The sequence below is a fragment of the Polynucleobacter sp. JS-Mosq-20-D10 genome (genome assembly GCF_018687755.1).
Classification (GTDB): Bacteria; Pseudomonadota; Gammaproteobacteria; order Burkholderiales; family Burkholderiaceae; genus Polynucleobacter.
The window spans coordinates 433,099-490,769 of record NZ_CP061305.1 but is presented as its reverse complement, the minus strand read 5'-3'; the positions used below and the strand labels follow the sequence as shown (position 1 = coordinate 490,769).

At 43.6% G+C, this 57,671-nt stretch carries 63 protein-coding genes (1 of these 63 running past the window's edge); 16 read left to right on the top strand and 47 right to left on the bottom strand.

Going from position 1 to position 57,671, the window contains the following annotated elements; translation table 11 throughout:
• The 8 genes from FD967_RS02600 to egtD form a co-directional block, all read left to right on the top strand.
• A protein-coding gene (locus FD967_RS02600) for a glycine betaine ABC transporter substrate-binding protein (RefSeq protein WP_251369076.1) crosses the window boundary here: on the top strand, positions 1 to 852 show its 3' portion. Its footprint begins 576 nt before the window's first position; only the last 852 of its 1,428 coding nucleotides appear in the window; the start codon falls outside the window, past its left edge; it ends in the stop codon at positions 850 to 852.
• Between the two features lie 138 nt (positions 853 to 990).
• The gene (locus FD967_RS02595) at positions 991 to 2,151 is read left to right on the top strand and encodes an SUMF1/EgtB/PvdO family nonheme iron enzyme (protein ID WP_215326569.1); all 1,161 of its coding nucleotides are present in this window, start codon (positions 991 to 993) and stop codon (positions 2,149 to 2,151) included.
• A gap of 60 nt (positions 2,152 to 2,211) precedes the next feature.
• Entirely contained in the window at positions 2,212 to 3,258 is a 1,047-nt protein-coding gene (gene selD, locus FD967_RS02590) for a selenide, water dikinase SelD (RefSeq protein WP_215326568.1), read from the top strand.
• A gap of 69 nt (positions 3,259 to 3,327) precedes the next feature.
• Positions 3,328 to 4,188 carry a putative selenate ABC transporter substrate-binding protein gene (locus FD967_RS02585; protein WP_251369113.1) on the top strand — a complete coding sequence of 287 codons (861 nt, stop codon included), beginning with the start codon at positions 3,328 to 3,330 and terminating at the stop codon, positions 4,186 to 4,188.
• 4 nt (positions 4,189 to 4,192) lie between these two features.
• Positions 4,193 to 4,972 carry a phosphonate ABC transporter ATP-binding protein gene (locus FD967_RS02580; protein WP_215326565.1) on the top strand — a complete coding sequence of 260 codons (780 nt, stop codon included), beginning with the start codon at positions 4,193 to 4,195 and terminating at the stop codon, positions 4,970 to 4,972.
• Positions 4,972 to 5,799, top strand: coding sequence for an ABC transporter permease (locus FD967_RS02575; RefSeq protein WP_215326564.1), 828 nt, complete (start codon positions 4,972 to 4,974; stop codon positions 5,797 to 5,799). Before FD967_RS02580 ends, FD967_RS02575 begins: the two co-directional genes overlap by 1 nt.
• Positions 5,796 to 6,602: a phosphonate ABC transporter, permease protein PhnE gene (gene phnE, locus FD967_RS02570; protein ID WP_215326563.1), complete on the top strand. Its 807-nt coding sequence runs from the start codon at positions 5,796 to 5,798 to the stop codon at positions 6,600 to 6,602. The genes FD967_RS02575 and phnE overlap by 4 nt, the downstream gene beginning before the upstream one ends.
• 37 nt (positions 6,603 to 6,639) lie before the next feature.
• Complete coding sequence (gene egtD / locus FD967_RS02565) at positions 6,640 to 7,569, top strand: L-histidine N(alpha)-methyltransferase (RefSeq protein ID WP_215326562.1); 930 nt, start codon at positions 6,640 to 6,642, stop codon at positions 7,567 to 7,569.
• A gap of 12 nt (positions 7,570 to 7,581) precedes the next feature.
• Here egtD and senB read toward each other — a convergent pair whose 3' ends face one another.
• Entirely contained in the window at positions 7,582 to 8,601 is a 1,020-nt protein-coding gene (gene senB / locus FD967_RS02560; RefSeq protein WP_215326561.1) for a selenoneine biosynthesis selenosugar synthase SenB, read from the bottom strand.
• A 34-nt stretch (positions 8,602 to 8,635) separates the two neighbouring features.
• The gene (locus tag FD967_RS02555; RefSeq protein WP_215326560.1) at positions 8,636 to 9,271 is read right to left on the bottom strand and encodes a glutathione S-transferase; all 636 of its coding nucleotides are present in this window, start codon (positions 9,269 to 9,271) and stop codon (positions 8,636 to 8,638) included.
• A gap of 217 nt (positions 9,272 to 9,488) precedes the next feature.
• Here FD967_RS02555 and ahpC point away from each other — a divergent pair, with 217 nt between their 5' ends.
• Positions 9,489 to 10,052, top strand: a complete 564-nt coding sequence (gene ahpC / locus FD967_RS02550) for an alkyl hydroperoxide reductase subunit C (protein ID WP_215326559.1) — start codon at positions 9,489 to 9,491, stop codon at positions 10,050 to 10,052.
• A gap of 118 nt (positions 10,053 to 10,170) precedes the next feature.
• Positions 10,171 to 11,715 (top strand): alkyl hydroperoxide reductase subunit F, encoded by a 1,545-nt coding sequence (ahpF, locus tag FD967_RS02545; protein ID WP_215326557.1) that lies wholly within the window; start codon positions 10,171 to 10,173, stop codon positions 11,713 to 11,715.
• A gap of 55 nt (positions 11,716 to 11,770) precedes the next feature.
• Here the strand turns inward: ahpF and FD967_RS02540 are convergent, their stop codons facing one another.
• The 10 genes from FD967_RS02540 to FD967_RS02495 all read right to left on the bottom strand — a co-directional run bounded on the left by FD967_RS02540 (position 11,771) and on the right by FD967_RS02495 (position 17,693).
• A complete protein-coding gene (locus FD967_RS02540; RefSeq protein WP_215326555.1) occupies positions 11,771 to 12,361 on the bottom strand; it encodes a hypothetical protein in 591 nt (196 codons plus the stop codon).
• A 158-nt stretch (positions 12,362 to 12,519) separates the two neighbouring features.
• On the bottom strand, positions 12,520 to 12,726 hold the full coding sequence (locus tag FD967_RS02535; protein ID WP_215326554.1) for a hypothetical protein: 207 nt from the start codon (positions 12,724 to 12,726) through the stop codon (positions 12,520 to 12,522).
• A gap of 14 nt (positions 12,727 to 12,740) precedes the next feature.
• On the bottom strand, positions 12,741 to 12,926 hold the full coding sequence (locus tag FD967_RS02530; RefSeq protein ID WP_215326553.1) for a hypothetical protein: 186 nt from the start codon (positions 12,924 to 12,926) through the stop codon (positions 12,741 to 12,743).
• A gap of 380 nt (positions 12,927 to 13,306) precedes the next feature.
• Complete coding sequence (locus FD967_RS02525; protein WP_215326552.1) at positions 13,307 to 13,855, bottom strand: hypothetical protein; 549 nt, start codon at positions 13,853 to 13,855, stop codon at positions 13,307 to 13,309.
• Positions 13,852 to 15,033, bottom strand: a complete 1,182-nt coding sequence (locus FD967_RS02520; RefSeq protein WP_215326551.1) for a hypothetical protein — start codon at positions 15,031 to 15,033, stop codon at positions 13,852 to 13,854. The genes FD967_RS02525 and FD967_RS02520 overlap by 4 nt, the downstream gene beginning before the upstream one ends.
• A 140-nt stretch (positions 15,034 to 15,173) precedes the next feature.
• Complete coding sequence (locus FD967_RS02515; RefSeq protein ID WP_215326550.1) at positions 15,174 to 15,515, bottom strand: hypothetical protein; 342 nt, start codon at positions 15,513 to 15,515, stop codon at positions 15,174 to 15,176.
• Between the two features lie 4 nt (positions 15,516 to 15,519).
• A complete protein-coding gene (locus FD967_RS02510; protein WP_305848865.1) occupies positions 15,520 to 16,392 on the bottom strand; it encodes a ParA family protein in 873 nt (290 codons plus the stop codon).
• Positions 16,393 to 16,457: 65 nt separating this feature from the next.
• Entirely contained in the window at positions 16,458 to 16,844 is a 387-nt protein-coding gene (locus FD967_RS02505; protein WP_215309397.1) for a polymer-forming cytoskeletal protein, read from the bottom strand.
• A gap of 18 nt (positions 16,845 to 16,862) precedes the next feature.
• Positions 16,863 to 17,330 carry a polymer-forming cytoskeletal protein gene (locus FD967_RS02500; protein WP_215326548.1) on the bottom strand — a complete coding sequence of 156 codons (468 nt, stop codon included), beginning with the start codon at positions 17,328 to 17,330 and terminating at the stop codon, positions 16,863 to 16,865.
• Positions 17,331 to 17,354: 24 nt separating this feature from the next.
• Entirely contained in the window at positions 17,355 to 17,693 is a 339-nt protein-coding gene (locus tag FD967_RS02495; RefSeq protein ID WP_215306033.1) for a polymer-forming cytoskeletal protein, read from the bottom strand.
• Between the two features lie 141 nt (positions 17,694 to 17,834).
• Here FD967_RS02495 and FD967_RS02490 point away from each other — a divergent pair, with 141 nt between their 5' ends.
• Entirely contained in the window at positions 17,835 to 18,281 is a 447-nt protein-coding gene (locus tag FD967_RS02490; RefSeq protein WP_215326546.1) for a surface-adhesin E family protein, read from the top strand.
• A gap of 7 nt (positions 18,282 to 18,288) precedes the next feature.
• On the opposite strand, the gene FD967_RS02485 is transcribed toward FD967_RS02490, so the two are convergent.
• A complete protein-coding gene (locus FD967_RS02485; protein ID WP_215326544.1) occupies positions 18,289 to 18,639 on the bottom strand; it encodes a hypothetical protein in 351 nt (116 codons plus the stop codon).
• Between the two features lie 110 nt (positions 18,640 to 18,749).
• On the opposite strand from FD967_RS02485, the gene FD967_RS02480 reads away from it, so the two are divergent.
• Both FD967_RS02480 and FD967_RS02475 read left to right on the top strand, forming a co-directional pair.
• Positions 18,750 to 19,685: a M23 family metallopeptidase gene (locus FD967_RS02480; protein WP_215326542.1), complete on the top strand. Its 936-nt coding sequence runs from the start codon at positions 18,750 to 18,752 to the stop codon at positions 19,683 to 19,685.
• Positions 19,686 to 19,965: 280 nt separating this feature from the next.
• A complete protein-coding gene (locus FD967_RS02475) occupies positions 19,966 to 20,388 on the top strand; it encodes a FliG C-terminal domain-containing protein (RefSeq protein WP_215326540.1) in 423 nt (140 codons plus the stop codon).
• Between the two features lie 18 nt (positions 20,389 to 20,406).
• Here the strand turns inward: FD967_RS02475 and FD967_RS02470 are convergent, their stop codons facing one another.
• The 4 genes from FD967_RS02470 to FD967_RS02455 form a co-directional block, all read right to left on the bottom strand.
• Positions 20,407 to 20,673, bottom strand: a complete 267-nt coding sequence (locus FD967_RS02470; RefSeq protein WP_215326538.1) for a hypothetical protein — start codon at positions 20,671 to 20,673, stop codon at positions 20,407 to 20,409.
• A gap of 221 nt (positions 20,674 to 20,894) precedes the next feature.
• Complete coding sequence (locus FD967_RS02465) at positions 20,895 to 21,767, bottom strand: spermidine synthase (RefSeq protein WP_215326536.1); 873 nt, start codon at positions 21,765 to 21,767, stop codon at positions 20,895 to 20,897.
• 240 nt (positions 21,768 to 22,007) lie between these two features.
• On the bottom strand, positions 22,008 to 25,859 hold the full coding sequence (locus FD967_RS02460) for a hypothetical protein (RefSeq protein ID WP_215326534.1): 3,852 nt from the start codon (positions 25,857 to 25,859) through the stop codon (positions 22,008 to 22,010).
• A gap of 555 nt (positions 25,860 to 26,414) precedes the next feature.
• The gene (locus FD967_RS02455) at positions 26,415 to 28,550 is read right to left on the bottom strand and encodes a hypothetical protein (protein ID WP_215326533.1); all 2,136 of its coding nucleotides are present in this window, start codon (positions 28,548 to 28,550) and stop codon (positions 26,415 to 26,417) included.
• Positions 28,551 to 28,834: 284 nt separating this feature from the next.
• Here FD967_RS02455 and FD967_RS02450 point away from each other — a divergent pair, with 284 nt between their 5' ends.
• Complete coding sequence (locus tag FD967_RS02450) at positions 28,835 to 29,035, top strand: hypothetical protein (protein WP_215326532.1); 201 nt, start codon at positions 28,835 to 28,837, stop codon at positions 29,033 to 29,035.
• A 124-nt stretch (positions 29,036 to 29,159) separates the two neighbouring features.
• A complete protein-coding gene (locus tag FD967_RS02445) occupies positions 29,160 to 29,366 on the top strand; it encodes a hypothetical protein (RefSeq protein ID WP_215326531.1) in 207 nt (68 codons plus the stop codon).
• A 130-nt stretch (positions 29,367 to 29,496) separates the two neighbouring features.
• On the opposite strand, the gene FD967_RS02440 is transcribed toward FD967_RS02445, so the two are convergent.
• Positions 29,497 to 31,713 (bottom strand): hypothetical protein, encoded by a 2,217-nt coding sequence (locus FD967_RS02440; RefSeq protein ID WP_215326530.1) that lies wholly within the window; start codon positions 31,711 to 31,713, stop codon positions 29,497 to 29,499.
• Positions 31,714 to 32,472: 759 nt separating this feature from the next.
• On the opposite strand from FD967_RS02440, the gene FD967_RS02435 reads away from it, so the two are divergent.
• On the top strand, positions 32,473 to 33,027 hold the full coding sequence (locus FD967_RS02435; RefSeq protein WP_215326529.1) for a hypothetical protein: 555 nt from the start codon (positions 32,473 to 32,475) through the stop codon (positions 33,025 to 33,027).
• A gap of 13 nt (positions 33,028 to 33,040) precedes the next feature.
• On the opposite strand, the gene FD967_RS02430 is transcribed toward FD967_RS02435, so the two are convergent.
• The 29 genes from FD967_RS02430 to FD967_RS02290 form a co-directional block, all read right to left on the bottom strand.
• Complete coding sequence (locus FD967_RS02430; protein WP_215326528.1) at positions 33,041 to 34,171, bottom strand: flagellar biosynthesis protein FlhB; 1,131 nt, start codon at positions 34,169 to 34,171, stop codon at positions 33,041 to 33,043.
• Between the two features lie 111 nt (positions 34,172 to 34,282).
• Positions 34,283 to 34,876 carry a tetratricopeptide repeat protein gene (locus FD967_RS02425; protein ID WP_215326527.1) on the bottom strand — a complete coding sequence of 198 codons (594 nt, stop codon included), beginning with the start codon at positions 34,874 to 34,876 and terminating at the stop codon, positions 34,283 to 34,285.
• A gap of 37 nt (positions 34,877 to 34,913) precedes the next feature.
• On the bottom strand, positions 34,914 to 35,300 hold the full coding sequence (locus tag FD967_RS02420; RefSeq protein WP_215326525.1) for a hypothetical protein: 387 nt from the start codon (positions 35,298 to 35,300) through the stop codon (positions 34,914 to 34,916).
• Positions 35,301 to 35,327: 27 nt separating this feature from the next.
• The gene (locus tag FD967_RS02415) at positions 35,328 to 36,122 is read right to left on the bottom strand and encodes a hypothetical protein (RefSeq protein WP_215326524.1); all 795 of its coding nucleotides are present in this window, start codon (positions 36,120 to 36,122) and stop codon (positions 35,328 to 35,330) included.
• Between the two features lie 4 nt (positions 36,123 to 36,126).
• Positions 36,127 to 37,155 (bottom strand): flagellar motor protein MotB, encoded by a 1,029-nt coding sequence (gene motB / locus FD967_RS02410; RefSeq protein ID WP_215326523.1) that lies wholly within the window; start codon positions 37,153 to 37,155, stop codon positions 36,127 to 36,129.
• 5 nt (positions 37,156 to 37,160) lie between these two features.
• Positions 37,161 to 38,021: a flagellar motor stator protein MotA gene (motA, locus tag FD967_RS02405; RefSeq protein WP_215326522.1), complete on the bottom strand. Its 861-nt coding sequence runs from the start codon at positions 38,019 to 38,021 to the stop codon at positions 37,161 to 37,163.
• Between the two features lie 17 nt (positions 38,022 to 38,038).
• On the bottom strand, positions 38,039 to 38,911 hold the full coding sequence (locus FD967_RS02400; protein ID WP_215326521.1) for a flagellin: 873 nt from the start codon (positions 38,909 to 38,911) through the stop codon (positions 38,039 to 38,041).
• A 9-nt stretch (positions 38,912 to 38,920) separates the two neighbouring features.
• Positions 38,921 to 40,441 (bottom strand): flagellar hook-associated protein FlgK, encoded by a 1,521-nt coding sequence (flgK, locus tag FD967_RS02395; protein ID WP_215326520.1) that lies wholly within the window; start codon positions 40,439 to 40,441, stop codon positions 38,921 to 38,923.
• A gap of 9 nt (positions 40,442 to 40,450) precedes the next feature.
• A complete protein-coding gene (locus tag FD967_RS02390; protein ID WP_215326519.1) occupies positions 40,451 to 40,897 on the bottom strand; it encodes a hypothetical protein in 447 nt (148 codons plus the stop codon).
• Positions 40,897 to 42,018, bottom strand: a complete 1,122-nt coding sequence (locus tag FD967_RS02385; RefSeq protein WP_215326518.1) for a flagellar basal body P-ring protein FlgI — start codon at positions 42,016 to 42,018, stop codon at positions 40,897 to 40,899. The genes FD967_RS02390 and FD967_RS02385 overlap by 1 nt, the downstream gene beginning before the upstream one ends.
• 8 nt (positions 42,019 to 42,026) lie before the next feature.
• On the bottom strand, positions 42,027 to 42,704 hold the full coding sequence (locus tag FD967_RS02380; protein ID WP_251369075.1) for a flagellar basal body L-ring protein FlgH: 678 nt from the start codon (positions 42,702 to 42,704) through the stop codon (positions 42,027 to 42,029).
• Between the two features lie 44 nt (positions 42,705 to 42,748).
• Complete coding sequence (flgG, locus tag FD967_RS02375) at positions 42,749 to 43,537, bottom strand: flagellar basal-body rod protein FlgG (protein WP_215326516.1); 789 nt, start codon at positions 43,535 to 43,537, stop codon at positions 42,749 to 42,751.
• A gap of 22 nt (positions 43,538 to 43,559) precedes the next feature.
• Positions 43,560 to 44,321, bottom strand: coding sequence for a flagellar basal body rod protein FlgF (locus FD967_RS02370; protein ID WP_215326515.1), 762 nt, complete (start codon positions 44,319 to 44,321; stop codon positions 43,560 to 43,562).
• Between the two features lie 18 nt (positions 44,322 to 44,339).
• Positions 44,340 to 46,163, bottom strand: coding sequence for a flagellar hook-basal body complex protein (locus FD967_RS02365; RefSeq protein WP_215326514.1), 1,824 nt, complete (start codon positions 46,161 to 46,163; stop codon positions 44,340 to 44,342).
• Between the two features lie 89 nt (positions 46,164 to 46,252).
• On the bottom strand, positions 46,253 to 46,948 hold the full coding sequence (locus tag FD967_RS02360) for a flagellar hook assembly protein FlgD (protein ID WP_215326513.1): 696 nt from the start codon (positions 46,946 to 46,948) through the stop codon (positions 46,253 to 46,255).
• A 39-nt stretch (positions 46,949 to 46,987) separates the two neighbouring features.
• Positions 46,988 to 47,392: a flagellar basal body rod protein FlgC gene (flgC, locus tag FD967_RS02355; protein WP_215326512.1), complete on the bottom strand. Its 405-nt coding sequence runs from the start codon at positions 47,390 to 47,392 to the stop codon at positions 46,988 to 46,990.
• Positions 47,389 to 47,805 carry a flagellar basal body rod protein FlgB gene (flgB, locus tag FD967_RS02350; RefSeq protein WP_215326511.1) on the bottom strand — a complete coding sequence of 139 codons (417 nt, stop codon included), beginning with the start codon at positions 47,803 to 47,805 and terminating at the stop codon, positions 47,389 to 47,391. Before flgB ends, flgC begins: the two co-directional genes overlap by 4 nt.
• Before the next feature lie 47 nt (positions 47,806 to 47,852).
• Positions 47,853 to 47,993, bottom strand: coding sequence for a hypothetical protein (locus FD967_RS02345; protein WP_215326510.1), 141 nt, complete (start codon positions 47,991 to 47,993; stop codon positions 47,853 to 47,855).
• 119 nt (positions 47,994 to 48,112) lie between these two features.
• Positions 48,113 to 49,951, bottom strand: coding sequence for a tetratricopeptide repeat protein (locus FD967_RS02340; RefSeq protein ID WP_215326509.1), 1,839 nt, complete (start codon positions 49,949 to 49,951; stop codon positions 48,113 to 48,115).
• Between the two features lie 37 nt (positions 49,952 to 49,988).
• Positions 49,989 to 51,032 (bottom strand): carbonic anhydrase, encoded by a 1,044-nt coding sequence (locus FD967_RS02335; RefSeq protein ID WP_215326508.1) that lies wholly within the window; start codon positions 51,030 to 51,032, stop codon positions 49,989 to 49,991.
• 118 nt (positions 51,033 to 51,150) lie between these two features.
• Complete coding sequence (locus FD967_RS02330; protein WP_215326507.1) at positions 51,151 to 51,930, bottom strand: hypothetical protein; 780 nt, start codon at positions 51,928 to 51,930, stop codon at positions 51,151 to 51,153.
• Positions 51,920 to 52,702, bottom strand: coding sequence for a flagellar biosynthetic protein FliR (locus tag FD967_RS02325; RefSeq protein ID WP_215326505.1), 783 nt, complete (start codon positions 52,700 to 52,702; stop codon positions 51,920 to 51,922). Before FD967_RS02325 ends, FD967_RS02330 begins: the two co-directional genes overlap by 11 nt.
• A 3-nt stretch (positions 52,703 to 52,705) precedes the next feature.
• Entirely contained in the window at positions 52,706 to 52,975 is a 270-nt protein-coding gene (locus tag FD967_RS02320; RefSeq protein WP_215326503.1) for a flagellar biosynthetic protein FliQ, read from the bottom strand.
• 5 nt (positions 52,976 to 52,980) lie between these two features.
• Positions 52,981 to 53,727 (bottom strand): flagellar type III secretion system pore protein FliP, encoded by a 747-nt coding sequence (gene fliP, locus FD967_RS02315; RefSeq protein ID WP_251369074.1) that lies wholly within the window; start codon positions 53,725 to 53,727, stop codon positions 52,981 to 52,983.
• The gene (gene fliO / locus FD967_RS02310) at positions 53,724 to 54,062 is read right to left on the bottom strand and encodes a flagellar biosynthetic protein FliO (protein WP_215326502.1); all 339 of its coding nucleotides are present in this window, start codon (positions 54,060 to 54,062) and stop codon (positions 53,724 to 53,726) included. Before fliO ends, fliP begins: the two co-directional genes overlap by 4 nt.
• Before the next feature lie 5 nt (positions 54,063 to 54,067).
• On the bottom strand, positions 54,068 to 54,445 hold the full coding sequence (gene fliN, locus FD967_RS02305; protein WP_046329687.1) for a flagellar motor switch protein FliN: 378 nt from the start codon (positions 54,443 to 54,445) through the stop codon (positions 54,068 to 54,070).
• A complete protein-coding gene (fliM, locus tag FD967_RS02300) occupies positions 54,438 to 55,595 on the bottom strand; it encodes a flagellar motor switch protein FliM (protein ID WP_215326501.1) in 1,158 nt (385 codons plus the stop codon). Before fliM ends, fliN begins: the two co-directional genes overlap by 8 nt.
• Positions 55,596 to 55,626: 31 nt before the next feature.
• Positions 55,627 to 56,364 carry a flagellar basal body-associated protein FliL gene (gene fliL, locus FD967_RS02295; RefSeq protein ID WP_215326500.1) on the bottom strand — a complete coding sequence of 246 codons (738 nt, stop codon included), beginning with the start codon at positions 56,362 to 56,364 and terminating at the stop codon, positions 55,627 to 55,629.
• 26 nt (positions 56,365 to 56,390) lie between these two features.
• A partial coding sequence (locus tag FD967_RS02290; RefSeq protein WP_215326499.1) for a flagellar hook-length control protein FliK occupies positions 56,391 to 57,671 on the bottom strand: 1,281 nt, incomplete at its 5' end.

Here is a 57,671-nt window from a genome sequence, read left to right as displayed (position 1 = left end):
CAAAAGGATCTGGTTCTATTGGAAGATGATAAGAGGGCATTTCCACGTTACGACGCCGTCCTATTAATGCGTTCTAGTTTTGATGAGAAGCCCTTACAAAGCTTAGAGGGAAAATTAGATGAAACCACTATGGCCAAACTCAATGGACTAGCTGAGTCAGGCCTTAGTTTTGAAAAAGTGGCGCAGGTATTTTTAAATACAGGTGCAAATGATCAGCAGAATCCTTCACAAATCTCTCGATTTTTTAAGTTACTCCTTGGTCCAGATTTTTTTATCGCTCTGCGTGATCATGTTCTGCTAGTCGCAATCTCCTCAACGATGGCCCTGCTCGTCGGAATTCCTCTGGGTATTCTGACATATCGACGACCCCGATACACAACTTGGATTTTAGGAGCTACTGGTATTTTGCAAACCATACCTTCACTTGCACTACTGACGATATTGATCGCCCTACTCGATCAAATAGGGGCTGTGCCGGCAGTGTTAGCTTTATTTCTATATGGCTTGCTGCCCATTGTGAATGCGACTCACATTAGCTTGGTGGAAGTTCCATCAAATCTTAAAGAAGCAGCGCTGGCTCTTGGTTGCAATGAACGGCAATTACTATTGTCAATCGAGCTTCCATTTGCTCGACCCGTCATCATGACGGGTTTAGCATCAGCAACGGTCATTGGAGTTGGTACCTGCACCCTAGCGGCGCTGGTAGGTGCTGGCGGATTTGGCGATCGCATAGTAGCTGGGCTTGCAGTAAACGATCACGCACTTATGCTTGCTGGAGCGATACCAGCTGCTATGCTGGCTCTGCTAGCTCAAATCATTCTGACGCCAAAACGCAAATCAAAAAATATCTAGTATTTGACCAAGCAAGGGAACTATTTGCACAAAAAGAGTCTGTAAATTTGTGTCCTTAGCTGACTTGCTGAAGTCTTATTGGTGGTCTTCTATACTGCAATCATTCGTCTCAACAGAAGATTTTCCCCAAAATACTGTATGTCTGAATCCTTAAGCAACGACTATCTTCTTTATGCTCCACATCCACCTGCGTCGACCTTGGCACAGTGGCTAGAGGAATGTAATCACATCACCCGTCAAATTCTGAGCAATATTTCAGTAGCAGATCAGATGGTTCCTCAGATCAATATTCTGAATCCTCCGCTGTGGGAGCTGGGTCACTTAACCTGGTTTCATGAATTCTGGGTTCATCGGGATGGTCAAGAGAGTAAACCATCATTCATGAAGAACGCTGATTACTTATTTAATTCCTCAGAGATGGCACATCAAGATCGTTGGTCCACGCCAATGCCATCTCTAGATAAGCTACTGGAATATAACCACAGAGTCATTGGAAGCACCCAAGACTTACTGCGCGCACCAATTGATAATAAAGCCGCCTACTTTATCCAGCTAGCGATCTTTCATCAGGATATGCACAATGAGGCATTTGCCTATATGTGGCAGACCATGGGGCGCTCTATGCCTTTTGCTCCCTTTGCTGCCTTCACTAGCACGAGTAAGTTAGAGGCTAAAGCACGAGACTGGATTCATTTTCCAAAATCTACGATACAAGCTGGTTCCGAGCAGGGCTCCGGTTTTATTTTTGATAATGAAAAGTGGGCGCACTCTATTGACCTCCCCGCATTTAATATTGCAAGTACGCCGGTCACTAATGGCGACTATCTGGAGTTTCTGGAGTCACCAGTCAATCTTGCCCAGTCCACGCCAGTAGGACCACCCTCTCATTGGAAACAGGAAGGAGATACTTGGTTGGAGCGATTTTTTAATGAATGGCTACCCTTGAATCGCGCATCGGCTGTGCGCCACATCAGCCACCTAGATGCCCAGCGTTTTTGTGAATGCCATCAAGTGCGTTTGCCTAACGAACATGAACTTAGTCTATTAATGTCACAAAAGCAAAGAAATTGGCAATCATCCAACTTATGGGAATGGACTAGCAGCACTTTTGCCCCATTTCCTGGATTTAGCGCCGATCCCTATGTCGACTATTCACAGCCCTGGTTTGATGGCAGCTATCAGGTCCTCAAGGGCGGCAGCCTGTTTACCCCCGATCGCCTAAAAAGAGTGGCATTTCGTAACTTTTATCAAGCCCATAGAAGCGATCATTTTTGCGGCTTTCGTACGTGTTTACTCTAAATTGAGTAAGCTCTTGATGTTGCGGTAACCACCACTTTTAATTTGAATTACTAATTCTTTATGACTACACCTTATAACGGCCGCCTTACCTCTCTATCTCATGGTGGAGGCTGTGGCTGCAAGATTGCACCTGGCGTCTTAAGTGACATCCTCAAAGCCTCTCCGATGCGCAATCTACCCGCTGCTTTGTTAGCGGGTTCCGATAACAACGAAGACGCTGCCGTTTATCAAATTAATGAAAATCAGGCGATTGTTGCTACGACTGATTTCTTTATGCCAATCGTAGATGATCCATTTGAGTTTGGCCGTATTGCTGCAACTAATGCAATTTCTGACATTTACGCAATGGGTGCTCAGCCCCTGTTTGCGCTGGCCCTACTAGGCATGCCAATTCAGGTATTACCTTTAGAAGTTATCCAGCAAGTGACTGCTGGTGGCGAATCCGTCTGTAATGATGCGGGCATCATGATTGCCGGTGGTCACTCGATCGATACTGTTGAGCCAATTTATGGCCTCGTTGCTATTGGAATAGTTGATCCAAAAAAATTGAAACGTAACAGTGGTGCTCAAGCAGGCGACAGCATCATCCTCAGTAAGCCTTTGGGCGTGGGTATTCTTTCTGCGGCACTAAAAAAAGAAGTCCTCTCTGATGCAGGCTACAAAGAGATGATTGCCCTCACTACTAAGCTAAATAAGCCTGGTGTTGCACTCTCCCAGCTAAATGGCGTACATGCTTTAACCGATGTCACGGGCTTTGGCTTAGCAGGGCATTTGCTAGAGATGGCGAGAGGCTCCAATTTAATGGCGCAGATCCACTGGGATGCCATTCCAGTTGTGCAAGAAGCAATTGAACACGTCAAAGCAGATATCTTTACCGGAGCATCTACACGCAATTGGGCTGGCTACGGCAAAGAAATTCAGCTCGCAAGCAATCTCGAGTTTTGGCAACAAAATGTGCTTACCGATCCCCAAACCAGCGGTGGTTTATTAATTTCTTGCGCACCAGAACAAGAAGCTGAAGTCCTCTCAATCCTGAATGTGGGCGGCTTTGCCAGCGCTCAGAAAATTGGTCAGTTTGTAGCTGGCACAGGCTTGTCTGTTAATTAAATCTACATTCCACTCAATTCGTAATTACTTACATAGGAAGATATTTTTATGAAATCAATCAAAATTAATATGCTGAAGCACTTCATTGGAGCATTACTTGCTTTTGGCATTGCCGCTAGCGCAAGCACTCCCGCCCTAGCGCAAGAGGTGTTGCGCATATCCGCAATTCCAGATGAAGCGCCAACAGAGTTGCAACGCAAATTCAAACCTTTAGGCGAGTATCTTTCGAAAGAAACTGGCATGAAGGTGGAGTTCACGCCGGTGACTGACTACGCGGCGGTAGTGGAGGCCTTGGCAACCAAAAAGATTGATATGGCCTGGCTGGGTGGCTTTACTTATGTACAAACCAAAATTAGAACTAATGGCACAGCTAACCCAATTATTCAACGAGTGGAAGATGAGAAATTCACAAGTGTTTTCATTGTTCCAGCTGATAGTCCATTAAAGACATTAAGCGAACTCAAGGGCAAGACGATTGCATTTGGCTCACCATCCTCAACATCCGGACACCTCATGCCGCGCTATTTCTTGATGCAAGCTGGCATCAATCCAGATAAGGATTTTAAAAATATTGCTTTTTCTGGTGCGCATGATGCGACTGTCGCCTTTGTAGCAAGTGGTAAGGCAGATGTTGGCGCTCTAAATGCCTCGGTTTGGGTAAAGCTCAATGAGGCAAAAAATCCTAATGCACTGAAGTCAAAAGTACTCTCTACAACACCGACCTACTTTGATTACAACTGGACTGTTCGCGGAGATCTTGACCCAGTGATGGTAAAGAAAATTACCGAGGCTTTTTTAAAGCTAGACGCTAATAATCCTAACCAAAAAGAAATCATGGATCTTCAGCGTGCAAGTAAATACGCCACGACTAAGTCGTCGAACTACGACGACATCGAAAAAGCAGCTCGCTCTGCTGGGTTGATTAAGTAGTCTCGTGGGATTTTCCTTACAGCAGCTGAGCTTTGAGCACAGCAATGGAACGCCAGCACTCAGTCAAATTTCATTAGTGGCTCAGGCTGGCGAATGCATTGCTGTGATTGGCCCATCGGGCTCTGGCAAGACAACACTCTTAAATATCTTAGCCACTGCCCTAAAGCCCTCACTTGGAACCGCTGTGGTACTTGGAGAAAATCCCTGGAAACTCTCTAAGTCATCACTCAAGCGCTTACGCTCAAAGATTGGCTTAGTGCATCAAGCACCCCCAATTCCATTAAGACAAAGAGTAATCACTGCCATTTTGGCAGGTCGACTGGGACAGTGGCCTCTCTGGAAATCCATTCTGTCATTGGTATACCCAGTAGACATTGCCGGTCCGCAATCGTGTTTGGAACGTCTAGATTTGACTGATAAGCTATTTGATCGTTGCGACTGTCTTTCAGGTGGTCAGCTACAGCGAGTCGGGGTCGCCAGAGTAATGTATCAAGCACCCCAGCTCATCTTGGCTGATGAACCAGTATCTGCAATGGATCCAGTTCTCTCAGACCTGACGATTAGCGTACTGATTGAAGAGGCAAAAAAGCGAAACGCCACCCTTGTCGCCAGCCTGCATGCAGTTGACATTGCCCTACGGTGGTTTCCACGCATCATTGGTATTCGGGATGGTCAAATGATTTTTGATCTACCCTCAAGCGAGGTCAGCGAACCTATCTTACGAGAGTTGTATGCATCAGAGCTTGGAGGACTTCCTATTCAAGCCAGTAGTACTGCCTCATAATGCAAAAATCTGTTATCTCCAGAGATCCCGCAACACCCTATCGCTTCATAGGTCTTCTGCTTGCCATCGCTATTCTTTGGCCTATGCTGCAGCTCGCTCAATTTGAGCCCAAGCTTTTAATCGACCCAAATAATATTCAAGTCATGGGTGATTTTTTAGTACAGTTTTTTCCACCCAATATTGAAGCAACATTTTTAGCTCTCATAATCAAAGCTACTGTAGAGACTTTAGCCATGGCTACCGCCGGAATTGCCTTGGCGATGGTGATTGCAGTACCGCTTGGCCTCATCATTTCTTATAGCCTCTCGATTTCAAGAATTGGCCCTACATCTGATCATCAGTTTGCTCAATCCATTCGGTTTCTTGCGCGCTCCCTCATGCTAGTACTGCGGGGCATTCCAGAGATTGTGTGGGCGCTCCTATTGGTGAGAGTATTTGGCCTAGGTGCTATCGCAGGTGTTTTAGCCATCGCCATTACTTATGGTGGCATGCTCGCCAAAGTCTACTCAGAAATTTTAGAGTCTGGTAACACGCTTCCTGCTCGCGCCCTCATCTTGTCTGGCAGTAATCGCATTGCGGCATTTCTATATGGCTTATTGCCCAGTTCAGCGCAAGAGCTTGCATCTTATACAGTCTATCGCTGGGAGTGTGCCGTGAGAGCCTCTGTGGTGATGGGTTTTGTTGGTGCAGGTGGCTTAGGTCAGCTAATGGATCAGTCCATGAAAATGCTCAATGGCGGAGAAGTTTCAACTATCTTGGTGGTTTTTTTAGGCCTCGTATTACTTGCCGACTACATCAGCTTGATTATTCGAAAGCAATTGGCATGAGCGCGCCCATCAATATTCAGCCTGCTCGTCAATTTTGTCTTAAGTGTCTATTGACGCTCTTGATCGTATTTGGATTAACGATTACCAGCTTTATTTATCTCTCACTGAATCCAGCCAATCTCTTCACACTTGAAGCATTGAGCAATATGGCACAGTTTATTGGGCGATTTTTTCCACCTGATCTGAGCGCGGATTTTTTAGATAAAATTTGGTATGGTGTTTTACAAACGCTCGCAATTTCTGCCCTAGCAACCCTCATTGCAGCCACCTTGAGTCTCGGACTATCACTTCCAGTGTCAGGTAGATTTGGTCCAACTGCAAAAGGGCTAACACGCTTTATTTGCAACTTCTTACGATCCGTCCCTGAATTAGTTTGGGCGGCTCTCATGGTTTTGGCTGTGGGCCTTGGACCATTTGCAGGAACCCTAGCTTTAACGCTGCACACCACTGGAGTTTTGGGAAGACTGTTTGGCGAAAGCTTGGAAAATCATCCTACAGCCCCTAGTAACGCTCTAATGCTTAGCGGCTCCGGGAGAGTTGCCAGCTTCTTGTATGGCACGCTACCCGGAATCGCACCTCAATTGCTTTCATACAGCCTGTATCGCTGGGAAATGAACATCCGCATGGCGACAATCTTGGGCTTTGTAGGTGCGGGTGGACTGGGACAGATGTTGTACTACGAACTCTCCTTGCTCCGAGAGGCGCAAGCATCAACCGTCATCATGGCAATGCTTCTCTTGGTTATCTTTGTGGATATGGTCAGTAATAAACTACGTCGAATTCAGATGCATAACCAGGGTTAAGTCGCCCGCCAATACATCTTCATAGATAATGAATTGCATGAAACACATACTGACTCAAGAGTTACTTCAAAGCCTTACTGCAGAAATACCATCGATATCGCCAAAGTTTTTTTATGACGATATCGGCTCACACCTTTTCGATGTCATTACACTTCTCGAGGAATACTATCCAACTCGTACAGAGAAATGGATCATGGATACCTATCAGCATGAGATTGCTAATGCAGTAGCTCATTGTGACGTTTTAGTTGATCTAGGCGCGGGCAATTGCATTAAAGGAAGTCAACTTTTCAATAGTATTGCGCCAAAACAATATAGAGCGCTCGATATTTCAAAAGAATATTTAGAGGCCGCCGTTGCCGATCTACAAAAGCAGTTTCCTCAGATTGCGATGTCAGCTCATGCCATCGATCTTAGCTTGCCACTAGCTTTTCCTGATATTCAAGCACTTCGTAAAGTATTTTTCTATCCAGGCTCTTCAATCGGAAACTTTGATCCTGAAAAAGCGGATCAGTTTTTTATGAATCTAGCTCATGAGTGCTACGGAAAAGGTGGACTTTTAATTGGCGTCGATCTAATCAAAGATACTGAAACCCTGCACCTCGCCTATAACGATCCCTTGGGAGTTACTGCCGCATTTAATTTAAATACCCTACTCAATGTCAATCGACTCATTGGCAGTAACTTTGAGCTTCAGGATTGGGAACACCATGCTTTTTTTAACACCTCTCAGTCCCGTATTGAAATGCACTTACGAGCACGCTCTGATGTGCAGGTGACTCTCCCGAGCAATGGAAGTCAAAATCATGTTATTTCTTTTAGCGCAGGTGATTTAATTCATACCGAAAATAGCTATAAATATACCCAGGAAAATTTTGTAGAAAAACTTCGTCTCGCTGGGTTCGCCGATATCCAATGTTGGACTGATCCAAATCAGTACTTTTTAGTTTGCTTTGCAAAAGTCTAATTGATGCCTTGTTTAATCCTCAAGAAGCTGAATCATCAGCTCTTGAATGGATTGCATCTCTCGGTCAGGGCTCACTAGATCTCTACGAATATCAATCTGTTTTTTAAGTGCAGAATAAAAATCAGGCATGGTTTCAGCGCGATATAGCAGGCTGGCAAGTTCAACCTCATCACCGACTGGATAGTAGCCCAGATAGTCATCTCCAAGCAGGCCTCGATTACCCGGAATATCCGAAGCGATCACTGGAACCCCCAGCGCTATTGCCTCTGAAACTACATGAGCACCGCCCTCCATCCGACTAGAAATCACCATCAGACGACTCTGAGAGAGCGCCTTTAATGCCTCAACATGACTTACCTCGCCGATCCATTGGTAACGCGCTAGAGTTTCGCTATACACCTTAGCAGTACGCTCCATTTGTTCATTCATGGCCATGCCTAAATGTAAGACCTTGATCTTAGAATTGAATGGTATCAAGGGAAGACTACGGGCGATACAGAAAGGATCCTTCTCCTCCCTCAAGTGACCAATCACTATTACTGGGAAATCCGTACTTGTAACTGTATCGGGGGTATCAACTCGAACCGATTGATAAATCACTCGGGCTTTATGTCGCAGATGCGCTGGAATTGAATCCAAGGCTGAGGACTGCAAAATAATCAATTGATCTGCCATCTCCATTGAATGAAGTACCTCACCATGGACTGCCATATCTCGATACAAATCCGTGCCTGTCAAAACCAAGACAATTGGCCGATCAGGGCACTGCTCATGAAACGCCATGATGGATGAATAGCTTCGATAGGCATGTAACGCTATCAGCATAGCGGCATCTTCACCTGACCAGGATTCAGTCACTGCAACTGCATAGCCGAGTTTCTCCAAGAAATCCTGCCAGCGTAGCGCCGTAATCCGATTTCCGTGCAAACTTCCTTGTGGTGCCGGCGTTACGATTTCAATAGGGGATGTGATATTGGATCCTGTCGACAAGGTTATTTTTTCAGTCTTAATGGTAATTGAGATTTTTTGCACAAGCCCAGATTTCAATGACTACAGGTAATGCTTCTCAACTTCGATAACTAGACCCTTCTAAGGCATTAACCCAGATTGGATGCTTTTCCATGACCGCGCTAAACAACTCAGACTCTAGATACTGATTGAGCCATTGCTTGAGCGCAGTAAATGGCAAGTCCTCAAATCGCTGAGTGTCAACTGCAGCAAACTGTCTGATAAATGGAAATATAGCAACGTCTACCCAAGATATCTTGTCTCCCAATAAATAGGGACTCAATTGAAGGGCATCCTCCATGGGCTTAATCATGAGATCCATTGCGCTATTTAGAACACTTTCCCGATCAAGATCTGGAAATCGGTTGGGATATTTATATTGATCTAGTAAAGCCTTAAATGGGCCATCGTTTTTCTTGATCCAAGATTGAGAACTCGATTGGTCAACTACTCCCCAGCCATCTGGATCAGACTGCTCTAGCGCCCAATGCATGATGTCTAAGCTTTGATCTAGAACGAATCCATCGAGACATAAAACCGGAACGGTTCCCTTGGGCGATGCAAGCAGCATAGATTGCGGCTTATTTCTGAGTTCAATCTCCCTGTGCTCAATCTCTATACCGGCATATTTCAACGCCATACGTGCTCGCATGGCATATGGACATCTTCGATAGGAGTACAAGATCGGCTTCATAGCATCAGTTTATAACGGGGATTTTTTCTCGGTCATACGAAGACTTGAAGCAAAACCTAAGCAACAAGGCCCCCTGTTAAGGCCAGAGCTAGGCTATATATGCTGATCTATTAAATTGATCATTAATATATAAATTATTCATTATGCAAATATCTAAATAGTCTCTAGAATGATCTCTGTTGTGAACCAATTATTGTATTTTTACAGGAGAAAACCTATGTCACTCATTAACACCCAAGTAATTCCATTCAAAACCCAAGCTTTCCACAACGGTAAGTTTGTGACTGTTTCCGATGAGTCCCTCAAGGGCAAATGGTCTGTTTTGATTTTCATGCCAGCAGCATTTACATTCAACTGCCCAACAGAAATTGAAGATGCGGCTGATAACTATGCTGAATTCCAAAAGATGGGCGCAGAGGTTTACATCGTTACTACTGATACTCATTTCTCACACAAAGTATGGCATGAGACTTCACCTGCAGTAGGTAAGGCGAAGTTCCCATTGGTTGGAGATCCAACCCATACATTGACACGTGGTTTTGATGTGCATATTGACGAAGAAGGCTTGGCATTGCGTGGCACATTCATCATCAATCCAGAGGGTGTTATCAAAACAGCTGAAATTCACTCAAATGAAATCGCCCGCGATATCTCCGAGACATTGCGCAAGCTCAAGGCTGCTCAGTACACAGCTGCTCACCCAGGTGAAGTGTGCCCAGCTAAGTGGAAAGAAGGCGCAGCAACATTGACCCCATCTTTAGACCTCGTAGGCAAGATCTAAGAACCCAAGTTAAAAGTAATTAGCAATCAATCGACTCTCTTCGGAGAGTCTATTGGGCAGGATGGGAAAAAAACCCTGCCCAATAGACTCATCAAGATTCAACACTAAGGAATTCAGCATGTTAGACGCCAATATCAAAACCCAACTCAAGGCTTATTTTGAAAAAATAGAGAGCCCTATTGTTCTTAAAGCCACTTTGGATGACAGTACTCAATCGGCCCAAATGCTAGAGCTATTGAATGAAGTTGCCGAGCAATCTACCAAGATCACTGTAAAGACCTCAGGTAGTAGTCAAAATATTCCTAGCTTTACCGTAGGCAAGGTAGATGAAGTTGCTCGTATTGCATTCTCTGGCCTACCAATGGGTCATGAGATGACTTCTTTCATTTTGGCTATTTTGCAAGCTAGTGGCTATCCGCCAAAGGTTGAGCAAGATGTGATTGAGAGCATCAAAGGCTTAGAAGGTAAAAAGCGCTTTCAGACTTTCATCTCTTTGTCATGCCACAACTGCCCAGATGTAGTGCAAGCTCTAAACCTGATGGCCGCACTAAATCCAAACATCGAACACGAAATGATTGATGGCGCCCTTTTCCAGAGTTTGGTAGATCAATACCAAATCATGGCTGTGCCCACAGTCATTCTAAATGGTGAAGTCTTTGGTCAAGGTCGCATGAGTGTCGAAGAAATTGCCGCTAAATTGGATACCAATACTTCGGCACGTGATGCAGAAAAATTAAGTGCTAAAGCTGCCTACGACTCTCTGATCATTGGTGGCGGTCCAGCGGGCGCATCAGCTGCAATCTACTCTGCCAGAAAAGGCATTAGAACTGGTGTGGTAGCTCAGCGCTTTGGTGGTCAAGTAGCCGATACCGTAGGTATTGAAAACTTCATCTCTGTTAAAGAGACTGAAGGCCCGAAATTAGTCATGGCTCTTGAGCAGCACGTTAAGGAATACGAAGTGGATGTCATGAATCTACAAACCGCCAAGAGCTTACGCAAGACTGGTGATGAAATCACGATCACCTTAGAAAATGGCGCTGTACTGAAGAGTAAAACAGTCATCCTGAGTACGGGCGCACGCTGGCGCGAAATGAATGTGCCAGGCGAGCAAGAATATCGCGGTAAGGGCGTCGCTTACTGCCCACACTGTGACGGCCCTTTATACAAAGGTAAGCGGGTCGCAGTCATTGGTGGTGGTAACTCTGGAGTAGAGGCTGCAATTGATTTGGCAGGCATTGTGAACCATGTCACCCTAATTGAGTTTGATACTAAGTTGCGTGCCGATGCCGTATTACAGAAAAAAATGTACAGCATGCCCAACGTGACGGTAATTACCAACGCCTTAAGCAAGGAAGTATTAGGTGCCGACGGTAAGGTAACTACCTTACGCTATGAAGACCGCGCTAATCATCAGATGCATGATGTGGCACTGGAAGGGATCTTTGTGCAGATTGGATTATTACCCAATACGGATTGGCTCAAAGGGGTGATTGATTTATCTCCTCGCGGAGAAGTAATCATTGATCAAAAGGGTGAGACTTCGATGCCTGGTGTATTTGCTGCTGGAGACTGCACCACTGTCCCCTACAAGCAAATTATCATCGCCATGGGTGAAGGGGCAAAGGCATCACTGTCAGCATTTGATTATTTAATTCGCTCATAAAAAGTGAGCTCGCTTGGACCTCAATCAGGTCTGAGCGATTCTAAGCGCCGATCATCTAGCTCTCAGCAGCTACCTGTGCCTCAGCAAGCCTCATCTCTAAAGCGAGGCGCTTAAAGGCCGATTGATCTGGATATTGTTTTGCCAAATAATAAATGAGCTCCCGATCAGTTTTGCCAAACTGATGATCCTTCAGCATCGTTCTTAAAGCCCAAATCAATTGCAAGGAAGCGCGCTCATCCAATAAAATGCTCGCTTTATCATCCGCACTCTCATCCAAATCCTGCAGATTAATTTCCTTAGCAAAGGACAATAGCTTTTGTGGCATGTCCCACTTAACCACATTGTGAGCCCAATACAAAAATCGTTTTAAGTCGACCCGCATGTTCTGAGCGGAAAAATTTTGCATCCAGGCATGCTCGATCAGTAAATCTAGCTTTAGCTTGAAATCAGAAAAGAGGCCTTCAAAATTTTCCCGATCGAAATGAAGCTCTCCCGCAGAATCCCTTCTTGGAAATTTAATTTGACGAGGGTTTACTCCAAGCACTAAAGCAGCTGCTTGCCATGTATAAACATATTGCTTAGCAATCCAATAATCCCAATCCAATTCAGTCATAAATTTCACTTCATTTGATATTAATAAGGTCATAGCTTACTACGCCTGAGATATTCAATATTGAGAAGTAGTGAGGGAGCCTAGATAGGCTGCAAAGAGGCCTGCTCGATAATATCTAGGGATAGGCTCTATAGATTCTGAATAAAGCCCAGAATGCTCATAAAGACCTCAACGTAAGCACCTTAATGGACTTAGTTCTTTGAAGCTCCAGATGCTTGAGAAGCTTCAGAAGCATATTTTTCAGCGATAAAAGAAAAATGTTTTTTAGCGTCAGAGTCCATCGCAACCTCCTCAGATTTAGGAGGTCCTGATGTTGGCTTAGCCTCATAAACAAAAAAGTAGAAGCCCACTATCATTACTAGTAAGGCAAAGCTAACGGGGGCAATATATGTCCTCATGGGCTTTTTCCAGCTTAGGATATCTTAATAATATTAGCCTGAAGTGGATGAATCACATTTGGCAATATTTCTGTGGGATTGAATGATCTTGCAAGCCTCTCCTGCCAAAGCAATCGATCCCTAACCAGATCATCGATTTCTAATTGAATAAATGTTGCTGAGACTGCTGATAAATCACTCTTCGCTTGGAACTGGTTCATGACCTTATCTCCTAATAAAAGCGTCCACTTGTTAGTACCATGCTAGACGCTCTCGCAAGCAAGATAAAGCTATTTGTGCAAGTAAAAGGTATTTTCTCGCCTAATGAAATCCTTTCACAAGTAATTGATTTATATCTATTTTATTGATGGAAATAAAGCCTACAGTTATCCTCACAATACTCTCTAAGTAGATAAATCAGTAACTTCATTAGCCTATCGAAAGATTCTCAACAATAGATAAAGTAAGCATTAGAACTTGTTGATAAATATAGAATTTTATCGTTCCGGGTACTTCAATATAAATAAAAGTAGTACAAGTAGGCTAAGTTATATCCAAATAGTCTGCATGTAAACTGACATCAAAATAACGGGTCTACCTACTAGACATTAATCATTTCCCAGCTACCTTTTAATTTCACATGAAAGGCATCGGTATAGCGATAAAACTCAATTTCATTAAAGCGTCCATCGGCATTCAAGAGATGGTTAAACAAAGCAGAGATATTCCATGGCTCCCAATCAAAGCCAGGTTTTTCGGCCCATACCTTGGTACCCTTTTCTTGCTTAACAAACTGACTCATAAAGCCAATCATCGTGGCAACATCTTCGCCATAGGTCACGACTGCGCGCAAATATTTAGGCTCGTCTAAAAACTTCATTTGTATAACTAAATAGGGTAAGGCAAAGGCTAAACATTTGTGTCTTCGGGAGTTGCGAAAATAAACCTGCTTAGTAACTGACCATGGCTGATCTGAGTTATTTAAAGAAAAATCAAAAACCCAAGAAGTATTATAAAAAAAGATGCATTGACGACCAGCTATTTCATTAATGACTTTTTGTAGAGGAGTAGTCTCGCGAAGTAATCGTAAGTGCTCTATAGGATGAAGCTTGTCTTCTTTTTTAGATGCTGGATTATCAATATCACTCACTCTTGCCTCTTAAATTGCTCAAAGATGAATGGCGATTTATCACCTACGTCTCTACCAACACGATAGACATAATTCTGATCGTAAATAAAGAAATATTTTCGTAGAAATGGATCGGCCAATACAATCTTTTTAAAATTACCTTGACCAAGGTTATTCACCAGGGCCGCAGTCTTCTGAGAGTCAATTGTAGGGGTTTCAGGCGAAGCTTGCTGAGCCTGCATTCTTGTCAATAATTCAGCCTTATTGGTTGACCCCTCATAAAAAGCTGGGCAGCACTTTACAACGCCCTTGGGGCGAGCTCCAACCCATAAAAACTCATCGTTACCATACTTCACAGCAGTAGATGTAATCGACAGCTTTTGAGTGCTGCCCTCTGATGCCCATACCCCAAGCCAGCGCTCATTGATAGCTACAGTTTGAGCAGTAAGTTCGGCAGGAACTGCATCACTACTAGGCGCTTCTGCACTAGCGTTAGGGTTACTAGAATTGGCCTCTACAGGACTCTGAACTTCTGGGGCTTTAGAAACCTCAACAATCCCAGTACTAACTATATTTTGAGAAAGGGCGTAAAACATACCACCTAGAATAATTAAATACAGCAAGGAGCCTATCATCATGGTGATAGGCAATGGATTTCTAGATTGTTGCCCGACCGTGAGTGAAGCATTCTCAGGTGATTCGGTGTTAGCAACCTTTGCTAATTCAGAACTAGTTTCAGGGAAACTATCCTTTAAGGAATCCAAGGTAGGAGCTTTATAGCTAGGATGTTGTGGTGGGCACTCTAGTCCATGTGCATAAGATAAAGCCTCTTCCAGACTTGCAAAGACTGTATCGCGGCAAACCAATTGATTTAAGACCGCATTTCTTTCTATCTTGTACTTATTAACCAAATACAAGCGGTATGCGCTGGATTGTAAATCTTTTGGTCCAGATAATCTTGCGCTACTTTTCTGGGGCATTGGAAAAAAAATCCCCGCAACTAAAAAGGCGAGGCCCACCAGTAATTTAAATTGCACTGGATTTTGTATTTGACTCAGGAAAAATTGCAGCAATCCTTCGCCATCAAATCCAATCACTTGACTTTGGGCTGCAGAGAATAACAAGGTAAGACCGCACAAAGCTGCAATCACCTTCATAGTAATTTGCAAGTAGCGAGAATATATTGGATTGTCGGACACTAAAATTCCTTAATAAATGCAAAGAGAATAAATATTGGACTCAAGGACTCCAAAAAATTTCTACTAATTAATCTATTTGGTTACTCGCTGTATGATCAAACGAATACCATTATGCCCAAGCCGAAAGCTCTAAAGCAAAGCTAGGATATACGCTTAGGAGGAGTGGTATCCGCAGCCTGCTGTTGGCCAGACTCTTCCTTTGGGCTAGCCGAGGAATCTGGCTCCTTAGCAGCCTGTTTTGGAGCCTCTACGATGTCTTCCAATCTGACAAAAGTATCTGTTGTGCCAAAGTTATCGACCCAGCGGAACACTTCCATAAACTGTTCTTTAGGCATAAATCGCAAAGCGGAGTCATCATAATTTTTATACTCAACATAGCTCACACCTAACTCATTGGGAGTATAGAGTCGCTTTACAGCAACTCGACGCCCATGCTCATCTTCAAATACATCGTTTCTGTAGGGATCTTTCAGGTCTGTCATGAGTTCAATTACCACCCCTTCTCAAGAAAGAGGGCACCAAGCTTCCCTTTTTCGAGCGATATTCTGTTGAGCCTTCATTTTTTAGTTCCGGCACAGGTAAAGTGTTTGCAATGCCGCCATAAAAATTGAGACCACGTGCTCTTTCACGATAATCATCTAGGACGCTCACTTTTTTCACGATCGCACGATTTAAAGAGTTGCCACTGATCGAAATTGATTTTCTAACAATGTTGCGTTCAATGATTTTTTTAGAAATATACTTTCCAAAAGAAGAAAAATTCGCTGCAATTTTTTGATCAGGGCAGACACATAGAAAATCCTCATACACATAACTGTCAATTTCTGGTGTTCGATAGACAGGCGGTGTGATGTGGCAATTCATGAGAAAGTCTAAGTTAGTAAAAGTGGCATGAGAAGAGTAGCCCTCTTCTACCTTACTAGGAACTACCAAGATAAATTGTTTGTTCACTGCCAGACGAGACATGCACTGTTGCGCATATTTCAGAATGAAAATTTCAGTGCTGGCCATTTCAAATTTAGAGTTCGAGCTGGGCACTAAAACCATATCAAAATCTAAGATAAATTGTTCAGACATAGCCGGCGTCCAAGTGAGATCACAAATACAGACCTCAACTCCAGATGAATACTTGCGAACACCCGAGCGAGCGCTAAGAAGAGCCGCCCCACTACTTTCATAATTGACGTCAAGGCAATGGACTTGGACGCCAATATCCGGCGCTTTCTTAGCCCAGCGAGAAGAAGATGCTTGAGGATCCATATCAATCAAGGACACTTTGATATTTTCTTGTATCGCAAGATAGGCTGCTAGATTAACGGCAATCGTGCTCTTACCAACACCACCCTTTTGGTTGGTCACTAGAATTTTGATTGTGCCATTGGTATACATGTTAATTACTCTTTTTTGCCAACAATGCCAGCTTTCTAATTATCATCATCGTTGATAATTTTAGAAAGTAATCCACTCAAACGTGCACCTTGCTCGATACCAATTTGAGCATAAATAATATCTCCATGGACATCTGCGCCACTATGCAATTCCACTCTTTCAGTTGCAAGCACATTGCCTTCTACTCGGCCAGCAACCAACACTCGCACCCCAGAAATATTACCTTGCACTAAACCGGTTTTACCGAGGGCAATACAAACATCCGCGCCCGCTTTAGTTTTAATATCACCAACTATCGTGCCATCAATTCTTAGGGACTTTGTTGCTAATAAACTACCAGTAATTTCTAAATCAGATCCAATAATTGAGCCGAAGGTTTCTTTAGACGGATCAAGCAGGCGTATTACGGTATTTTGTTTCAAAGCAATGTTACTTGCAGGTTAGTTTTTATTAAATTTACCGCTAATCTTGCCACCGCGTTGAATATGAATATATTTGTAATTGATATTTCCACTCACATGAGCAAGGGGACCAACATTTAAGTCATCGCAGTTAACATCACCCTTCAAGTTCCCCTTAATCACTAGGTTTTCAGTATTGAGTTCACCATCAACTTGGCCAGTCGAGTCAATCAAAATAGATTTAGCGGTAACCTTGCCGCGTACAGTCCCAGAAATATTCAATACACCATCAGAAACTATCGTACCTTCAAAAGTAAAGCCCTCACTCAGAATCGATGGCTTACTGTTAATGGACGAACGAACTGGTGCTTCACTTCGGAAATTTTGCTCAGCTGGTTCAAAGTCAACCTCTTCAGGCGCATTTGACTGAGAAAAGTTATCAGGCTGCTCTTGCATATCTTGCTCTGGATTATTTTGTGAAGTGGAATTTTTTGAAAAGATAGACATCGTCGTATGTTCTGCTTAATATGATTAGGAATGGGGATTGAGATTATGTAATTCACCATGCAAATGGCCACCTTTTTCAATCTCAATTTCAGAATAATTAATGGAACCGCTAACCTTACCAGTGGAACGAATAATTAAACTACGGGTTGAAGAAATGTACTCATTCACTTCACCACGAATATCGACCGACTCACCAGACAATTTGCCACGCACGACACCTGTTGCTTCTATGATGACTTGTTTTGCAGTAATCTCACCTTCAACGACTCCTGAAATAGAGGCAATATCCGGAACTTCAAAATTCCCTTTGAGAACTACACCTTCACCTACAAATAGGCAACCTTGTTGATTTGCTTCAGCCATGCTTAACACTCCTTGGGGGCAATACTTCTATTATTGGTACAAATTTCAGCGATTTTATCAGTTGAAACTCCCATTAAGGGCTTTAACGCACTATATATGAACAATTTAAATATTTCACGCACCAAAATCTACCCTCTTTTTATGACAAAAAAATGGATCTTGATGGCATTAACGGCTTTTTTACTAAACCCGCTTAATGCCAGCCATGCAGGGTGGAGCTTTATCTCCTCTGATGCACTGGGAAATCACTACTACTACGATGACAGTAAAACTGTTAGGGAAACCCAATCAGAGCAAGTGAGCACTTGGCTATTAACAAGCTATTCTCAAGCTCTCGCTGGTCCAAATGGAGAGCCCACCCTTTCTGTCATTCAGGATTTATCCTACTTTTGCCGAACTGGCTACGAGAGCTATAAACAGTTTTATATTGGTTATTACGCAGGTTCGGGGGGTTCTGGCACCAGTTTGGGGGCTGAAAATACCCCGAACTCGCCTTGGGAGCGCGTCATTCCAGACACGATGAGTGATGTCTTATTTCAGTTTTTTTGTAAACCAGGTCAGTCCAGCAAGGACCAAAGCGGCAAGTAGGCGCTGGTTACGGTTTCACTTCTGGAGCAGCGTCTGACTTGTTTTCAGCAGCGCTAGCAGGCTTGGAGAAGTAACTCATTGGATAAGTACTTTCCGCTCCAAATGGCCCCCGAATCCAGATTTGATCGTTATATTTCACGTAGCAACTGCGGCTCACGCTACCTGTGGCACTGACGCTGTAGGAAAAAAACCAATTAGGCTCAATCTTGCCTGTTTCAGAAGTACAAGGCTCAGCGGTAATGTATAAAATATCGCCGTGGGCTGGCATTTGGCCAATGATTGCCCCTTGAGCTATTGGATTACCCAATAGAAAGAGGCTAACTAATAGTAGTTTAAAAGTGGTACGAAACAGATTCATAAGTAGCGAAAAAGAGGGTCGCCTTTAAGTAAATTCGTTGTTATTATAGATCACCTTGCAGCTAAGCTGCCTAATTTTATTTAAAAAAATCAAACACTTATAGAGTATCAATGCAACTATTTTGGGTTTCGGGATCGACTGGCTCGATCAAACAAATCAATATCACCAAAAAGAGTGTTTTACGCTTAGTGGCTATTGTCGGTTGTACGTTTTGTGCTTTTGGGATTTTGATTTTTTATACCGGCATTACCATCGCATTTGAAGTCAATCCTGAGCTAGCTAAAGAAGTTACCGGGGTAGTGACACCTGAAGAGCGCTCAAGACTAGACGGCATGTATCGTCGAGAGCTGGCTTCTTTCCAAGAGCGTCTCAAGGAGGCTAGCACCACCTTTAATGAACTCAAAGCGATTAAGGATCGCTATCTTGCCATTTCTACCCCGAGCACCATTAAAGAGAAACTCTTAGACCCCGCACACCTTGGTGGCCCTCTCAAGCCGGTGAACTTTCAGCTTGATCCCACCAAAGCTCTAGTAGATAACCTAGAGGATCTTGCCAACAAGTCCAATGAAATTCTCGATATTGCTACCAAACTAGAGCCTGAATGGCAAAAGCAATATAGCTGGCTCAGAGCCTTACCCATTGGGCCGCCAATTGATGCTAGGCTGGGTATGACCAGCAACTTTGGTGTCCGTATCGATCCTATTACACAGCAATTAGCTCAGCACTCTGGCATTGACTTTATTACTCCAACGGGCACCCCTATCGTAGCGTCAGGTGATGGCACAGTGATTAAGTCGGCATTCGATCCGGCGTACGGCAACTTTATTGAAATTGCCCATAACGAAGGCTTTGTTTCTAAGTATGCTCACAACAGTAAACTCCTGGTCAAAGTAGGCCAGTTAGTGAAGCGTGGTCAAGTGATTGCACAATCAGGTTCTACCGGCAGATCAACTGGCCCGCACCTACATTATGAGATTCATCAACATAGTACTTATCTGAACCCGGCAAAGATTTTGGTCTACGCCCCACCCTCAAAATACTGGTAAGCATACTTAGGACTCGGAGACCTTTTAGGCTCATAGCAAATGGCCTTGAATGCCCCACCCATGAAGCCATTCTACAAATACCTAATTAGCGCGCTCATATTTTTGGGCCTCGCACTTTCGATTGATCAATTCATTTGTAACAAATGGGTCTACCATGATTACGCCGCTGGCATGGATCGTAAGCTTGCCTGTTTTTGGAAGCCATAAGCTTTTCCTTGTTAGCTGCTTTAATCAAAACGTTTGATCTCTCAAATTTTTTTCTGAAGCGCAGGTAGCAATCATGACTGTAAAAAATGCCGCAGACATTTTGGCCCATCTTCATCAAGGGCAAATTGATCTTGGAGTAAAACGTGTCCAAACTCATGATGCTCAAATTGCTCAAGCTATCTTGGATCGTATCTTTAGTTTTGAAGACTTACTATTTTTATCTGCTCTAGATATGCAAACTCTTCTACTCAAGATTTCCGATAAGACCTTAGTTGTTTGCTTAAAAAATGTTAGCAAACCTTTAGGCATCAAAATACTGGGCGCCATGACTAAAGTGAGGGCAAGGAGTATCGGGGAAGATTTGCAAAATAGTGAAAAGCTCAGAGTCTCAGAAATCGAATCAGTTCAATTAGAAATGCTGAAAGTAGCTTATGAGTTACACCAAACTCAAAAAATCACACTGCGTAAATCTGCTGTAGATGAGAAATACATTTAATCACTCGCCTTCAGCGACTTAATGATGGACGCCCGCTTCTTGCATAGCTAACTGATGGGCTTTGCGCTCAGCAATTTTTTGTTTCGTTTTTTCGACCTCATGATTGTGTAATAAAACTTCATGCAAACTGCGGTAGAGCAACTCCAAGGCAATAGCAATCGCAAGCAACACAAAAAAAGTGATCCACTTGTCATAAATTAGGCAAAGATCTGCCGCAGTTAAGCCTGCTAGGGCTTTTAAGCGAATAAAAGTAGTTTCAGGAAAATGTACCGACAATACGCTCATGATCAAGGATGCTTATTAATGGATAGTTTCAATGTAACAAAAAGACTTTACAAAATAAAGTTGCGCCGCACAAAAAGGGGGCCTCTCTAAGCCATATGCCTTTTTGCCCTATCTTTGGGGCATCTATTAATAACGGCATTACAAGCATTCTTGTTTAGAAACTATAACTATTATAGGGTCTACATACTATATTGATGCTGGTTTACTTCTGCAATTCAAGCCTATTGACCCCCATCGAGCAGTACCTGACTTTCCTGCAGATCAATTAACTTAATCAATCCAGGCTGTAATACTTCGCTTAATTCAAACGGTAATCGCTTTTGTACACTGATTTCTTGGGCACGCTGAGCAATACTGTTTAATGGCAGCCCCCTGAACTGTGGCAGAGCAATCACAATCTTGTTACCTGCCGTAGGAACCCTCAAGGTATAGACCTCATGAAAAACCTCTTGATAGGTTCGCAGCATGGATCTATAGAGCGGATTGACCTTGGGGGTACTCCACATATTGGCGATGATCGCACCAGAGGGCTTGAGCGCTTTTTTGAGTGAAAGCAAAAACTCTTTGGTTGCCAAATGTTTGGGGATCCCTGCTGCCGTATAGGCATCTAAAAAGATCAGGTCATATGGCTTTTGGACATTTTCAATAAATGCTCGGCCGTCTTGAACGTATGCCTTCAATAAGTCATCTTCAAGAAAATTAAAATACTGTTTGGCCAAGGCAATAATTTGTGGATCAATATCGATCACATCAATTTGTGCATCCGAATCATGTTTACGCAAAAACATGGGGATATTGCCAGCGCCCACCCCCAGCACTAAGATGCGATCGAGCTGCTGGGTAAAGGCTAGGCCAATCATGGCCGATTTGGCATAGGGCAAACCTAAGTAATTAAGGTCGCCTATTCTGACTACGCTTTGACGTGGACCATGTTGTCCAAAGCGCAGGGTACGAATCCCATCAACATCTTGAGTCACCTTCGTTAACCCAGACATCGTTTGGCCTTGATACAACAAACTTTCTTTTGCTGTGGCTCGCTTTAATCCTGGAACAGGAATCACTTTTGTTAATACGGTCTTAATTTTGGTGAGCATGGCTAAGCGCTGATTATGCAAGTCGGTAAATGCATTTTAAATACCAAAATGGGGAGGATCAATTTTTACTCAGAATCCGATTCTCGAGCACAAAGTTCTGGAGAAGCCAATCTAGCCCAACTCACCAGCATTACTAGCCTTGCTTTTACTGGGATTTTATTTACCAAGATATCAATTAAGACTAATGCTAAAAGGACACTTTGTCGTTAATTGTTGATGAAATTAGCTGTAAATTAATTTTTAAGCGTATAAGGTGTTAAATTGCGCTTCGACTGGAGCCGTTAGCGCATCTATTTGATCGTAAGAGAACGCTGCAGCATTCACCGCGCCCAGACCCGTAACCTGAGCAAGGCTCATTCCTGGCATTGCAGCAGTGGTAATGGCTGCAAAATCACTCTCACTAAACATATTCATATCTTCGCTTGAAAAGCTAGCGATTTGGGCTGAACTCAAAGCAGCAATTTGATCAGGGGTGAGAGCTGCCGCATTCTCAGCAGTGAATGCTTGTATTTGCGTGTCAGTTAAACCAACAATAGCCGCTGTAGTAATAGCTGCCACAGCATCTGCACTGAGTCCATTGATGGCAGCATTAGATAAGGCGCCAATTTGGGTCGAATCTAACTCGGTAATTTGAAGCGCCGTTAACTCCCCAACATTGTCACCCGTTAAGGCAGTCAGTTGTGAGGTGGTTAAACCATTAATTGCCGCCGGTGTAATCGCCGCCATTGCTTCTGGAGTAAGTCCATTTAATGCAGCATTAGATAATTTGCCAATTTGGGTCAAGTTCAACTGGGCAACCTGATTCACAGTGAAAGCCGCGGCATTGTCACCCGTTAAGAGAGTCAACGAGTCACTTAAACCAGACATGGCATCTAATGTAATCGCTGCTATTGCCTCTGGACTGAGACTATTTAATGCAGGCTTGAGTGCAGTATTCGATAAAGCGCCAATTTGGGTCGAATCTAACTCGGCAATTTGATCCTCTGTTAACTCCCCAAGATTGCTACCGGTTAAGGCGGCCAGTTGCGTGGTGGTTAAACCATTCATTGCCAACGGTGTAATGGACGCCATTGCTTCTGAACTGAGATTATTTAATGCAGCGTTGGATAAAACACCAATTTGACTAGCTAGCATTGAGCCAACGGTGCTAGCTAACAAATTAGTAGCCTGCGAGCTACTGACACCAGGCATTGCTAATGTTGTAATCGCTTGTATTGCATCTACGCTTAAGGCATTGAAGGCATCGTTGGACAATTTACCAATTTGGGTTGAGCTAAATCGAGCTGTTTGAGCAGCCGTTAAGGCTTCCGCATTAGCGATCGATAAAGTAGTCAGTTGGTTATCTAAACCAGAGATTGCGGATGGCGCAATAGCTGCCATCGCTTCTGTGCTCAAAGCGTTTAAGGCATTGCTCGATAATTTGCCAATTTGAGATGAGCTCAAGCGAGCCACTTGGGCAGGCATTAAGGCCCCAGCATTCGTGGTGGATAAAGTAGTCAATTGACCATCTAAGCCCGAAATTGCCGATGTTGAAATCGCTGCCATTGCTTCTGTGCTAAAAGAATTTAAGGCCGTACTAGATAAAGCGCCAATTTGGGTCGAGTTCAATGCGGCTACTTGGTCAGCCGTTAAGGCCGCAGCATTCGTATCTGACAAAGCGGTCATTTGGGGGACTGTCAAGCCGCGAATAGCTGCCGTTGAAATGGCGGCGATCGCCTCTAGACTCAATTTATTAAAAGCGCTTGTACTTAAGGCGCCAATCTGGGTCGAGTTCAAGGCAGCCACTTGGTCAGCCGTGAAGACCTCAGCCTTAGCGTCTGATAAATAAGACAGTTGGCTGCTAGTGAAACCTTGCGCTGCGCTAGGAGTGATTGCAGCGAAGGCTGTTGTCGTTAAGGCATTTAATGCGGGGTTCAGTGCAGTATTGCTTAAGGCGCGAATTTGGGTCGAGCTCAATTGAGCTACTTGATCAGCCGTAAAGGCAGCAGCTTTAGTACTAAGCAAACCGGCCAATTGAGTGGTGGTCAATCCCTTAATTGCTGCTGTCCCAATTTGAGCAATCGCGCCCGTGCTCAGCGAATTAATATCTGATACCTGCAATTTACTAATTTGCACATAGTTGAATTTAGCAATTTGGTCATTCGTGAAGACCGCAGTATTGGTATCAATCAAACCAGTCAATTGAGCGGTATTAAAACCTTGTATTGCGTTTGGATCGATAGCAGCAAAGGCCGCCGTTGTTAATGCATTCATATTAGCGCTAGTAAAAGCACTAATTTGTTTATAAGAAAGCGCGGCTGTATTTGTAGCCGATAAACCAGCTGCTTGATTAGATGTCAGGTGTTTTATGGCGCTTAAGCTCAGGGACGCAATTGCCGCTGGAGTAAGAGCACTCAAAGCGCTAGGTTGTAATGCTGCTACTTGAGTTGAGTTGAGCTGAGCCACTTGTTCCGCAGTGAAGGCACCAGCATTGGCATTTGATAAGGCAGTCATTTGCGCGGTACTCAAACCATGAATAGCCGCTGGTGTAATCGCAGCCATTGCTCCTTGAGCTCCTGTACTTAATTTATTTAAGGCAAGGGTGTTTAGGGCGCCAATTTGGGTTGAGTTGAATTGCGCCACTTGGTCAGCCGTAAAGGCTTCAGCATTAGCGGTCGATAAATTAGTCAGTTGACTAGTATTAAAACCTTGCACTGCGCCAGGAGAAATAGCAGCGAAGGTAGCGGGCGTTAATAGATTGATATTGGCATTAGTAAAAGCATTAATCTGCTTGGAGGAGAGCGCAGCGATATTCGTGGCAGATAAACCAGTTGCTTGAGCAGCGGGCATGGCAGCTATTGCACCCAAGCTGATGGACGCCATTGCATCTAATCCCAGAGCATTTAAGGCATCACTAGTTAAGGCGCCAATTTGGGCTGAGCCTAACTGAGCTACTTGATCACCGGTCAAGGCTCCAGCTTTAGCAGTGGATAAGGTGGTCAGCTGGGTGACTGTTAAGCCGCGGATCGCTGTTGTTGAAATGGCTCCCATTGCCGCCGTAGTAAGCCCGTTTAAAGCAGGGTTGAGTGCGGTGTTGGAAATGGCAGCAATTTGGATCGCGTTGAGCTGCCCCACTTGCTCCGCCGTTAAGTTTCCCGCTTGAGCAGCAGACAAACCCGCCAATTGCGTCGCGGTCAATCCCTTAATGGCAGATTTAGTAATGGCAGCCATAGCCTGTGGAGTTAGCGCATTGATATCCGCTACTGGCAATTTACTAATTTGCGCAGAGTTTAATTTAGCCACCTGGGCAGCTGTCAAGGCTGCAGCATTGGTATCCACCAAAGCGGCCAACTGAGCACTCTTAAAACCCAGCATGGCGTTTGGAGCAATCATCGCAAAAGCAGCTGGTGCTAAGGCATTAATACTCTCATTAGTTAAAACATTAATTTGTTTATAAGAAAGCGCAGCTAGATTGGCGCCCGATATTGTGGGCGCCTGCGTCGCGCTAAGACCAGATATCGCTTTCGTTTGAATGGCTGCAAAGTCAGTTGCATTAAATGCATTTAGTGCATTGTTATTGAGCGCAGCAATTTGGGTCGAATTGAGTTGGGCTACTTGATTACTGGTCAGAGCCCCAGCGTTCGCAACGGATAAGGTACTCATTTGTGAGGCTTTTAAGCCACGAGTAGCAGTGGTTGAAATGGCCGCCATGGCAGCTGTAGTAAGTCCATTAATATTGTCTAGCGCGCCAATTTGAGTTGCGTTCATGGCGGATACTTGGCTAGCGCTTAAGGCTCCAGCTTTCGCAAGAGACAAGCCCGCCAATTGATCGGTGGTCAATCCAGTTATAGCTGATCTAGTAATACTCGCAATTGCGCTCGTGCTTAACTTATCAATATCTGCTGCAGGCAATTTGCTAATTTGCGCAGAGTTTAATTTAGATACTTGAGAAGCTGTTAAAGCCGCAGTATTGGTATCAATCAAACCAGTCAATTGATCGTTCTTTAGGCCTTGCAGTGAATAAGGATTAATAGCAGCAAAGGCACTTGCGGTGACAGCATTAATGGCAGCGGGTGTAAAGGCACGAATTTGGATAGCCTTTAACGCAGCCATTTGCGTTGGGCTGATTAAAGCTGCCTCCTGGGTAGTCAGCAGCCCAATCTCCCGCGACGTTCGCTTGGAGATGTGACTGCTATCCCATAAATTAACTCCATTCGAAGTTATTGATAAAGTCACTGTATGCCTAAAATATGAGTTCTATTAGGCTTATAACGGCTAAATTGAGGGTTTTATTTACCCCCTTAAATGAGTTAAAACGCTAAATTTGATATGAAAAAGGGGATTTTTGCCCATTACGACTAAAGCGAAGGTCTACTGGGCACTTAGCCCCAAACTAGCCTTGCCTAAGCAAAAATAGGCAAATCATGAAGGATCTATAAAAGAACCTTTCCAGCACTCTGATCTTTTTTTGTGCTTTGCGCTATGGATCGATTAGAGCAATGTGAAATAACTCATCGACCCGCTAGTCATCAGTTCGATAACCCAGCTTTGGCAAAGTCAACAGACCCTAACTAGCCATGAGTCCTCAATAAAATAGGATTGAGGATCAAAAAACAAAGCAGATTAATTCGAAATTATTTCCAGAGAAATTTTCTCTTTTATTCCTGGTTACGGACGAACAATATTAAGTGATTTAACTTTAGCATTATCTGTAGCTTGAGCGGTGACCCAAGTCTTAATATTTGCCCATGAATCAGACACATTAATCGAAACTGGATTCAGGTAAGCATCGTTGCCTGTTGTTGCACTCAGTTCGGCAATGTCGGCAATTAATGTTGAGTTAGCAGTAATGCTAGATATTTTGGCATTATTCATAATAGTCCTATTGCTTGAGCCTTTGATGTTTGTTGCGTCGTCAGACACGCTTATTGAGGTGATCTTAGAGTTGCCTAAATAGTCTGGTAACAGATTTGTACCGCCAGTCAGTCTTGCTTTAACTACTCCTGTTAAAGAGAAACCGGTTACTTTTTTATCTGCAATCAATTTCGCATTAGATGCAAGTCTAAAATTTTCATCTGTATCAAGCACTTTGATGTCAGCTACTTTTGACACTGCTGTTAGGGATGTTATTTTATCGATAGCAGCATCTGTTGCATTGATGCTCGTAACCAATTTATTGGCGCTAAGAGTTTTTAAATTGACTATGTTTGCAGTAGTACTTAATAAGTTTGCAGAAGTATCTGTAACGGATACAGATTTAAATTTTAATTTATCTGCAGCAGACAAAGCGGCATACGCAGTATTGATTGTGGTCATGTTAGCGACCGTTGCATTTGCGACTGCTACGCTAAGTACCTTTGACCTAGCTAACAAAGTAGATAGATTGGCCGATATACTTGAATAGGCATCCTTGACGCTATAGTTCACGACACTAGCGTTGCTATCAAGTGCTGCTGAGTCGATATACGCAACCGCACTGAGATTAAAAGTATTCTGACCAGTTAATTTATCTTTTAATGAATTGTACTGATCGTTAGACATTTTCATAACTGCTTTTTTCAGCACGGTGCCATCTTTGACATCAATAGAAGCTAAATTGCTACTATTTGCGCCAATCACCGAATTTGTCAAGGCCAGATCTTTATTAATATTTGCCGAAGTATCTGAAACTGAGATAGCGATACTACCTGCTGCTGTCCGAATTTTTGTTAAATCTGCGGATGATGGTACGGCCGATATTTTGATTCCCGATATCTTTGCTGATGTCCAGCTTGTGACTGCATCTGCTAAAGCCGTATTTTTTGCTATGTTGGCAGCCGTATCGGTGATGCTAATAGAGGTGAACTTACTTCTAAGGGAGCTTAATGCACTTAAATTCGCAATTGATGCCCCGGTTCCTTCAATAGAAGAAACTCTATCACCTAAGGAAGTAATATCAGCAGCATTTTTGACGATATATGCTGCACTACCGGTAATCTCAATACTTGATTTCGCTTTAATGGCATCTGGCAGAGCATCAAACGCTGCTTTGGTTGTTAAAACATTGGCGGCAGTAATATCAGCTGCAGATATTTTTATCACCACTGCAGATACTTTGGTACCAAGATCTGTAATCAGAGTTTTAGCAGCGTCAGTATTAATGTTAGCCAAAGTGTCATAAACTTTTACTGAACCAGTAGCAATCTGACTGGCATTGCCAGCTAAAAGAATTGCTGCCTTATTTGCAGTGAGGTTAGCAATACCATCTTTCATAGTTATAGTCTTAACATCTGCATCACCTAACAATGCAGTTAGCGCAGTACTATTTCCTGAAAAATTAGCAATCGCCATTCCACCAGTGCTACCAGCATCTATCAAAGTTTCTAATGCTTGTTCATGACTGCTAGCTTGGTAATCACGATATTCAATTGGTACATTTGCATTACCAGTTACATTAATTGAAAAAATCTTTGTATAAACGGCATCTAAACTTGAATAATTTTCACTACCTAGTTCGGCACCGGTATCTGTAACAACTAATGATGCATCCGATAGCTTAAGAACGACATCTTTATATGCTTTAACCTGGTCACCAGTTAATACCAGCTTATTGGCGCCATTAACTGCTATAGAACCAATGCTAGATCGATTGGTTGCAAGATCAGTAAGCACGCCAGAAGTCAAATCATCTTTTGTAGCAGCAGTGACTGTCCATCCACCAGCGCTACTTGGATTGGCGGCCTTTGCAAGATCGTCAGCAGTTTTTGCGGCTGCTACTGATGTGTAAGCAGTTCCTGCCCCGCGTATTTGTATTGATAAGGCCATTTTTTCTCTCTATCCCCATCATTGATGGATGTGTACATTACTTGTACGGCTCTAAAAAGATAAGCGATTAGGTGATAAATATATATTAAATATATATAATATGTATATATAGTTATAGAACCTCATTTCACCACTCTAAATGCACTTTATTGGGCTTTCAGTACGCAAAAATATCCCTAAACCCTTTAAAAAAAATTAAAGCCTATACTGAACATGCTATGTTTGAGGGGCGATGAAAGAAGGATTTTCGCGCTGATTTCCACAGGTCTACAGAAAGGTTTATCTTGTCTAGTGTTAACAAGACTGCATTTCCGCAACCACCACTTTTGGTGCCCAAATCATTAGTCGGTATTAAAACCCCAGCCACAGACCCTGACACTATTGCCAGCGGCCAGGTAGCATCCAACAAGATTCAGACCACAACCGAAATGACCATTAAGGCAACAAAGCAGCTTGCGGCTGGCTCTATTCATTTAAAAGCCTAGAATAACTTAGCACTGACTATGATTAGTCTGGTGTAACTCGCTAGCTATTAAGTTGGTGAATGCTATTGAAGTTCAGTGTAAAGTTGTTCCTGATATATTTTTATATCGATTTTGGAGAATCAATATGGCTGCCATTAATACCTCGATCTCTTATCAATCACAATTTGCCACGCCTAACTCATCATTAAATGACATGCGCACCAAAAGTGCTGCCCAAGAGCAAATGGAGTCGATTAAAGGGGCAGATATAAAGCCTATCAACCCTTCACACTCCGCTCAAAATACGACCTTACGAGGTGAGCATGGTCAACATATCAATTTGAAGGCTTAGTTGTAGCTAAAACCAACAAACACCTTCATCATTAAAAATAATTTTTTGATGATTAGTAAATTATCAAATCCAAAGAAAAAAACTCGTGATCTTACAAAAGATCACGAGTACATTTCATAAAACAACCTGCTTATGCTGCTGTTATCTTCAACTTTGCTCTATCAGGATTGCTACCAATAGCAAACAACTGCTCATTGATTGAGACTCTTTGAGCATCAGTGACGCCTACTGTTGTCATTGTCTTGAGCTTGGATCTACCTAACTCTAGGGCCAAGGTCTTAGTAGCACTATTAGCAACGTTTGTAACTTCATTAAATGTAGCACCAGTTACTTGATAAGCACCAACGTTAGCATTAGTCTGGAGGGTAGCTGTATTAGCATAACTTGCATCAGTTACGTTAAAGGTATAGTTCTTATTTTTAACGGCTCCGCCCTGATCGACACCACGCGCAAATATACTATCTAGTGAAGTTAGGTAAGTCTCGGAGAGAGTTAAGCCTTTTTTACCAGTTGAAGTGCCGTCATTAACTACAATTTCACTCAACTTAGTAAAGCTTGTTGCAAGTGCTGCACTCTGATTTTCATACAGCGCTTGGAAGTTATTCTGAATGTCAACCGCTTTAGCCGAGTAGGTAGACATGGCGGCAGAATTACCAGCTTTAACCTTGGTTGTAATATCGCTCAAGGTGCTGGAAGTAATTGCTCCAGATCCTTTAATGGTAACTCTTCCTACCGCTCCAGTGTTATCTCTAAATCCATTCACAGAGCCCATTACATTAGATAAGTCACTCTTAGTAAAACTTTGAGCAAGAGTCCCAGCCGCTGTCAAAGCTATGTAAGCACCAGTACCACCAGCGTTTCCAAATGCAAGCGCCTGAGTACTTAAGTCAGCAGCCAATGCTTTAGCTCTAGTGTCATATAAAACAAACTTGTTGTTGTCTAATTTACCGACATAGTATGAGTTTCCAGCAGTCAATCCGGTGTATGCCGTTCCGCCCTCAGCTACAGTATATTTAACCGTATCACCAGTTACGAAACCATGAGCAGTTATTGTGATGTCGCCTTTATCAGCAGCAGCCGCACCATGCTTGATATTAGCTGCCAAATCTCCACTGGCTACAGTTTTTGTACTCGAGCCAGTATTTAAGTTAGCTGCAATATCTGCAATCTCAACGGAACTGACAATATTTGCCATCAGTCTATTTTTCTCGCCTGGATTAACAACAGCTGCATTTTGTTCAGTTAGTGCAACCAAACGTTTAGCTTGGTTTACTGAAGCCTCAGTCACCTTAATATTATCTAAGGTCGTATTTCTAACTGGAGCAACGCCAACTGCACTTTCTAATTTTCCTGCTCCAGTGGTGGCACCAGTCACATCTACGCGACCAGCAACGGAAGATGTTTTTACTGCAGCAGCATAAGTTGTGTAAAGCTCAACCTGAGTATTGCTTATTTTTCTAGCAAAGTAGGATGTACCTGCAAGAATTTTTGCTGCGCCACCAGATCCATCAGCGCCCTTATAAACAACTCTATCACCAGTATTAAAGCTCTTATATGCACCATAGTTAGCGGTAATAATAGTGCCGGCCCCGTTTACGCTAGATAGCGCAACAACCTTTGGATCCGCATTCACGTTGGTGTTGTTAAGTTTATTGATTAACGCTAAGGAGCTAGTAGCTAGAACATTGTCGGCTGTATCATTGAGAACAATCGAAGCAGCATCATCCGCTTTTGCGAGCTTATCGCCAAGCACTGCAAGTTGCTTAGCCGTAAATTCAGCTGTCTGGCCCGCATTAACAGTAATCGTACCGATTCTAGATACGTTCGCAAGCAGGGCATTCATATTGGCTTTGATATCAGCGCCATCACCAACAACATTGAACTTCTTACCAGTAAGCGTCTCTAATCCAACCAAGTTCTTAGACCCAGTTAATTGAGTCACATTAATTGTTGGCGTTGCTGAAGTTGCATCAGATAGAGTGATGGACTTGATTTTGGAGTAGACCGCATCCAGGTCATTAAAAGTACTCGCAACAGAACTAGCGGAAGTAGCAGTGGCTAGAACAATACTTTTTGTACCCAGCTTTATCAACGCAGCTTTGTAATTAGTCACATCGGTAGTAGACAAATTAAGATCATTGGTTGCCTTAATCGATCCAATTCGATCTGATATTTTGGTGCCGTCGTCCGTTAAGGCCACGTTCACCATTTCATCTAGCTGATCTTTAATTTCCTCACCGGTACCAGTAATTGATAGCTTTTGACCGACAGCCTTTGCTTGAGCCCAGGCCGAAGCTAAGTCATCATAGTTAGTGGTATTCGCGCCAATTCGGATTGCTAAAGTCATTTTGTACTCCTGTAAATTATTTACTTAACTATCAAACGGATAATTTGGCTCAATTGATTAGTGAATATGCATATAAAAAATAGTCATATATAATATGTACTATCTTTCATTAGCAACCCAGCTCATCAGGGCTTTAAATTCACCCCTTTAAATTGCACAATGCTGTCCGCAGGATTCGTTAATGCTTATTTGCCCCATAAATTAGGCTCATAACCTTATTTCGGCTATTTTGGCTAGTTTGTTTAGCTTTCTTTGCTTTTAAGATCTAAAGGCTTCTCTTATTCAATATTTATATCTATAAATTAGATATATAATCTCGTTTTGACCCATGTTCTCTGAATCTATGCAATATGACTTCCCAAGCAATTATTTGCTACCTGCTCAGGCTATCTGGCAGCTTTTTCCAGAAATAAGGTCCCAAGCTCAATATTCGAGCGTTCCCTTAAGGATTGTGTTGATCGTTCTAGATAAGCAAAAAAAAGGAGATAACCTTTCATTGAAGGAGCTTTATAGCTACTTTTCCTGTAGTCACTTGACGGTAAAAAAGTTTGTTGATGCTTTAGTTAGCTCTGACTATCTGCAAAACCTAAAATCGAGCACGGATTCTAGAGTAAAGTATCTTTTAATGACGGACAAATGTAGTCAGTTATGCCATTCCTTAATGCCGGGATCTATTAATACCCTGAATAGCCCGCTTTCTGAGAATAGCCAACTGCCAATGAGCCAACCTGAATAACTGCCTAAGATTGTGAAATAACTGTGACTAGGACTCTGACTTTTTCCGCTCTTGCGCTATGCGCTACCCTCTTTGCCTGCGGCAATAATGACCCTGCCCCCAAGGCCGAAGTTTGGCTGCCAGATACTGCAACGGTCAAGCTACCCATGGAGGAGTACGCAGGGATTCCGTTTAATACGACTGGACCTGAGGCAATTGAGAAGTTTAAGTGCACCCAATATGACCTCACTTATAGCTGTAAGGTCAAAAATGGGGAAAAAGACGAAGATCTATGGCTGATTTATAACGAAGCCGGCCGTATGGTGCTCATGAAAAAAGAGCTGGGCTACTATAAACAAGAAGTGGCAGATGCCATTATTGAGCGCTTTGCGATCAAATATGGCTTAGATTACAAACCTTCCGATGGGCAAGAAAGTGCGTTTGCTTCTGGGGTTCGCAAAACCAAAACCTATGTTTTTGGTGGTGGGCAGGTTGCCTTTCAGATTGGGAGAAGTCTCAATAACCGCAATGAACTAATGCTGGTGTACTTTTTCCCTGAAGATGTCGGTAGTACCTTTGCCAAAAGTGTCATGAACTAAGGTCTGAGACCGATTAAAGCAAAGGCTTGCCTGGCTTAATCTGAGTAGGAACAAAGTCCACCTGAGGCACCTCTCCTGGCGTTTCCGATGTTTTTGTATCATAAGCCCACGCTAGGATTTGGGCGATTGCCTCAAATAGAGGTAATGGAATGGACTCACCAATCTCCAGCTGGCTATATAAGTAGCGTGCCAATGGTGGAATTCGCGCTATCGGTACATCAAAATCTTTGGCTGCCTCTTGGATGCGAAGCGCAACCTGGTCCGCCCCTTTAGCCACCACAATTGGTGCCGACATCTTTTCCATGTCATAGCGCAGTGCTACAGAATAGTGCTCTGGGTTGGCTAGCACCACATCTGCCCGCTCGATAGCTGCCATCATCCGAGATGAGGACATTTGACGCTGTAATTGCCGCAGGCGCTGCTTGATCTCTGGTGAGCCCTCGGATTCTTTGCCCTCCTGCTTCATTTCTTCAGGACTCATCCGAATTTGCTTGCGAAAGTTAAACCACTGCAGCCAGGAGTCCCCAACGGCGATCAATAACAATGGCAGCAGCAGCAGCATAAAACCATCTAAGATAAAACTAGAAGTTTGCACGAGGGCTGCATCAAAACCTTGATTAACAATGCTTCGAATGTAGGCAAACAGGCCAAATAAATAGGAAATACCCACCCCTAGCATGAGGGTAGTTTTAATTAAGTTCTTTAATAACTCACTTAAGGCGTTGAGGGAAAACATCCGCCCCAAGCCCGCACCAATGTCGAGCCTGCCCATATTAAATTGGGGGGCAAAATAGGCTTTAAAGTTGACTAAGGACAAGGGAGCCAAGACGCCGATAATCCACAGCGGTATAAAGATCAGAGCCAAAATGAGCACTACCACTAGAAGTGAACCCCCTACCCACTCTTGCATATGATCCATCAGCTTGGCTGGCTCCGAGAACTGGAAGATCGCTTGGGTCATTAATACCATCTGCTGGACCAGAAGAGGGCCAACTGCTACTAAAAAAATAATGACAACAACCAGGGCGGCAAAGGTAGCTAAATCACGAGATTGAGGCAGTTGCCCCTGTTCACGGGCTCGTAGGATGCGCCGCTCCGTCGGCTCCAGTTCCCGTTCTTGGGAGTTATCTCCTCCATCTGCCAATCTTTACCCCTAACCATGATTCAAAATATGGCTCAAGCTTACACCCTGCAAGTCCATTATTCCTGAATTACTGAGGATCAATATGGGGCTAGGATTAAAGTCGGGGTTTTGCTAAGGCAAAGTCTTTTTGAGGGCAGTGATTTTTTCTTGAGCAACAGTGAGCTCTTGTGGGCTTAAAGATGCCTTAATCTTTGCCACCTCTGAGCCAGCTACAGGATTACCAGTGGCATCAGATAAAGACATCCAGATATACGCTTTTGGTAAATCTACCGCTATTTGGCCGCCATCCAGATAGATATGGGCTAAGTTATATTGCCCCACTGCGCTACCAGCCATCGCCGCTTTTTCAAACCAATAGAGGGCTAATTGTGGAGCATTCTCCATGGCGTCGATCTTTTGATACAGGACCCCTAATTCCAGCATGGCCTCAATATTGCCCTTCTCGGCGGCACGATTTAACCAAACTAAGCCCTGCTCAATATTTTGTTTAGTACCAATTCCTTGGATATACATCAAAGACAAATCGTACTGAGCCTTGGTATCTCCAGATTCTGCGAGCCCCTGAAATAATTGATAGGCCTTGGTGTAATCACCGGCAGCATAAGCAGACCTTGCCTGCTGGTAATCTGAGCAGCCCAACAAGATGCCAGTAAGAGCCACTAATATTGGCATGCGTAAGAGAGTGCACCAATTTAGCTGAGGCATGACTAGCTCAAATAAGTACCTTAGTTACGGCTGATACTTACTTTTTATTTGGCGGCGCTGGCTTCTTCTCTTCAGGCTCTTCAGCATCTTCATCTGGCGGGGTATCGCTAGCCTTAGGCAAGTTCACTGGCAAGGCAGGCTCGACATAATAACTTGCACCTAGATCCCCACCAATCATTCTGGCAAAGCCTCCAAAATAACGGCGCGCCAGATCTGGATAGTAGGGAGCACTAGCTAAGTAGCCCTTGGAGCGAATACAGGCACTATTGTTCACGCTGCCTTCACAGCTAGCGATTGCCGCTAATCGACCAACCTCAAATTGCTCACCTAAGACAAAGCCAGAAATCAGAATAACTAAGGGCAGAATGAGCCAAAGCAGGAGCTTTTTAGCCAACTGTATTAAGGATTCAAGCTTTTCATTCATAACTGTCACTTTCCGATCAATAGCGTATCAATGTTGCTCAGCCTTCTTTGGCGCACTTTGCACTAAATCACCTGGTAACTTTCGCCAAGTCGCGATAGGTTCCTTATTATGCAACTTTGCATACACCTTAATAATTCTAGGATCTGCAGGATTCAGATTATCCTTCATTGCGTTGTACATCCTCGCTCCAGCAATTTGGTTGCCCTGCTCAATATAGGCATTAGCAGCATTATAGAAATACATGGCTGCCTTTTCTTGTTGCGGGTAGCCAACAATATTTGTTAGATACAGATTGCCCAAATATTCGCATGCACTTGGATTCTGAATTTTAGCAGGTACAGAAAAGTACTTTTCTGCCAATAAATATTGTTTTTTAGCATAACGACGAAAAACGGTATTGGTGAGGATGAAATCAGGATGCGTCACAATCTCCGCTTGACGATCGTAGTACTGCATGCGCTCATAGGCAATTAAGCCCCGATAATAATTAGCCTGCACATCCCCATCTGCTGCTAGGGTATCGAGTTTTTCTAAGATCCCCACAGCCTCCTTACTGTAACGCAGCACCTCATCCTCGGGCTCAATACATTTAGGGTTCTTAACACAAGCAATCGCAACGATAGTTTTATCAAAGCTGCGTTTATAGCGTTTGTAGAGTTTTTTTGCTTCAGTCGCAGGACCTACAAAAGGCTCAGTAGAACTTTTGGCTTCAGAGCTACTCTTTTTTTGCGCACCATTGTCTTGAACTTTAATGTCTGAAGCCGTGCTCACTAAGGGCACAAACAGCATCAAGGCAAGAAAGATTCTAAAGAGCGGTGACAAGGCCTTACCTCGCAGGCTTGCCTGTAGTTGGTTTATCTACTTTAGAGGTATCCATTGCTGGTGCTATTGGCAAATCCTTGGACAAAAATTGGGCGGGCGCTCTTAAATTGGTCGGGATTTCTTGCGCCCCTTTTGGCAACTCCTCTTTCTGCCTCTCAATCGGTCTTTGCACCGGCTTTTCCTCTTTCTTAGGCTTTCTATTTAAAAGCGTAATTGAGATACGTCGATTTAAGGGATCACTCAAATCAGCCGGATTTAAAGGAATCGTATCTGCGAAACCGATGACTTGGGCAACATTAGAAGGCGCTAAACCTCCAGCAATCATTTCTCGGCGAGCCACATTCGCACGCTCACTAGAAAGCTCCCAGTTGGTATAACCCGCTTCACCATTAGAAAATTTTGCAGCGTCCGTATGACCCTCAATTCGAATCTTGCCAGAATTGTCGTTTAATGACTTTCCAATGACCCGCAGTAAACGCCTTGCTGACACGCTAGGTACAACGCCACCACTATTAAAGAGTGGCTTACCTTTTTCATCAACCACCTGAATGCGCAGACCCTCTGAGGTGATGTCCATAAAGAGTTGGCCTTTGATATTTTTTAACTCGGCATCAGCCTCAACACTTTTCTCAATATCTGATTTGACTGCTTCATTTTTTGTTCTGTCTTTACGGGCATTTTCAACATCAGTAACTGATGAGTCGCTGATACGGCGTTGCTCAGTATCGGCGTCAGCCTTGGCCTCTACTCCAGCTACCTTAGAAATATTGTCACCACCACCTTTGATAATCCGAGTAGTCTCACCGGACCCCTGGCCGCCACTCATAGAAACGCGCATCGGATTTTGAAAGTAGGAGGAGATACCAGCCAAGTCACCAGCTGTGGTGGATCCTAAAACCCACATCAACAAGAAGAAGGCCATCATCGCCGTCACGAAATCGGCGTAGGCAATTTTCCAGGCGCCACCGTGATGACCATGACCACCTTTTTTAACGCGCTTAACGACAATGATTGGCGCGTCGGACTTAGCCATAGTGCTTACTTCCCTTTAGCAGCTTTAGTACCTTCATCCAGCTCAGTAAATGTTGGACGTTGATAAGTAAAGAGCACTTTACGTCCAAATTCTACAGCTGCTGCAGGGGGAAAATTATTGAGACTTGCAAGCAAAATTGCTTTGATTGCCATAAAGGCTCTCGTTTCAGATTCAGCTTGCTGCTCTAGAACTTTGGCGACTGGTTGCACAAAAGCGTAGGCTAACAAAATACCCAAGAAGGTACCTACTAGCGCAGCACCAATGAGCTTACCCAACTCTGCCGGCGGTAAACCAATAGAGCCCATGGTGTGGACCACACCCATCACCGCCGCCACAATACCAAATGCCGGTAAACCATCACCCACCATTGTTACTGATGCGACAGGTATATGACTCTCTTGATGATGGACATCTAGCTCTTGCTCCATCAAGCTTTCAATTTGAACTAGATCTAATGAGCCGCCAAGCATCATCCGTAAATAGTCGGTAATGAAATCAACTAAATGGTGATCTTTTAAAATGTCTGGGTAGGCTTCGAAGAGTGGGCTTGATTCTGGCTCCTCAATATCACCCTCTAAGGACATCAAGCCATCACGTTTCACTTTCTGCAAAATCTCGAACATCAGACACAGTAGATCTAAGTGTTTTTTCTTTTGATCGCCAGCGCCTTTGAAAGCGCCACCTAGGGCTCCTAGGGTTTTCTTCAGATTGATGATGGTATTTGAAGCAATCATCGTACCGACAGCTGCGCCAACAATCGTCAAAACCTCGGTTGGCTGCCATAACACCATGAGGTGTCCGCCATGCAGGGCATAGCCCCCAAGGGCACAACCCATCGCAATAATCCATCCTAATGGAATGTTCATACTTCTATTTACTCAATTTAAAGTTTTGAAAATAAGTTGCTTTGCTGCAGTCTAGCAAACATTGCCTGAGCAGCGTTTAATAGGGTTTGGGATCTAGTATAAGCCGCCGTGGCTTCAGCCATATCGGTGTCTAAAATTGCCGAGGTGGCAGCTGTCAACTGAGTACCCAAGGTATTCATGGCGCTATTTGATTTATCCACCTGACTAGAAATTGCGCCGCTGGTTTGCTGGGCAGCCATCAAATGATCAAATGAAGCGTTTAGATTGGCTGAAATTGTCGCGGCCTCCTCTGATATGGCTTGGGCACCATTAGCACGTGCGTCCAGATAATTCACAAAACTATCTAAACTGCTATAAAGCTCGGAAGATCGTGGCTCTAAACCTCCCCAACCCCCCACTCCAAAGGCCATCTCAAAAGTGATCCCAGATTCAACCTCAACATTAGGCTCAATTTGGACTTTATTAACAGTACTCGGAAATATGGTGTGGCCACTAGCATCTTTGGCAACCATTTGACTCAAAATAGTGTCGCGGGTTACCTCAGCTTGAATCTTTAATGCATTGTAATTGGCAGGGCTTAAAGCCGTATTTTGTGCCTGCACGAACAATTGCTTTAAGGTGGTGAGTTGATTCAAAATACTATCCATCTGGGTTTGCGCATTGTCGTGCAAACTCGTCACCATATTCTGATTGCTCTTAAACATCTTTAAACGAGAGAGATCAAAATTCAGTTCTACGCCTCTAGATACGGCATAAATATTATCTGAAGCCTTGCTGTAGTTTTTGCCTGAGCTAATTCTTTTTTGCCAAGCAGTAGCATCGATCAAACTATTATTCATAGAATCGATGCCAGCGTCTAATACTTGATTTGAGCTAATTCGGATGGTCATAATCTATCCTCAATTCATGATCGACAAAAGCGCATTAAACATTTGATTGCCTGCTTGTAACACCTTTGTCGAGGCAGCATACAGTTGCTGATACTTCAATAGGTTTGCAGCTTCTTCATCTAAGTTAACCCCTGATAGCGATTCTTTTTGATCTTTCAGATTTTTCATGACAGCAATATCAGCTTTTTGCGTACTTCTCCAAGTGGCGACTTGTACTCCAACGTCACTGACTAAACTAGCAGTGCTGCCAACAAATATTGAGCTTTGTTTTTGCAAAAAATTAGCCGCATCTGATGTGATGATGGAATCACCCATTACATCAAAATACTCTGCAGTATTGCTTGGCGCCAAAGAAATAAAGTTGGCGGCCTTAAATCCTGATAAGGTCAGACTATTGCTACTACCTAAATAGTCATAAAGTCGATTCATATTCTCTTCTGAATTCACGCCTGATACCATCTGCCCGACGGAATCAGCGACATCATTGATATCGCTAGTAATATCACCATCAAAATTAGGCCACTTTTCAGGACCCACTTGAAAGCCAAAAATGGCAAATGGATTGGTCTGTCCGTTAATATTATTTGCTGTTAGAGCAGCTGTATTGGCAGCAGATACCAGACCAAGTGCAATAGCATCTAAACGCTGATCAATCTTTGGGGCAAAAGTATTAACTAATTCAAATAATGCGCCTGCTTGACCGCCATCTAGATGCTGAATGCTCATCACGGTCGAATTTGAACCGCTCATTAAAGAATAGACTGCGGTTTGCATATCTTGACCGCCATTCATCACAAGCTTATTAGCTACCCCACGATCTAGCAAAGGCATGCCTGCAATTAACTGAGTGGCAGTACCATCAGAATTAATGAGGGTTTGTCCGCCTACTAATTTTTGTAGCTGAGACAACAAGCGATCACGCTCATCCAGCAGATCTGCTGATGGATAGGAATTATTACTACTGCGATCTTGAATAATTTGTCGATTAATTTGTGCTAGCGCTGGAAGCAAGGTATTTATCTGGAGACGGGTATCTTCCAAGCCCTTTTGAGCATCACTTCTAATTTGCGAGGTGAGACTACTCATACCCGCTATACGGCGCGCTACCTCGTTTGCTGAGGCAGTAATTGCGGCTGCTTGAGGCTTACTCTTAGGATCTGCTGCGTAGGTCCCCATCGCATTAAAAAAATTGCTGATTGCGGTATTTAACCCAGTGGACTCATCTGCCACCAAGGTATCGATTGCTTGGGTGTACTGCACCAGAGTTTCTGAATAACTTGACTTAGCTTGCTGGTTTAAATACTGGGAACTGAGTAATGAGGAGTATTGGCGAGTAAATCCTTCAACTGCAAAACTCGTTCCATTGAGCATCAAGGAATTTGGAGCGAGCGCATTCATCGTCGCATTTGCGTTACGACGTGAGAACCCCTCTACTGAGGCACCAGCCACGTTTTGCGAAGTTGTGAGAATGCCTGCCTGTGCAATATTTAAGGCTGACATTGCAGAATCGGTAATTGAATAGACGCCCATCTGAATTCCTTATTGAGGTGTCACCGGCATACCGTTGGGTCTTTGCAGAGATCGCAAAGTTTCAGGCGAAACAGTTACTGCGCGGGGTGAATCTAATGGTTTTACGGCTATTTCAGCATTTCCGATTAGCTTACCGGCATTGGCCTGCGCTATTAATTGCTCTGCCATTTTATTGCCAAAGCCGAGTCCTGCGCCTTTGGATAATGCGTCCGCCAAATGGTCGTCCATGATTTCCAAATAAGATTTGGAGGCACTACTTTGTTCATCACTCCCCCGCAAACTACTACTGCGCGCGATGGTAAGTATTTGACGCAACAAGGTACGTTCAAAACCCTGTGCCGCTTGTTTAAGTTTATCTTCTTGCGTTATAGCCGTTTGAGGAATTTTTTTAGCTTCGCCTTGAATGATTCTTGCAGCACCAGGATCAATGGAGGGTGTGATTGTATTGATGCCCATTAGATCACCTCTAGCTCAGCGCGTAAGGCGCCTGCAGCACGCAAAGACTGCAAAATGGAGATCAAATCTTGTGGTGTAGCACCCATCATATTTAATGCTTTGACTACTTGATCAAGCGACGCTCCACCTGGAACAGAAATCAAACTATTTTCTTTTCCACTATCACTAATGGTAGCCGTATCTTCGGTGGCAGTGGTCGTCTGACCGCGGCTAAACGGTAATGGTTGACTCACTGTTGGCGACTGCTGAATTTTCACCGTTAAATTTCCGTGGGCCACTGCCGATGGTGATAAACGAACTGCCTGATTCATCACGACTGAACCTGTTCGTGAATTTAATATGACGCGCGCAGGTTGACTACCCATCGGTACATCTAAATCTTGTAAGGCGGCCATAAATGCCGTTCTCTTTAATGGCTCTGTTGGGACACGTACATTCAGTGATCTAGCATCTATCGGCAACGCCGTACCTATACCAAAACGACGACCAATAGTCTCGGCTGTTCTTTGCATTAAAGAAAAATCAGCCTGACGTAAATCCAATTGCAGAAACTCATCAACTAATAATGCTGGCACAGCTCTTTCCACTATCGCACCAGATGGAATACGCCCAGCTGATAAATGATTCACAGTAGTAGCTGCGCCACCAGTAGCGGCGCGTGAACCACCGATCACAACGCTACCTTGCGCTTGCGCATAGACCTGACCATCCGCAGCTTTCAATGGTGTCATCACCAAAGTACCACCTTTTAAGCTGGTTGAGTTACCCAAAGAGGACACGGTGACATCAAGCTGTTGACCTGGTCTTGATAGCGCCGGAAAGTCGGCTGTCACCATCACCGCTGCAGTATTTCTTAACTGGGTTTGATTACCAGTCGATGGCATCGTGACGCCCAAGACGCCAATCATTTGCAGGACACTTTGCAAGGTAAATGGGGTTTGTGTAGTTTGGTCACCCGTACCATCCAAACCCACTACTAAACCGTAACCTACTAACTGGTTTGATCTTTGTCCTGCGATATCGGAAAAATCCTTAATGCGATCAGCAAAGCAGGTGCTATGAAAGCAACATAGGCTTACTAAAATCAGTAGGCCTTTGTTCCAACAAGAAGATGGATTCATGATCGTCATTAGAACGGTGCCAATTTCAGCATGAGGCGGGTAAACCAACCAGTACCTTGAGTATCATCTGTTGCCCCACGACCACGATACTCGATGCGGGCATCGGCAACCTGCTGAGATGAGACCTGATTAAAAACCAGCGTATTCGGGTTCACAATACCCCCAAAGCGAATAATTTCTTCTTCATTACTAACGGCCACTTGCTTTTCGCCAGCAACGACTAAATTGCCATTGGAAAGAATCTCGACTACTGTCACAGTGATCGTACCGGCAAAGGTATTACTTGCCGCACTTGTGCCAGCGCCCTCACTCTTGATATCTCCTGTACCACTAAAATTCGCCGCGTTCGCAAGACTAAACATAGCGCCGTTAAAAGTTGGGCTGTTGTTGCCAAAAGTTGATGTTCCGTTTGCCTTGCGGGCTGCCGTCATTCCAGAATTTTTTGCCGCACTGGTTGTCTCATTGAGTAATACTGTTAGTGTGTCACCTACATTTCTAGCTCGGCGATCTTCAAACAGGGGGCGATGACTCACCGCATTGATATAGGGCCCACCTGAATTAGCTGGATATAAGCTGCCCATATTTGCAGAGGTTTCTTGAATTGGACGTGGTCTTGCGGTAGTTGGGGTAGACAATAAAGAAGGTCGATCGGCACTAGCGCAGGCGGCCAATAAAATGACAGTCATAGCACTGACAAATCCGTAACGGAGTAATTTACTCAGGCTAATCATTATTGGCCCATATTGCTTACGCGTTGTAAGATTTGATCTGAAGCGGTTACCGCGCGTGTATTGATTTCATAGGCCCTTTGGGCTGCAATCAAATTGACCAACTCCTCAGCAACGTTCACGTTAGATTGCTCAATGTAATATTGATTCATAACTCCCAAACCATTTTGGCCTGGTAAACCATTGACGGCATTACCTGAGGCTGGCGATGGGATGTAGTTACCTCCCCCAAGCGCCACTAAACCCGCTGGATTAATAAAGTTAGCCATGGATAGTTGACCAACCTGGGTAACGTTACCGGTTGTTGAATCTGTAGCAGATACGATGCCACTGATACCGATAGTAACTGTGCCCGCATTAATTGGAATTGTCAGGCCAGGTGATACTACATTGCCTGATGAAGTCACAATCTGGCCTGTAGCACTTCGACTGAACTGCCCATTACGCGTATAGGCAGTAGTACCGTCTGCCAAGCTTATTTGAAAAAATCCATTACCTTGAATCGCAATATCTAATTGATTATCAGTTTTTACTAAACTTCCTTGATTATTCGTGCGCTCAGTTGATGTAATGGCAGAGCCTGCACCAATCTGCAATCCTGTTGGTAATAAATTTTGTGCGTTAGCGGCCGAGCCTGCAGAACGTATTGTGGTGTACAGCAAATCTTGAAATAAAGGCTGTACCTTTTTATATGCGGTGGTTGAAGCATTGGCTAAGTTATTAGTAATAACATCCAAGTTCATTTGCTGGGCATCCATACCCGTTTTAGCGATCCATAATGAACGTATCATTTATTGTTCTCTTTTTTCTTAATTAGCTACGTGATAGGGATAATAGGGTTGTTGCTGATCTCGCATTTTGATCAGCAAAGGTAATTGAGCGTGTATTTAAATCAAACAGTCGACTTTGATCAATCATCTGCACCATTGCTAGTGCCGTATTCACATTACTCATTTCAATTGCGCCCTGCACCACTTTTACTCCAGGGTCGCTTGTAGCTTGTTCGCCAGGCAAGTCAAATAAACCATCCTCGCCTCGCACTAAATTATTGGTATTGGGATTGACCAGCTTTAGCTTGCCAACTTGATTTAAATACTGCGTCCCTGGTATTTGGGTATAGATGGAACCATCTTCTGCTATTTGCATAATGGACCCCGTTGGAATAGTAATACTGCCACTAGCTCCAACAACAGGTACATCCCTACCAACACTTAAGATGCCTTGATCATTCACCATGAACTTACCGGCTCGGGTGTAGGCCTCTTTACCATCGGGTCTACGAACTGCAAACATCCCATCACCTTTAATTGCAATATCTAACGGATTGCCAGTCGTCTGAATAGCGCCACTCGTAAAGTTACTTCCGGGAGTTGTCTCTACTGAAAAAACCCGTGTATCCGCGCCGTTACCAGTAAAGGGCTCACCATCACCCTTCAGTGGCACAGCTCGAAATGCACTGATGACTTCTCTAAACCCTGGAGTCAGGGCATTAGCAAGATTATTGGAGGTGACAGCCAACTGTTGAGTTGAAGCTGTCGCCCCTGTCATCGAAGTATAGGCAAAGCGATTAATCATGAATATCGATTAATCGGCTTATCGACCAATATTGATGGTGTCATCAATAATAGAAGCTGCCATAGTTTTAGTTGCCTGTGACATTGCTGAGTATTGACGCTGCAGCACCATCAACTTCACTAACTCATTAGTTAAGTCCACATTAGATGACTCTAGGGACTTTGAGCGTATTTGACCCATCATGCCATTTCCCGCAAAGCCTGTTATTACTGGACCAGATTTATCAGTTTGACCGAATGAATTATTGCCGTTTGGCATTAAGCCTTCAGGGTTATTAAAGTAAGCCAAGATCAATTGACCTTTTACAGCAGTCTGACCATTGGCATAAGTGGCAAGCAACTGCCCACTCGTATCAATAGAAAATCCTGTCACGCTTGAAACTGCATGGCCGTCCTGAGTATTTGCATAAGTTTGTGTAGCTGCATTTAATGCAGTTGTAGTGTTACTCTTCACAGTAAAATCTAATACACCGTTTCCATCTGGAGAATTATTCAGACCATATAGAACTGTAGGAGCTACGCCACCATTTGCAAGTAACTTAAAGCGAGTTTCGTTATTGTTGACTGGGGTTCCATCGTAATTCTTTTCAATAGTATCTACGTTTTTACCGCCAATAAAAGCCATAGTGCCGATACAGACTTGCTCCTTAACGAAGACGCTATCCACTTTTATTTGTGTAGCTGTGCCCAAATAGTCATCTGTATCCTCTTTTGGATCATGCCCTATTGGTTTACCATCCATCGTTGCAAATACTGCATAGCGATCAGCCATCACCGTATATTGGGCTAGCTTAGGAGGAACGGCAGCAGGGTCAGCAACCTGCGTCATTCTTAAAGACATGTGTGTTCCGTCTGGGAAACGGAAATCATAAATTGATCCTACAGCAGCAGGCCCTGAACTTGTCTTGTATATTTCTGCTCCTCTGATGACTTGCTTTCCTTTTTCATCGTCCGAAAGGGCGTTGTAAGCAGTCAAGGCCGCAGCGGAATTCGCCGTAGCTTCTAACTTTTTATTAATTCCGTTAATAGTTGTGGAGATTCGTCCAATTTGATTCGCTTGCTCGTAGTCTGCTAATTTCCCATCAGGATCACCGATGGCATCTTTTACAGCCTGGTCAGTAGCAACCTTTTCTGATGCTGTATAAGTAAATGCTCCAGTATTATCTTGCTCGAGTGTTAATGGTAGTGACTGTACTTTTTTGTAATACATTCCGAGAATATGTTCATTACCATTTTGGTCATATACTGTTTGTGAGGTTGCCTGACTAAATGTTGTGCTGTTAGTTGGGTCAAACTTTTTATTACCGATTGTTAGATTTCGATTATCTAAATTTAGTTCGATTTTTGATTCCCTAGTAGGCTCTTGTTTTAGCGGTGTTTGGTCTAATTTCAATGTAGTTGTCGCTCCAGCAACGATTCTTCCGGTTTCGTCAGCGGGATAGCCACAAAGCAATAATCCATTTTCATTACAAATTCGGTTTTTACTATCTGTACCAAATTGTCCGTTGCGCGTGTATTGGAAATTGCTAGGAGTTTCAATAGGAACTGTATCGTTTACTTCTTTTGCAAGCATAAACATACCAGGACCGGCAATGGCCATATCCAATACGTTTTGTGAGTTCACGATGGTACCGTATGAAGAAGAGCGACGAATAGACTGCCTAAACGAACCCATACCTACCCGGTCTTTAGCTTGTGCGTCGGCAGCTTTAAAGTACATATCAGCAAAAACATATTCGCCAGACTTGTAGCCAACAGTTTGTGCGTTCGCAATATTGTTACTGGTCACATCGATCGCTTCTGCGGTTGAAGCCAATCCTGCTAATCCGATTCCGTATCCCATTTTTTACTCCTTAACTATTTTTTTAAATTGTTTATTAATACTGCTTACTTTTTATACTCGATTAATTTACTGATTTACTCACTAATTCATTAACTGATCCACTGCTGAACTTCCGAAGCACTAATTTTTCTACCATCCAATAAACTTAACAATGCATCCCCATTACTTCCCTTGCTTACTGCCATGACCGGCGAGGCGACATAAGCAGTTGGGGCTTCTTTTCCACCGGTTGTATTTGTTCCGCTAATACTCAAGTAATACAAACCAGCTGGCACCGTATTACCGTCGGCATCTTTACCATCCCAGGCAAAATTATTCATACCCGCATCCAGGGGACCCATATCCATACTATTAACCGTGCTACCTTTAACATCTTTGATAGTAGCCACTGCTGCTGTGAGTGGATTCACGGCATTGGCACCAAGTACAGCTGGGTTCACGCCATCAAAAGCAATACCACCCCCGGCAACTACAGGGCTTTTACCAATCAATGTTGCTTGATTCATAAAATTCACACTTTGCATTTGACTGAGCATCGCGGTCATTGACTTATTCATATCACCAATACTGCTCACCATGTTGAGCTGAGACATCTGCGATGTCATACTCGAGGCATCCATAGGTGCCATCGGATCTTGATTCTGAATTTGTGCGATTAGCAATTTCAAAAAGTTTTGAGTTTGCTCGGTAACCGTCCCACCCACACCGGATGAGGATGAGGTTGTAGATTGCGTTGCAGCAGCAGGGTCGTATTTACGAATATTTCCAAGTGGATCGATTGCCATGGTTTGCTCTCTAACTCTCTTTATTAATCACGTGTGGGCTCAGCGCCCTAAATCTAAGGTTTTTAATATCAACTGACGTGAAACATTCATCGCTTCAATGTTCATTTGATAAGAACGCGAAGCTGAAATCATGTTCACCATTTCTTCTACAGGGTTTACATTCGGCATCTCAACATAGCCCGATGCATTGGCCTTAGGATGACCGGGGCGATATTCCATCCGCAATGGAGCATCACTTTCTACAATATTGCTCACTGCTACTCCTGCTCCAGGGGAGCCAGGCTTCATCAGTGCACTGAATTCAACTTGTCTGGCGCGATAAGGGCGACCATCTGGCCCTGACACACTCTCAGCATTCGCAATATTGGAGGCGGTCACATTCAAGCGCATTGCTTGCGCTGACAGGCCAGAAGCGCCAATATTAAAGGCGGCTAATAAACTCATGAGGCCTGCCCTGTAATAGCGGACATTCGTCCACGCAGAGTACCGCTCAAGAAACCTAGTGTTGCCTCAGTCAATACTGAGTTTTTGGTAAATTCGCTTAGCTCAACGTCACTATCGACTGTATTGCCGTCTTTAGCCGGCTGATTTGGCACTCTATATAGAAGACGTGGGTCTTCTTTAGTGATCTTGCCGGCAATATGTCCAGAATGCGTTGTGGCCATTGATACTTCCATTGACGGTAAAGTACCTTCCATTTGCGCCTTCAATACATCGGCAAAACGAATATCCCTAGCCTTAAAGCCAGGTGTATCAGAGTTAGCCAAGTTATTACTCAATATTTCTTGACGAAACGTGCGCAACTTCACTGCGGTTTCGTTAAATTTTAATGAGTCGTATTGCGGCACTGCATTCATTGCATCTCCTCCCTAACAGGGAATGACATAAACCGAGGGGAAAGTCCTCAAATATGAATATGCAAAGAGCGTGCCAGTTTTAGCTTCATGCCAATAGTTTTGGCATAGCCACCATCACTAATGCCAGCATTGATATGAAAATGATTATTTTTGAGATAAAAATAGTGTTTTAAGATGAATATCGGCAAAAATTGCCTACCCTCATCTTGGGCAAATGGAAATACCTGCCCTTGTTATTTGACTAGGTCTTTTTATGCACCCAGTCAATATCTGACGAATTCTGAATTAAGAATTAGTTAGCGTTTACTTACTTTAAAGCCAGCAGTCCATCTCGGACTTTGCTTAATACAGTGAACCAATCGCCAGGTACTGGCTGACGATAGAGTTTGACTGTTGGATACCAAGGGCTATCTTCTCGGTCAAGTAACCAACGCCAGTCTGGATCGTTAGGCAGAAGTATCCAAGTTTCCTTACCCATAGCAGCCGCCAAATGAGCCACGCTGGTATCCACACTAATAATGCAATCTAATAACTCAGTTAATGCAGCCGTATCGCTGAAGTCATACAAGTCATGGGCAAAGTTCAAAATTTGCGGAGTGTCATGCAGTACTTTACCGTCAGCTAGGCTTAAGCCTTTTTGTAAGCTAACGTATTGGCAATTGTCTGGCAGATATAAGAGCAGTTGCTTTAAGGAGATGCTTCGGTTGTGGTCATTTTTATGATTTACATTACCACTCCAAGCTATTCCTACGCGAGGCTTGATCCTGCCGCCTAACTTGGTCTCCCATATCGCCACTTTAGCGGGCTTGCTAAAAATATAGGGATTGCGGGTAGGGATTGTATCTACGGTGGTTTTGAAAGCATGCGGCAAACTCATGAGGGGGCAATGAAAATCAAACTCTGGATGGCTTTCACCCCGATAAGTCAATGTAATACCCCCATCTAAATCTGCAAGTAAATTAAACAAGGGCTTTTGCACTTCTAAGATTACTTTTGCACCTAGATCAGAAACTAGCTTAGCAAAACGAAAAAACTGGATGGTGTCTCCAAAACCTTGCTCGCCATGCAATAGGATCGACTTATTTAATAAAGAAGGAGTACCAAGCCATAAGGGTTGAGGAAAATCCCTTTTAAGTGCAGCAAATACCTCTCTTTGCCAACGCCACTCATAAAACTTCCAGCCATTGATGTAATCACCACCAAGCAAATAGGCCAAACTTTTATTCCAGTAGGCCTCAGCATAATCAGGCTTAAGTTCAATTGCTCGGTTGTAGCTGGCGATAGCAGCACTTAATTGTTTTTTTTCTTTTAAGGCGTTACCTCGATTATTGAAGGCTTCAAAAAAATCAGGTTTTAATTCAATCGCATGACTGTAGTCCACGATTGCTTCATCAATTTTCTTTAGCTGCTCTAGAGCGTTACCACGATTGTTATAGGCTTGAGCATAGTCTGGCTTAATTTGAATAGCCGCATCATAACTTGCAATTGCGGCATCGAGCCTTTTAAGATCTTTTAGAGCATTGCCACGATTGTTATAGGCATCGGCATAGTCTGGCTTAACTTGAATAGCTGCATCATAGCTTGCAATTGCTGCGTCTAGCCTTTTGAGATCTTTTAGAGCATTGCCGCGATTGTTATAGGCTTCAGCAAAGTCAGGGGATAAGGTAATCGCTTGGTCAAAACTTTCAATCGCATCTTCAAGCTTCCTCTGAACATGCAGTGCATTGCCACGATTGTAATAAGTGTAGGTAAAGTCCGGTTTTAACTCGATCGCTTTGTCATAACTAAGAATAGCAGCGTCGTATTTTTGAACAGCCTTTAAGACGTTACCTAAATTGGAATGGTATGAAGCATTATTGGGATTGAGTGCAATCGCCCCTTCAATCAAATGTTCAGCAAGGTCAAAATTAGCTGTTTGATAGGCAATCAAGCCCAACAAGTGCATGGCATCAACGTGATCAGGCTGAGCTATCAATGTTTGCTCGTATATATCTTGAGCATGCTTGAGCATGCCAGCGCGATGAAAAATAATGCCACGCTCCATCAAGTCCTGAATCTGCCCCTTTTGATCAGCAGTCTGAGCTTGGCTAGAAATCAAGCTTAACTTGTTCCTAGTTTTTGAAGATGCTTGGTTGATCGCTGGCATTGATAGCTTCTTTTTTAATTAGCAATTAGTAGCTAAATTAACGATCTTTAGTTTCTTTAACCAAGCGATCACCCCTAGGCTGTAATGGCCTTGCATTCATAGGGTACATGCGGTCAAAGTTCTTTACCTGATCCTCACTAACGTAAATAGGATTTTTCAGAACGAGCCAAAGAACATTTTCACTACACGGTGGTGTGGTTAAAGACCCCATGTAAGTGAAGTAGTTTTTATCCGCTGGCAACATTTGATTGATATCAATCATCACACCAGGAGTCTCTGTCTTGCCCTTGACTAATGGGACATTATTCCAAAGGGTGTTGATGAAAGCATTCTCTTTAATAGAATCATCCCCCCACCAAAATTTTCTGGAGCTAGCGGGTTTAATCGTGCTCATTAAGACCGCAACAACCGCTAAGCTGCCATCATGGTGCTGGTGCACTAAGTGAGCAACCATATCGGTGCGCTCACCATTGATAGCTTCTTCACTAGGCTTGTGAAAGTGGAATTGGATTAATCGATATTGCCTACCATCCACCATCAAATTACTACCTTCACCGTAATTAACCATCACGGTATGTCCGTTATCGATAATCGATAAAGGCGAAGGTCTATATATAAATTCGATGGGATTTAATTGGGCTTTGACAGCTCGGTCAATATTAATATTGATTGGCGACTGACTCTTTCCCTTAAGGCAGGCCAGATTATCTTTACTTAAATTACCCCAGTTTTCTGGGCCCTCAGGTCCATCAAAATACGACCAATGATGTGCATGGGACTCTTTTTCAGCAGGCTTAGCAAGCGCTTTGACTGCAGGCTTACTTTTTGACTCTTTAGTAGCAGGGGCAGAGCCGCCAACAGGCAGGTCGCTAGTACGAATAACAATATCGCCCGATCCTTTGCTGATTTTGTTGGTCAACGCCTTACTCATCTCATCGTCACTAGACGGGGCTGGGGATACGGTTACCTTAGCCTTATCGGCTACTGGAGCAGGGTCAGATGCCATTGCCGGCTGTAAGGCCAATAGAAAAGGCATGGCAAGCGCTGCCATAGAAAGGGGATTGAGGATTCTATTCATCATGAGACCGCTTACGGCAATATTTGCGATTTCGTTTAAGAAATACTCACAGATATATTTTCAGATGATTGATTTCTCAGGCTAAAAGGGACTTCATTTAGCCTTTATTGCCTATTAACGCTTACTTCTTGGTCGGCTTTTTAGTGGGAATTTTTGCATCACTATTAGATCCCGCAATATTGTTGCTAGAGGACGGGAGAGGGTCTATCTGAGGTGTACGGCTATTGCTAAACATCCACTCACACTTCATGAGCCCAGCGCTATCTTGCCGACTCTCAAGCGGTGTTGACTGCTTTAAAGCCACCTCAAGAGCGGCATCAGTTGGTGGTGGAGTCAAATCATTACTGGTGTACCACTTTAAAAAACGTTGATACCAACCAGGCGCAGGCATCTTACCAGGATCGGCATAATAGTTTGAGCTACAAATTTGCAACCTTCTTTCGATTTCACTCGCAGGCAGGTAATAACCCTCAATCAGTAAATTAGCCACCTTACCGTTACAACGTGCCCAACTAGCCAACTCAATTTTTGCACCCGTAGTATTGGATACTGGCTTTTCCATTAAGAGCGCATCAATTTCACATTGCATGCGTTGACCCCGTATTTGCAACCTCTTACAGATCTCAGACTCTTTTTCACCGTAAGGATCAGCCTTCTGTGCAGATGCCGGAAACGGAAATTGCCTATCGCAATCATCGGCTCCATTAAAGCTTTGATTGAGTGAATTTTGATTAATCACTGACTGCTCTTTTGGACTGATTACTATCTCAACTGAGCCTGTTTGCAGTGTTGATTGATCGGATGGATCAATACTCTGACTACCAGCAGAAAAGCTAGCAATAATGAATAAAATACCGCCTGTAAATTGAATAGGAGATTTCATATCGAACTTATTTTGCATTGGGTGTTTCTAAGCCCTGACGAATCAGTTGCAAAGGGTTTTCAAGCGTACGCTCCAAAATAATTTGTAGATCGGGCAGAATCATAAAAATAACCAAATAGGCTAAGGGTATGCTGACTGCAAAACCGATCGAAAATAAATTCATTTGCGGACTAGTTCTTCCCAAAAATGCTTGCGTTAAATTAAACATTGTATAAACCAATAATACTGGCATTGACAGTATTAAGCCTAAACGAAATGATGCTGAAAATAAATCCACCAATCCCTTAGAAGTCCAAGATTGGGGCCACACACCCAGAGGTATCGTTTTAAAGCTACTCAATACCAAATCAATTAAGACTAGATGAATATTGAGAGTAAATGCAAGTGCCAAAAAGACTAAGCCCAAAAATTGAGCGACTAAGCCAGAATCTAGAGTAGGGTCTCGAAAGTTAGAAGAGGCAAAACTAAAGCCTGCTAAAAAAGATAGTATTTCTGCTGCAATATCTATCACCATAAATGCCACCCTTACTACGAAGCCAATAAAGGCGCCAATAGCTAACTCAATCGCTGAAGCGAAAAAAGTAATGCTCCCTGGATAAGGAATGTTTTCTGTACCTAGTAGCGGAAGAAGATAAATACCAAATGCCAACGCAATAAATACACGAAATTGCATCGGTACAGTTCTCATGGCAAACATCGGAGCAGTTAAAAATAGACCAAAAACTCTTAATGATGCAAACATGAAGATTGCCATGTATTGCTCTATTTGTAGACCGGTAATGGTCAACATAAATTAATTTACTAATCCGGGAATACGGGCAAAAAGTTCTTTGATGTAGTCTATAAATAATGACAGACTTACTGGCCCAATGATCACTACGACACCAGCAAAAACAATTAATTTTGGGACAAAGGCAACGGTAGATTCATTTACAGAGGTAGCTGCCTGAACGATACCAATAACCAATCCTACAACTAGCAAAGCCATCAGTACGGGTCCCGCTAAAACAGCTGCCATCCTTAGTGCCTGATATACCAAATCTAGAATGACTCCGCTTTCCATGGCAACTAATTAATGTAGCTTTGCACTAATGAAGTTGATAACAAGGCCCATCCATCTGCCAAAGTAAATACAATTAACTTCAGCGGTAAAGAGAACATCATCGGCGAAACCATCACCATACCAAGAGAAGTTAAGATGCTGGCAACCGCAAAATCAATTACTAAAAATGGTAGGAAGATGACAAAGCCAATCAAAAAACCTGTCTTAATCTCTGAAATTGCAAACGCCGGAATTAAGACAGTAAATGGAACATCCTCACGCGCTTGAATTTCTTTACCGTACATCTTGACGAATAAATTTAAATCGTCTTTACGGGTTTGTTTCAACATAAATTCTTTTAAAGGTTTTGCGCCAACCTCTATCGCCTGAGGAAAACCCATCTTTCCTGCAGAATATGGTTGATATGCATTTTTATACATCGAATCAAAGACTGGATTCATGATGAATAAAGTCAAAAATAATGAGAGCCCTATTAAAACGATATTGGGAGGCATAGTTGTTAAACCCAGCGCCTGCCTCAATAAAGAAAATACAATGATGATTCTTGTAAAGCTAGTCATTAACACTAGAGCAGCTGGTAAAAAGCTGAGTGCGGTAATAGCCAGAACCGTTTCAACCGGCACTGCGTACGATGTACCGCCACCAACCTGCTTCGCAGTCACTAGCGGCAAAGTTTGACTCCACGCTATGAATGGGAAAAGTCCCGCTAGACCTATTGCTCCAGTGATGAAAAAGGTAATCTTATTTTTCAACCCATTTTCCTTTTCACCAGTTGTCGCAACTGGTTGGCAAAATCGATATTACTTTGCTGCGGCTTTAAATGAGCCACATCTTCTGGGTCTAATTCAGTCAACAGATTAATTTGAGTTGGGGTGTGCCCAATCACCAAGATGCGATTAAGTACATTCACCACAATCACACGTTCTCTTGGACCTAAAGCCTGCTGAGCCAAAATCATGATGTGCGGATTGCTTGCGCGTACTGCAGAATCACGCTTTACTAAATAAGCAACGACCCAAATTAGTGCAGCAGCGAGTGCAAGCCAGATGAACGAGAAAAGCAACATGCCTCCAACCGAGGTACCCATCTAAATCAACGATTAATTTTGCGCAGACGCTCTGCGGGAGTCACGATATCGGTCAAGCGAATACCATAGCGATCATTCACGATAACCACTTCACCTTGAGCTACTAGACAACCATTAACCACAACCTCTAGAGGCTCTCCAGCCAAAATATCTAACTCGATCACAGACCCATAAGTGAGATTCAAGAGATTACGAATTTGCATTTTGGCACGCCCAAGTTCGACTGTGACTTGAACCGGTACGTCCATTACTAAATCAATATCATTGAAATCTGCGCCAGATTTTGCGCCATCTTCTAGATTATTAAATGTGGCTTTACGAAGCGAACCAGAAACATCGGCACTCGTTAGTGTTTTCGCTAAATCATTGTCGTTTTCAGCCATTTTGATCCTCTTTTATCTCTTCTGTGCCTGCCTGATAGTCGGGTTCATTTGGCTCAACTTCATCCGCAAGCCGATCTATTGTATCGCTTGAAGCTTCCCTTTTATAAGGTTCAGCAGATGCCTGCGGGGAAAGGGTCTGAGAGTTTTCCGCTGACTGCTCATATAGCTCCCCTTTTTCTGCACTTCGCATCATGCTTGGTCCCAAGCGCGCCTTTTCTAGGGGGCTTTTTAGGAATTCTGCAGGATGTTGAATCGTACTTACTTTTACTGAATAGCGACCTTCTTTTACCCCATATTGCCCTTTAATCACAGGTAAGCCATCAACATATACGGTAACTGGGTCATTAATTTCAATGGGAATAATATCTCCCACCGATAGAGATGTGATCTCTCGCAAGAGCATCTGCTTACGAGCCAATACAGCTACTGCAGTCACTGGAGCCTCATGAACTTGATCGTTTAATAAGTTAGTCCAATGCTCATCAGGTTCACTTGCAAAGCCTTGCATATTGTTATACAAGATGGCTTTAATTGGCTCCATTACCCAGAATGGAATACAAAGGTCAACATCGCCAGGTCTGCCGTTGATCTCAATCGTAAATTTGGAATGGAGCACCATCTCCGTTGGGGATGTAATCTTTGCAAATCCAAAATTAGTCTCTTGGCGCATGAAATCAAACTTAATTTCATAAACCGCCTTCCAGGCCTTCTCGTAGTCGTTCAGTAGTGCATCAACTAAACGACGAATGATTCGCAACTCAGTAGGAGTGTATTCACGTAAATTCAGTCTTGGCGCCAGTCGACCTTCGCCACCAAACATGTTATCAATCGCAATATAAACAACTCCGGGGTCAACAATCCAGCACCCTACCCCGCGTAGCGGTCGTATACCAACAATATTAATATTTGTGCGCTCAGGAAATTCAGATACAAATTGCTCGTAGCTTTTGACGCTCGGCATATGCATCTGCACCTCAATTGGTGCTCGAATCATGTTAAACAGGGATAAGCGCACCGCACGGCAGAAGCGCTCGTGAATCAGCTCCAATGTCGGCATGCGCCGACGAGCAATAATCTTCGATTTGTCGAACATCGACTGCTGATCTTCAGCCGCAATGTTCATCTCGACATTGATTGCTCCTGTCGCCATATCTTCCTAAGTGGACTAAACAGCTACTATTTTACTGCATTACAAAAGTATTGAATAGTACGGCCTGAACAGGTAGATCCATCTCCGTAACATTCCAAAATTCTGCTGCAGCCCTAGCAGCTTCACCCGTAATCTTCTGGCCTGAGGAGGTTTCTTTTGGAACAGCACCAATCCTCTCTAAATTTTGAATATCGGCTGTTGATGGTTGCTGCTGGAGTATGTAAATCGCAGTTAGTTGCGGTGCAATAATAGAATTAATTACTAGAGCGACCTCACGAGCCATCATTGTTTTACCCTCTACTGTAGCCAACTCTTGCATTTGGCGTGAGGATAAAACCGTAATAACCTTATCTCTGATGACGGGCATGAACTTCTTGATCTTATCTTCAGTGGATCCATCGTTTGTCCTGAGGACCATCTTCGTCTGCAAGTAATGCTCACCCCCTCTACCAGGGAGATTGACGATCATTTCGTCCAAAGCGATATAAATCGGAGCTGCATTATCTTTGCGCTCCATCAACTGCTTCTTCAGAATATTTTCAGGACGCTTATCTTCAGCTTCTTGCTGTCTTTTGAGCTCAGCGTTATGTTGCATATAGAAATAGCCACCAACCGCTCCAGCCAGCACTACTATCAATCCGATGATCAAAAATAGCATCTTTTTGCTTTTAGGCTTTTCTTCTTCAACCTCAATCTGCTCTACGACAGGTGGGGGTGGTATCCCGCCATTGACATCTAAGGTAGGCTCTACGCGTTCTTCATCAGCCATGCTTATTCCCTTTATTCTTAATGATATTAAGCGAACAGATGTACTGTACCGCTAGCACTCGTATTATGACCCGAACCTATAAGACCGACCGATGATAGGTTTTCAGAGATAGGGTTGATGGTCCGCTGGTTAGCATAATAGTCCTGACGGGCATTGTTAAAGGATTGACCTGATGCCTGTTGCGACTGATTGCCCTGCCTAAGATCTAGGGACAGATTGAGACCCATTTGAGCAAACTCTTGCTTTAAGTTTTGACCGCCCTGATCTAGGCGAGATTTTGTGGCATCGCTCGCACCTTCAACAATCAGGTGGGCCTCGCCACTTTGATTGATGCGTAAATCGATCCGAATCGTCCCTTGCTCTGGAGGTGTTAATTCAAACATAATGCGACCGCCACCAGACTTGGCAGCGCTCATAATTTCACTATGTAAGGGACCACTTACCAAAGAAGCCTCTGTTTGCTTGATTTGGAACTTTTGCAGAGCTTCTGGGGTGAGATTATCCAAACGGGCAAGACCACTATTTGTAGTGCTTGGGGCATTAGTATCTTGAGTATCCAAATCTGTTAATTTTTCTAGCTCCCTGGGCTGAGAATCAGACTCATGGGTAAAACGAGCGGGGTTATCAACGCCAAAATTTTCCTTTGATACCTGACCTACAAATAAAGGCGTCAAGGAATTTTCAGGATTCTTCATATTTTGAGGGCTAGCAATCGAAGTATTTTGACGATCCCCCTTAATGCCTCGGTCTTGCAGAATCTGGGTGTTGAGCTTTTCAGCTACTCCTGAGGTAGAAGAAGAGGCTGCAATAGCAGGCTTAAGATCTGATGAGGATACCTGGGGTGTTGCTTGTGCAGTCTGGCTAACCAAGCTAGCTAATTGGGGTGTTAATGGCAAATTACTTTGCTGGGCTAGATCCCGGATCGCTGCAGTGAGCTCTGGGGTCAGCGTCATAGTAGGCGCTTGGGCAGGTGTTGCTTGGGTAGCTTTAGTTACCAAGCTAGCTAATTGGGGCGTTAATGGCAAATTACTTTGCTGAGCTAGATCTCGGATCGCTGAAGCGAGCTCTGGGGTCAGCGTCACAGTAGGTGCTTGGCCAGGTGTTGCTTGGGTAGCTTGAGCGACTAAACCGTTTAATTGCTCTAGAGCATTTGCTTGAGTAGTGCTGACTGGCTTAACTTGCTGGGCTAGATCCCGGATCGCTGCAGTGAGCTCTGGGGTCAGCGTCATAGTAGGCGCTTGGGCAGGTGTTGCTTGGGTAGCTTTAGTTACCAAGCTAGCTAATTGGGGCGTTAATGGCAAATTACT

Coding starts and splice junctions, on each gene's coding strand:
- FD967_RS02390 (WP_215326519.1), bottom strand. CDS start 40,897: ATGGGCATCAATACAATCACACCCTCCATTGATCCTGGTGCTGCAAGA.
- FD967_RS02595 (WP_215326569.1), top strand. CDS start 991: ATGTCTGAATCCTTAAGCAACGACTATCTTCTTTATGCTCCACATCCA.
- ahpF (WP_215326557.1), top strand. CDS start 10,171: ATGTTAGACGCCAATATCAAAACCCAACTCAAGGCTTATTTTGAAAAA.
- fliO (WP_215326502.1), bottom strand. CDS start 54,062: ATGGGTACCTCGGTTGGAGGCATGTTGCTTTTCTCGTTCATCTGGCTT.
- fliM (WP_215326501.1), bottom strand. CDS start 55,595: ATGGCGACAGGAGCAATCAATGTCGAGATGAACATTGCGGCTGAAGAT.
- FD967_RS02475 (WP_215326540.1), top strand. CDS start 19,966: ATGACTGTAAAAAATGCCGCAGACATTTTGGCCCATCTTCATCAAGGG.
- FD967_RS02370 (WP_215326515.1), bottom strand. CDS start 44,321: ATGATTAATCGCTTTGCCTATACTTCGATGACAGGGGCGACAGCTTCA.
- motA (WP_215326522.1), bottom strand. CDS start 38,021: ATGAACATTCCATTAGGATGGATTATTGCGATGGGTTGTGCCCTTGGG.
- FD967_RS02320 (WP_215326503.1), bottom strand. CDS start 52,975: ATGGAAAGCGGAGTCATTCTAGATTTGGTATATCAGGCACTAAGGATG.
- ahpC (WP_215326559.1), top strand. CDS start 9,489: ATGTCACTCATTAACACCCAAGTAATTCCATTCAAAACCCAAGCTTTC.
- FD967_RS02385 (WP_215326518.1), bottom strand. CDS start 42,018: ATGAATCCATCTTCTTGTTGGAACAAAGGCCTACTGATTTTAGTAAGC.
- FD967_RS02460 (WP_215326534.1), bottom strand. CDS start 25,859: ATGGCTGCGTTAAAGGCTATCCAAATTCGTGCCTTTACACCCGCTGCC.
- FD967_RS02425 (WP_215326527.1), bottom strand. CDS start 34,876: ATGCCTCAGCTAAATTGGTGCACTCTCTTACGCATGCCAATATTAGTG.
- fliL (WP_215326500.1), bottom strand. CDS start 56,364: ATGGCTGATGAAGAACGCGTAGAGCCTACCTTAGATGTCAATGGCGGG.
- FD967_RS02500 (WP_215326548.1), bottom strand. CDS start 17,330: ATGTCTATCTTTTCAAAAAATTCCACTTCACAAAATAATCCAGAGCAA.
- FD967_RS02485 (WP_215326544.1), bottom strand. CDS start 18,639: ATGAATCTGTTTCGTACCACTTTTAAACTACTATTAGTTAGCCTCTTT.
- FD967_RS02325 (WP_215326505.1), bottom strand. CDS start 52,702: ATGTTGACCATTACCGGTCTACAAATAGAGCAATACATGGCAATCTTC.
- FD967_RS02480 (WP_215326542.1), top strand. CDS start 18,750: ATGCAACTATTTTGGGTTTCGGGATCGACTGGCTCGATCAAACAAATC.
- FD967_RS02490 (WP_215326546.1), top strand. CDS start 17,835: ATGACAAAAAAATGGATCTTGATGGCATTAACGGCTTTTTTACTAAAC.
- motB (WP_215326523.1), bottom strand. CDS start 37,155: ATGGCTAAGTCCGACGCGCCAATCATTGTCGTTAAGCGCGTTAAAAAA.
- FD967_RS02585 (WP_251369113.1), top strand. CDS start 3,328: ATGCTGAAGCACTTCATTGGAGCATTACTTGCTTTTGGCATTGCCGCT.
- FD967_RS02360 (WP_215326513.1), bottom strand. CDS start 46,948: ATGGCAATCGATCCACTTGGAAATATTCGTAAATACGACCCTGCTGCT.
- fliN (WP_046329687.1), bottom strand. CDS start 54,445: ATGGCTGAAAACGACAATGATTTAGCGAAAACACTAACGAGTGCCGAT.
- flgG (WP_215326516.1), bottom strand. CDS start 43,537: ATGATACGTTCATTATGGATCGCTAAAACGGGTATGGATGCCCAGCAA.
- FD967_RS02445 (WP_215326531.1), top strand. CDS start 29,160: ATGGCTGCCATTAATACCTCGATCTCTTATCAATCACAATTTGCCACG.
- FD967_RS02455 (WP_215326533.1), bottom strand. CDS start 28,550: ATGGCCTTATCAATACAAATACGCGGGGCAGGAACTGCTTACACATCA.
- egtD (WP_215326562.1), top strand. CDS start 6,640: ATGAAACACATACTGACTCAAGAGTTACTTCAAAGCCTTACTGCAGAA.
- FD967_RS02365 (WP_215326514.1), bottom strand. CDS start 46,163: ATGGGATACGGAATCGGATTAGCAGGATTGGCTTCAACCGCAGAAGCG.
- FD967_RS02380 (WP_251369075.1), bottom strand. CDS start 42,704: ATGACTGTCATTTTATTGGCCGCCTGCGCTAGTGCCGATCGACCTTCT.
- FD967_RS02540 (WP_215326555.1), bottom strand. CDS start 12,361: ATGACCTTATTAATATCAAATGAAGTGAAATTTATGACTGAATTGGAT.
- FD967_RS02515 (WP_215326550.1), bottom strand. CDS start 15,515: ATGACAGACCTGAAAGATCCCTACAGAAACGATGTATTTGAAGATGAG.
- FD967_RS02400 (WP_215326521.1), bottom strand. CDS start 38,911: ATGACCATCCGAATTAGCTCAAATCAAGTATTAGACGCTGGCATCGAT.
- FD967_RS02555 (WP_215326560.1), bottom strand. CDS start 9,271: ATGAAGCCGATCTTGTACTCCTATCGAAGATGTCCATATGCCATGCGA.
- flgC (WP_215326512.1), bottom strand. CDS start 47,392: ATGAGTTTATTAGCCGCCTTTAATATTGGCGCTTCTGGCCTGTCAGCG.
- FD967_RS02465 (WP_215326536.1), bottom strand. CDS start 21,767: ATGCTCACCAAAATTAAGACCGTATTAACAAAAGTGATTCCTGTTCCA.
- FD967_RS02530 (WP_215326553.1), bottom strand. CDS start 12,926: ATGAACCAGTTCCAAGCGAAGAGTGATTTATCAGCAGTCTCAGCAACA.
- FD967_RS02495 (WP_215306033.1), bottom strand. CDS start 17,693: ATGGCTGAAGCAAATCAACAAGGTTGCCTATTTGTAGGTGAAGGTGTA.
- FD967_RS02335 (WP_215326508.1), bottom strand. CDS start 51,032: ATGATGAATAGAATCCTCAATCCCCTTTCTATGGCAGCGCTTGCCATG.
- flgK (WP_215326520.1), bottom strand. CDS start 40,441: ATGGGCGTCTATTCAATTACCGATTCTGCAATGTCAGCCTTAAATATT.
- phnE (WP_215326563.1), top strand. CDS start 5,796: ATGAGCGCGCCCATCAATATTCAGCCTGCTCGTCAATTTTGTCTTAAG.
- FD967_RS02535 (WP_215326554.1), bottom strand. CDS start 12,726: ATGAGGACATATATTGCCCCCGTTAGCTTTGCCTTACTAGTAATGATA.
- FD967_RS02420 (WP_215326525.1), bottom strand. CDS start 35,300: ATGAATGAAAAGCTTGAATCCTTAATACAGTTGGCTAAAAAGCTCCTG.
- FD967_RS02575 (WP_215326564.1), top strand. CDS start 4,972: ATGCAAAAATCTGTTATCTCCAGAGATCCCGCAACACCCTATCGCTTC.
- flgB (WP_215326511.1), bottom strand. CDS start 47,805: ATGAATGCAGTGCCGCAATACGACTCATTAAAATTTAACGAAACCGCA.
- selD (WP_215326568.1), top strand. CDS start 2,212: ATGACTACACCTTATAACGGCCGCCTTACCTCTCTATCTCATGGTGGA.
- FD967_RS02330 (WP_215326507.1), bottom strand. CDS start 51,930: ATGCAAAATAAGTTCGATATGAAATCTCCTATTCAATTTACAGGCGGT.
- FD967_RS02470 (WP_215326538.1), bottom strand. CDS start 20,673: ATGAGCGTATTGTCGGTACATTTTCCTGAAACTACTTTTATTCGCTTA.
- FD967_RS02440 (WP_215326530.1), bottom strand. CDS start 31,713: ATGACTTTAGCAATCCGAATTGGCGCGAATACCACTAACTATGATGAC.
- FD967_RS02340 (WP_215326509.1), bottom strand. CDS start 49,951: ATGCCAGCGATCAACCAAGCATCTTCAAAAACTAGGAACAAGTTAAGC.